We start from the raw sequence: 56,808 nt of genomic DNA, 5'->3' as shown, positions 1-56,808 counted from the left end.
CGCCCCTGTCCGGGCGGTCGTGGCCCGGCGTGCCGATCTCGGAGCCCGGCGGACCGAGCAGCATCTGCGTCGTCGCCGCGCCGACCTCGTCGTTGAGGTCCCCGACCACCGCGACCCGGTGCTCGCGACCGTCACCCCGCAGCAGCCGGTCGGCGAGCGCGCGCACCACGGTCGCCTCGGCCGTGCGGCGGTACAGGGCGTAGGCGCCGTACCGGGCCCGCTCGCCCTCGTCACGCGGCTGGAAGCGGCCGTCGGGGTACGACAGGAGCTTCGACTTGAGGTGGCAGACGACCACGTCGAAGAGGAACGCCCGCGTCGACACCGTCACCGCGAGGATCCCGCGCCCGGACCGCCCCGTCGTCCGGCCCGCGTCGTCGACCTGCACCGGACGCACCGCTTCCGGGAACCCGGCCTCGTCGGCGACGACGGTCACCGGCAGGCTGGTGAGGAAGCCGACGCGGATGCCGCGGTCGTCCGCGTACCGGGAGAGCGTGACGTGCCAGGTGCCGTCAAGCAGGTCCGCCAGGTCCTCCAGGGCGGCGGGGTCGCCGACCTCCTGCACGCCGAGGACGTTCGGCTTCAGCGCGGTGACCGTCGCGGCGAGCGAGGCCAGTTTCGCCTCGTACGCGGCCTTGTCCCTGGGGCCGAACTCGCCGCCGGGCCGGTAGAGGTTCTCCAGGTTCCACGTGCCGATGATCATGACCGACTCCCTTGTCCGCCCCGTGCCCGCAAGGTCAGCGTGCCCGCTGGAACGGCTCCGCGACAGGGCCGCCGGATGCGCACTCGCACTACCGTGAAGAGATGACGCCGCCTCCCGCGCCCGGCCCCGCCGGACTCATCACGCGCTCGGCGCGCGGTTCGCCTGCGCGAGATGATCCGCGGCGGCGTCACCACCTTCGCCGCGGAGGGCGGGGCGGCCCGGCGGCCGCTCCCGAACGCTCCCTAGGGTTGGCACATGGCGATCACCCCTTTGGGCCCGGGCACCCCTTCAGGCTCGACCAACCCGTCAGGTCCCGCTACCTCTTCAGGCCCGTCCACCCCGTCGGACCCTGTCATCCCTTCGGACCCGCAGCACCAAGACCCCGCCGAGGGCCTCCTCGACGACCCGTACGCCGCGTACGCACGGCTGCGCGACACCGCGCCCGTACACCGCATCACCGGCACCGACGGCAACCCCGCCTGGCTCGTCACCCGGTACGACGACGTGCGCGAGGCGCTCGCGAACCCCCTGCTCTCGCTCGACAAGAGCCACGCGCTGCCCGGGAGTTACCGCGGTTTCGCCCTTCCGCCCGCCCTGGAGGCGAACCTGCTCAACATGGACCCGCCGGACCACACCCGCATCCGCCGCCTGGTCGGCCGGGCCTTCACCCGACGCCGGGTCGAGCGGCTGCGCGCCCCCGTCCGCAGCGCCGCGGACGCCCTCCTCGACGCCGTCGAGCCGCACGGCCGCGCCGACCTGATCTCCGCGTACGCCGCACCGCTGCCGATCACCGTCATCTGCGACCTGCTCGGGGTGCCGGGCGACGCGGGCCGTCTCGACCTGCGGGGCTGGACCGACGCCCTCGTGGCACCCGACCCCGCGCACCCCGAGAAGACCAAGGAAGCGGTCGTCTCCCTGCTCGCCTTCTTCACCGGCCTCCTCGCGGAGAAGCGCCGGAACCCCGCCGACGACCTCCTCTCCGACCTGATCGCCGTGCGGGACGAAGCGGCGGACCGGCTGAGCGAGGACGAGCTGATGTCGCTCGCCTTCCTCATCCTCTTCGCCGGATACGAGAACACCGTCCAGCTCATCGGCAACGCCGTGCTCGCCCTCCTCGACCACCCCGAACAGCTCGCCGCGCTCCGGGACGACCCGGCCAAACTCCCCGCCGCCGTCGAGGAGTTCCAGCGCTACGACGGGCCCGCGCCGCTCTCCATCCGCCGCTTCCCCCTGGCGGACATCACGATCGCGGGCGTCACCGTGCGGGCCGGTGAGACCGTGCTGCTCTCCCTGAACTCGGCCAACCGTGACCCCCGCCGCTTCCCCGACCCCGACCGCCTCGACCTCGGCCGCGACGCCACCGGCCATCTCGCCCTCGGCCACGGCATCCACCACTGCCTCGGCGCACCCCTCGCCAGGCTGGAGACCGCGATCGCGCTCGGCGCCCTCATCGAGCGCTTTCCGCGCATCGCGCTCGGCGTGCCGAGGGACGAGCTCCGGTGGCGGCCCACCATCCGTGCGAGGGGGCTGCTCGAACTCCCGGTGATTCTCTGAAACTTCTTCGCCGGCGAGCGATGAGTTCCGCGAACCCCGCAGGTCCACCCTTCGCAGACGTACGCGCCCGAAGGGTGGAGGAGACACACCATGGGACTTCCGGACATCGTCACGCGCGAGGAGTGGCTCGCCGCGCGTGAGGAGCTGCTGGCCAAGGAGAAGGCCGCCACCCGCGCACGCGACGCGCTCAACGCCGAACGGCGCGGGCTGCCGATGGTCGAGGTCGACAAGGAGTACTACTTCGACGGTTCCGACGGGAAGGCGACGCTGCTCGACCTCTTCGACGGCAAGGACCAACTGATCGTCTACCACTTCATGTTCGCCCCGGAGTGGGACGCGGGATGCCGCAGCTGCTCCGGGTTCCTCGACCAGATCGGGCACCTCGCGCACCTGCGGGCCCGCGGCACGAACTTCGTCGCCGTGTCGCGCGCCCCGTTCACCAAGCTGCTGACCTTCAAGGCCCGCATGGGCTGGACCGTGCCCTGGTACTCGACCAACGGTGGCGACTTCAACTACGACTTCCTGGCCTCCTTCTCCGAGGAGCCCCGGGACGTGCCCGCCGTCAACTGCTTCCTGCGGTACGGCGACCGCGTCTTCCACACGTACGCGACGTTCGCCCGCGGCCTGGACGGCCTCGGCTCCACCACCAGCCTCCTCGACCTCACCGCGCTCGGCCGTCAGGAGGAGTGGGAGCGGCCGGCGGGGCGTGCGTCGGCGCTCGGGGCGCCGGCGGGCAGTGCGCGGGTGCGCTACCACGACGAGTACGAGGACTGACTCGGCCCGAGACCCCGGGAGAACCCTGGGAAATGCCCCGACCGCGTCTCAGTTCGGTCACGTCGCGAGTCCATGACGCCGTTCCGCGCGTTCTCCTTGGTACAGGGAACGAACCGAACGGCACGGGGGACAGGGATGATGATGAACGGACGCATGGTGCTCGAACGATTTCCCGCGGGCGGACCGCGCGGTTCGTGGCCCGCGGAGGAGTTCGCGCGGGCCCGCCGGCAGGAGGGCCAGGACGCGGAGGTCGTGATGGACCTCGCATCGGACACCTTCCTGGTGACGGTGCGAGCCCCTGAGCCCACGGGGGAACTGGCCGCCGTCGCATAGGACTCGGAGGCGCGGGGAAGCGACTCGGAGGTGCGGGGAACCGCCCACCCGGCCGGGCGGAACCTTCACGCGCTGAGGGCCCGGGACCACCCCGGCGTCGTCCCCGTCACCCGGCACAGCGCCAGATACAGCGGAATCGGCGGAGTGTAGGGAACGTCGTCCGCGGGACGGTTGATCAGCACCGGACGGCACTCCGGGTCCCGCACCACCGCTCCCGCCGAATAGGCGACAGGCGCGGGCCACTCCATGGCGACGTCGGAGTCGGCGGGCACGATCCACCACCAGCGCGCCCCGTCCTCGTACACGCATCCCACCCGGGGCAGCCGGGACATCAGACCGGGTCCGAACGCCGCGGGCACCGCCACCGCGTCACGGCCCAGCGGCTCGGTCATGCCCGCGGGCAGATCGAGCCGCGGTGGTGGCGAGGTCGGTGCCGGCCTCCCGGCGCGCTGTCGTTGCCGCGACAGGCGGACCAAGGTGTTCAGATCCAACGGCCGTACCGTACCCGCGCTCACATGCCCCCCGCCCGCATCACTGCCACGTTCGATCGTTCCGTTCCACGCACACGCCCGCGCGCATGCGCCGCTACGTACACACCGCGACGTACGCGACTACGTACACGTCTACGTACATGTCGCTCTCGGCAACTCCGCCCACACCGTGAGCCCGATACCGGGCCCCGCGTCGTGGACGCCCCACGCGCTGCTCACCGCGTCGACAAGAAGCAGTCCCCTCCCGTGCTCCTCGTCGGCCCCCCTGTGTACCGGGCGCGGCATGCCTGACCCGCACCCTTCATCACGTACGGCTATGCGCAGCTTCTCCGGATCTGCGCAGAGCTCGCAGATGATCCGCCTGCTCGCGGTGTGCACCACGGCGTTGGTGACCAGTTCGGAGATAACGAGTGCCGCCGCGTCGCAGGCGTCGTCGTCGCGCACCGCCCACCCGTCCAACTGTTCCAGCATCAGGCGTCTGGCCTGTGCGACGGAGCCGGGACGTGGTGCGAGGGCGAAACTGACGCAGACCTCGGCGTCCTCGGGCCGCGTCTCGGCGAGAACGCCGGGACGGCCTTCGGTGGCTTCGGTTCGTAACGGCGCGGGCGGAGTCACGTTCTCCACTATCGCCCCGCCCAGAACACCTTGGCAAGGGCCACTCTGAAATGTGCACAGTGGCGTGTTCCTCCGTGGCGGCGCATGGCACACTGCTCGCTACAGCCGCGGTGCGGTGTGAGTTGAGGCAACGCGCCAGTCAGGTGGAGGAGCAGACGTGAGCGAACCGCGGTCCGCGCCGACCGTCGGCCAGGTCGTTCTCGGTCGTCGCCTGCAGGATCTGCGCGAGGGCGCGGGCCTCAAGCGCGAGGAGGCCGCGAAGATCCTGCGCGTCGCCCCCGCCACCGTCCGCCGCATGGAGACGGCCGAGGTCGCGCTGAAGATCCCCTATCTCCAACTGCTCCTGAAGTTCTACGGCGTCGCGGACGACGAGGCCGAGGCCTTTGTGATGCTCGCCGAGGAGGCCAACAAGCCCGGCTGGTGGCAGCGGTTCCACGACATCCTGCCGGGCTGGTTCAGCATGTACGTCAGCCTGGAGGGCGCCGCCAGCCTCATCAGGTCCTACGAGCCGCACTTCGTCCCCGGGCTCCTGCAGACCGAGGAGTACGCGCGCGGCGTGATGCGCTCCGGTGCCATCGGCCAGACCCGGCCCGCGGACATCGAGCGTTACGTGGCGCTGCGCATGGAACGCCAGGCGCTGCTCACCCGTGCGGACGCGCCCCGGCTGTGGGTGGTCATGGACGAGACGGCGCTGCGCAGGCCGGTGGGTGAGCCCGAGGTGATGCGGGCCCAGATCGACCGGCTGCTCGAAGCCGCCGAGCTGCCCCATGTCACCCTGCAGGTCGCGACGTTCGCGGCGGGCCCGCACCCGGGCACGTACGGACCGTTCGTGCTCTTCCGCTTCGCCATGGCGGAGCTGCCCGACATGGTCTACAGCGAGTACCTGACCGGCGCCGTCTACCTGGACGCGCGCAAAGAGGTGGCCACCCACCTGGAGGTCATGGACCGCATGGCGGCGCAGGCCGCCACCGCACAACGCACGAAGGAGATCCTCCGGGACCTCCGCAAGGAGCAGTGACATGGACCGACATCGAGCCGGAACGCGCCCCGCCGGTCCGCGTTCACCGGGCGGCCGCGACGACTCGCGAAGCGAGGCCCGCGCCGAATCCCGCATCTACAACGGTATGCCCGCCCGCGACCTCGGTACCGAGGGCTGGCACAAGCCGTGGAGCGGCGGCAACGGCGGCAACTGCCTGGAGGCCATGAAGCTGGCCGATGGCCGCGTCGCGGTGCGCCAGTCCACCGACCCCGACGGTCCCGCGCTGATCTACACGCGTGGAGAGATCACCGCGTTCATCCAGGGGGCGAAGGCCGGGGAGGCGGACTTCCTGCTGTCGTGATCCGGTAAGGGGCCCAACGGCTGACCGCGACCACCGGCCGCGGGGTCCGCTCAGGTCAGGCCGAGGATGAACGACGCCGTCGCGGCGAGTGCGGCGACACCCCGGACGTGGTTCCAGGCCGTCCACTGACGTACGTACGAACGCCAGTACGCGGCGCCCTCCGCGCTCTCCGGGTCGACCTTGGCGAGGGCGTCGTTGCGCGGAATGTTCGCCACCACCGTCACCCCGAACGAGCCGACGAGGTACAGCACGCTGCCGAGCAGCAACTCGACGGTGCCCTCGTCCGGCCAGAGCACGAACGTCACCACGGCGAGCACCGCGCAGAGCCCCGTCGCGCCGAGGAACACGGTCATGAAGGCCGGGGTGACCGCGGCGACGTTGATCCGGTTCATCGCGGCGATGCCCTGGGCCGGGGGCAGCGCCGCGAGGCCGGGCATGACGAAGGTCGAGAAGGCGGCGAACACTCCGGCGGCGAGGCCGCAGGCGAGCGCCCCGAGCACGGTGAGCACGAAGTACGGACCATCGATCATGGCAACTCCCGTGGGGGCGTGAGCGGTGACGACGGGTGGCGCCCGCCGGGCTCCGAGTGATCCTGCAGCGCGGTTCGGCGCACCACAAGTCAATTGCCACCGGCCCGCGAAGGCCATACGCGATCCTCGCGCGCCCATACGCCACCGTCCCGGCCCGCGGGCGCCACCGGGCATCATGGGGCCCGTGCGACTCGAACCGATCACCTGGGAACGGCTGGCCGACACCCTCGCCGACCACCTGCTCCACCTGAAGAGGGCCGACGGCGGCCCCTGGCCGCGGGTGGCCGTCGACGGGGCACCGGTCGGCGGCACGGGCGGCACCGGCGAGCTGGCGCGCCGGGTGGGCGACGCGCTGCGCCTGCGGGGGCGCGACGCGCTCGTGGTCGGTACGGAGGGTTTCCTGCGGCCCGCCTCGCTGCGGTTCGAGTACGGCCGCGAGGACGTGGAGACGTACTACGGCGGATGGTTCGACACCGGTGCGCTGTGGCGCGAGGTTCTCGGGCCGCTCGACCCCGGCGGCACGGGGCGAGTGCTGCCCGATCTCTGGGACCCGGTGGCCGACCGCGCGACCCGCAGTCCGTACGTCCCGCTCGCGCCCGGCGGAACGCTGCTGCTGCACGGGCCGCTGCTCCTCGGCCACTGGTTCCCGTTCGACCTGACCGTGCACGTGCGGCTCTCGCCCGGCGCCCTGCGGCGGCGCACACCGGAGGGCGAGCGGTGGACGCTGCCCGCCTTCGAACGGTACGAGGACGAGGTGGGCCCCGCCGCCGTGGCCGACGTGGTGGTACGGGCGGACGACGCGAGGCACCCGGCGTGGAGCGGGCTGCCGACGTGAGGGCGGGGGGCGGTGCTGGCCGCGGTGGCTGAGGATGCGCCGTGACCAGGGCGCCTGGAGAATGTAGGGGCGCCGGGACCAGCGGTGCCTCCGCGCCGCTTGCGGACACTTCCCGGCACCGGGAGGTAGTGATGACCACCGCCGGAGACATCATGCACCGGGGCGCCCAGTGGATCCCCGAGCACGAGACGCTGGACCGCGCCGCCCAGCTGATGCGCGAACTTGACGTGGGCGCGCTGCCCATCAGCGACGAGAACGAACGGCTCTGCGGCATCCTCACCGACCGCGACATCGTCGTCGGCTGTGTGGCCATGGGACACGACCCGGCCCACATCACCGCGGGCGACCTGGCCAAGGGCACCCCGCGCTGGATCGAGGCGGACGCCGACGTGGGCGAGGTACTCCGCGAGATGCAGGACCATCAGATCCGCCGGCTGCCGGTGATCGAGAACAAGCGGCTGGTCGGCATGATCAGCGAGGCCGACCTGGCCACTCATCTCACCGATGACCAGCTCGCGGGCTGGGTCGAGAGCGTCTACGCGAAGGGCGGCCGGGGCCGGGGCTAGAGCGAATCCCCGGAAGGGGGGCGGGGGCCGGGTGGGGGGCGGATCACAGCCAGCCGTTCCGCCGGAAGCCGCGGTACAGGGCGACACAGGCTGTCGCGATCAACGACATGACGAGCGGATAGCCGAACTGCCAGTGCAGCTCGGGCATGTGGTCGAAGTTCATGCCGTACATGCCGCAGACCATCGTCGGCACCGCGACGACCGCCGCCCACGCGGTGATCTTCCGCATGTCCTCGTTCTGCGCGACGGTCACCTGCGCGAGATGCGCCTGGAGGATCGAGTTCAGCAATTCGTCGAAGGCGGCGATCTGTTCGGTGGCCCGCTTCAGGTGGTCGTCGACGTCCCGGAAGTACGCCTGTATCTGCGGGGCGATGAGCCGCATGGGCTGGGTGGCGAGGATCTGGAGCGGGCGGCCGAGCGGCACCACCGCCCGCTTCAGTTCGAGCAGTTCGCGCTTGAGCTGGTAGATGCGGCCCGGGTCGGTCCGCTGGCCGTCCGGGGCGAACACGTCCGTCTCGACCTGGTCGATGTCCGACTGCACGGCGTCGGTCGCCGCGAGGTAGTCGTCGACGACCTGGTCCGCGATGGCGTGCAGCACCGCGGCGGGTCCCTGGGCGAGCTGTTCGGGGGACGCCTCGAGCTCCTCGCGCAGCGGACCGAGCGAGCCGTGCCGGCCGTGCCGGACCGTGATGACGAACTCCCGGCCGATGAAGACCATGATCTCGCCGGTGTCCACGACCTCGCTGGTCGCGGTCAGTTCGGCGTGTTCCACGTAGCAGACGGTCTTGAACACGGCGAACAGCGTCTGGTCGTACCGCTCCACCTTCGGGCGCTGGTGCGCGTGCACCGCGTCCTCCACCGCGAGCGGGTGCAGGCCGAAGAGGTCGGCGACGTCCGCGAACTCCTCCTCCGTCGGCTCGTGCAGCCCGAGCCAGACGAAGCCGTCACCGCTCTTGCGGACCTGCTCCACCGACTCGACCAGATCGCGGTCCGGCGGCCGGCGCACGCCGTCCCGGTACGTCACGCAGTTCACCACCGACGAGCCCAGCGGGGAGCGGACCGGGTGGCTCAGGTCGACGCGGGCACGGCGCCTGCCCAGGCGTGCCATCTTCCTGAGGCCGCCGACCCCGCGCAGGCCGCCGACCTTGCGCAGGCTTCCGACCCTGCGCAGATTGCCTGCCATCGACATATGGGCTCCTCGCACCGACGACTTGACGTGCCAGTCTGCCAGGACGCCCCGAGGCCGTGCCAAGACCTGTGGGAACGGAATGCTCCGCTCCCGTTGCCCGGGGCCCGTTCACGGGCCGACGCCACGGGTCGGCGGTGTCGCGACGCCAGGGGGCTCCTCCAAAGGCCCTTCCGGTGGCCTGCCGCCGATCACCTCCACCGCCCGCGCCCCCGCCCCGCACCCCTGCGCCGCCGCCTCGCAGAGCCCCGCCCCGTTCAGCCGCGCGGCGAGGAACGCGCCGGTGAACGCGTCGCCCGCCCCCGTCGAGTCGCGCACACGCGCAGGCTCCGCGACGGTGCGGCCGAGCACCTTGCCGTCCCGCGCCACCAACGCCCCCTCGGCGCCCAGCTTGACGACCACCGCAGGGAAGCGGCTGCTGAGCTTCGACGCCGCGTCCGAGGGGTCGGACAGTCCGGTCAGCAGCTCCGCCTCGTCGCGGCTCGGCAGCAGCACGGCTACCCCGTCCACCGTCGAGAGGAACCGCTCCGCGCCCGTCTCCGCGAGGAACCCCGCCGACGCCGGATCCACGGTGACCGGCACCCCACGCGCGCGAGCCGCCGCCAGCGCCGCACGGGCCGCGGCCCGGCTCGGCCCGGCGAAGAACAGGTAGCCGGACAGGTGCAGCAGGGCCGCGCCGTCGAGCAGTTCGGGCGACCAGTCGGCGGGGGAGAGCCGCAGCGAGGCACCGCTGTCCGTGAGGAACGTCCGCTCCGCCCCGGCGCCCTCGTCCACCAGGCAGATCACCGTCCCCGTCGGCGCCCCGGCATCGATGACGAGCCGCGGACGCACACCCGCGCGCGTGAGCGCGGCCTCGTGCCACGCCGCCGCGTCGGCGCCGACCCGGCCGAGGAGCCGTACGTCCGGACAGCCCCAACGCGCCGCCCAGCAGGCAACGTTTGCGCCCGCGCCGCCCGGCACCGTACGGATGACGGCGGCCGTGTCGGTGGCGGGCGTGAGCGCCGTACGGTGCCGGGCCACGATGTCCGTCACGACGTCCCCGACCACCAGCAGCCCGCCCGGACGTACGCGCGTGGGCGTCCCCGCGAAACCGGCCCGCGGACTCGAGACCCGGCCCGGTCCGCCGACGCCCGGCCCGCCGTGGGAGCCCACGGGAGGCACCGTCTCGCGCGGCACCACCCCGCCCGGCCCCTCGCCCGCCCCCGTACTCCCGCCCCCGTCCGCCGCCCTCACCGCCCGGCAGCCCAAGCGCGCGCGATCCGCCCGGCGAGGCGCGCGTTGCCGCGGACCGCCGCGAGGTTCGCCTCCAGGGACGCGCCCCGGGTCCGCCGCACCAACTGCTCCAGCAGGAACGGCGTGATCGCCTGCCCCGTGATGCCCCGCTCCTCGCACTCATCGAGCGCTTCGGCGAGCACGCGCGCGTGGAGGGCGGGATCGAGCTGCTCGTCCCGGGGGACGGGGTTGGCGACGACCAGCGCCGATCCCGGGCCGCCCAGCCCGTCCTGAGCCCGCATCACCTCGGCGGCCTCCCCCGGCGTGCGCAGCGTCCAGTCCACCGGGTGACCGGAGTCGGCGAGGTAGAAGCCCGGAAAGCGGTCGGTGCCGTAGCCCGCCACCGCGACGCCCAGCGTCTCCAGGCGCTCCAGCGTCGCCGCCACATCCAGGATCGACTTCACGCCCGCGCACACCACGGTGATCCTGGTGCGGGCGAGCAGCCCCAGATCGGCGGACTCGTCCTGCGTCAGCGTCCACTGCCGGTGCACCCCGCCGAGCCCGCCCGTGGCGAACACCCGTACGCCCGCACGCGCGGCGAGCAGCGCGGTGGCCGATACCGTCGTCGCCCCGCTCGCGCCCGTCGCGACCGCGAGCGGCAGATCCCGGTGGCCGAGCTTGCGGATGCCGTCCTCGTCCGCGACCCGGGCCAACTGCTCCTTGGCGAGGCCGACATGGGGTATCCCGTCCAGGACGGCGATCGTCGCGGGTACGGCGCCCTCGCCCCGTACGACCGCTTCGAGCTCCTCGGCCACCTGGAGGTTGCGCGGGCGCGGAAGGCCGTGCGCGATGATCGTGGACTCCAGGGCCACCACGGGGCGTCGCTCCGCCACGGCCGTCTGCACCTCGTCGGACACCACCAGCACGGGCCTGCCTCCTGCCTGTCGGTCCTGTTGGTCCATCCTTGGCGGGCCGCGCGCCCCCGCAAACCCCCGGCTGGGCGTGGAGAAGGAGGCCGCCCCCCGCCGAGCCGCCGCCCGACTCCCGGCTAGGGTGACCGGCCATGACCACGAATGATCAAACTGTTGCGTCTTTTGCCGTGCACATTCCGGATGTCGAGCTGGAGGCCGAACCGCTCGAAGCGGAGCAGATCGTCTCCGGTGACCCGATGGTGACCGGCAAGGTGCTGTGGGAGTCCGCCGACGGCAAGCAGCTGCGCGGGATTTGGCAGATCACGCCCGGCGTGGTCACCGACACCGAGGCCAACGAACTCTTCGTGGTCGTCAGCGGCCGTGCCACCGTCGAGGTCGAGGGCGGCGACACCCTGGAGATCGGTCCGGGCGACGCCGCCGTGCTGCGCGAGGGCGACCGCACCACCTGGACCGTGCACGAGACGCTGCGCAAGGCGTACCACATCACCCTGCCCTGACCGCCCGCCCCGGCGTCAGAGCCTGTCTTTGAACCCCCGTCGTCCGCGCGAAGCGCGGGCGCAGCGGTGGATTGGGGCCTCCCCTGCTCGAGCGGAGCCGAGAGCTTGGGGAAGCGTGCGATCGGTGTGCGGAGTTCCAGGTCATGTGGCGGAGCCACCTGTCCTGGGGCTCCGTGCGCCGAGGGCGCGTGCCGGGCGTCGGGGCGCAGACGGGGGTTCAAAGACAGGCTCTCAGGCCTTCGCGACCGCCCTGCGCACCGCGAGCGCGGCCATCGGCAGCAGCAGGCAGACGCCGACGAGGTTGAGCCAGCCGTAGCTCGCCCGCGCCACGATCAGGCCCGCGGCGGCGCCGCCGATGCCCGCCGCCGCGTTCATCGTCAGGTCCGACAGGCCCTGTACGGCGGCCCGGGCGGGCGGCGGCACCGAATCGGTGAGCAGCGCGGAGCCGGAGACCAGGCCCGCGGACCAGCCGAGGCCCAGCAGGAAGAGGCCCGCGGCGGTCTGGGCGTGGCTGGGCCCCGCCGTACCGGCGAGCAGCGCGGCGCAGCACAGGAGGCCCACCGCGAGGCCGATAACGGAGAGCCGGCCGAACCGGTCGGCGAGCCACCCCATCACCGGCGAGAACGCGTACATGCCCGCGATGTGGCCGCTGATGACCAGGCCCACCAGTTGCAGGCTCGCGCCGTGGTGCCCCAGGTCGACCGGGGTCATCACCATGATCGAGACCATCACCGTGTGCGAGGCGGCCACCGTCACCAGGGCGAGCCTGGCCATCGGCGACGCCGCGACCGCGGCGACACCGGCCTTCAGCGAACGGCTCCGCGCGGACCCGCTCTCCTGCGGGGCCAGCGCGCGGGCGGTGAGCAGCGGATCGGGCCGCAGCAGGACCGCCACCACCAGTGCGGCCATCGCGAAGATCCCCGCGGCGAAGAGGAAGGGGCCTGCCTCCTCGGAGAGGGAGGTGCCGGTGAAGACACGGCTGGCGGGCGCGGAGATGTTCGGCCCGAGGACGGAGCCGATGGTGGTGGCCCAGATGATGTGGGAGATGGCGCGCCCGCGCCGGTCGGGCTCGACGAGGTCGGCCGCCGCGAACCGCGCCTGCAGCGTGGCGAGCGAGCCCGCGCCGAAGGCCGCCATGCCGAGCAGCAGCAGGGCGAAGCTCCCGGCGACCGAGGCGAGCACCACGAGCCCCGCGCCCAGTGCGCCGATCACATAGGCGAGAACGAGCCCGGCACGGCGTCCGCGGGCGTTCATCAGCGCGGCGAGCGGCAGCGAGAGCAGGGCCGTGCCTGCCACGGAAGCGGTCGGCGCGAGGCCGGACAGCGCCTCCGTCCCGCTCACGTCGGTCGCGAGGACCGGAGCCAGCGTGATGCCGATCGGCACCCCGAGGCCGCCCAGTATCTGGCCGGCGATCAGCACCGCGTTCGTGCGGAGGCGCAGGGCGGCCAGCGCCTCCGGCGTGGGTATGTCAGGGGCGTCGACGGTCGAGGTCACTGACGCAGTGTGCCAGTGCGTTCCTGCGCAGGGAACACGCCCGGGAACGGGGCCGGGACGGGGGGCCGGGAACTGGGGGCACGGGACTGGGGGCAGGGCTCACGCCCGTCGCGGGACCCCGGGGCCGGCCGCGGCGCGGCTTCAGAAGAGCGGCTGCGGCAGCACCCCCTCCAGGGCGAGCAGCTGCCGCTTGGTCTCCAGGCCGCCGCCGAAGCCGCCGATGCCTCCGTCGCGCTCCACCACGCGGTGGCAGGGCACCACCACCGGCAGCGGATTGGCGCCCATCGCGAGACCCACGGCCTGGGCCGCGCCCGGCTGGCCGACGCGGCGGGCCAGGTCGCCGTAGCCCGCCACCGAGCCGTACGGCACCCCGGCGAGGAGCTCGCGCAGCACCTGGCGGTTGAAGCCGGAGATCAGGGACCAGTCGAGCGGCAGCTCGAAGTCGCGGCGCCGGCCCGCGAAGTACTCCGCGAGCTGGCGTATCGGCTCGGCGAGCAGGGGGGAGTCCGGCGCGTGGACCGGCTCGGCCCCCAGTCGGGAGCCGAGCCGGTCCAGAACCTTGTCACGCACCGCCCCGGTCGCGTGGAAGGCCACGGTGACCAGGCCTTCGCCGGTCGCGGCGAGCAGCAGCGGGCCGATGTCGCTGTCGACGACGGCCCACACGGCCGCACGCCGGTCCTGCGCAGAGGCGTTCATGCCGACCACCGTACGGCCGCCCACTGACAACGCGGCCGCGGCCGGGGTCCGTCGGCCACCCGTCAGCCCTTGCGCAGCGCCCTGCGTACGACGTCGGGCGTGTTGGTGATGATCCCGTCCACGCCGAAGCCCGCAGCGCGCACCGTGCTCGGGGCGTCGTTGACGGTCCAGGTGAAGATCTCAAGAGGCTTGCCGTGCGGGCCCTTCACGGCGTGGAGCGCGGAGACGTAGTCGGCCGAGATGGTCGTGTGCGAGGCGTTGATCTGGTCGGCGAACCGCGCGTACGACGGCAGTTCCGCGACCGCGGGCGTGCCGAGGAAGCCGGTCTTCACATCGGGCCGCATGGCGTGCACCGTCTTCACGCTGTCGGCGCTGAAGCTCTGGATGACCAGCTTGTTCCTGACGTGCTGCCGGTCGAGCCAGCCCTCGTTGCGCAGGATCCGCAGGCCCTGCCGCTCGATCCCGGGGTACAGCTCGGGCTTCTTGAACTCGAAGACCAGGCTCTGGTGGTTGCGCGAGACCCGCCGCATGTACTGCTCCAGGGTCGGTACGCGCTGACCGGCGAATTTCGGGCTGAACCAGCTGCCCGCGTCGAGCTTCGCGATCTCCGCCGCGGTGAAGTCCCCGACCTTCCACGGGGCCCGGTCGGGGTAGACCTCCTCGACGTTCGTGGTCCGCTTCAGGGTGTCGTCGTGCACGATCACCAGCTCGCCGTCCTTGGTCCGCTGGACGTCGTTCTCCACCCAGCGGAAGCCCATGTCGCGGGCCTTGTCTATCGCCGCGAACGTGTTCTCGGGCGCGTAGGCGGAGGCGCCGCGGTGCGCGACCACCAGGGGAGTGCGGTGGCCCTTGGCACCCGGTACCGCGGGGTTCTGCGTCGCGGGGGCTTTCGCGGCGGGGGTCTGCGCGGTGGCGGTCGAGGCGGGCAGGACGAGTGCCGCCGCGGCTCCGAGGAGGGCGGCGGTGGTGGCGACAGCGCGTGCGTACACGGGTACTCCTCGCGTCGTGAGATCGCGGACCGGTCGAGAGTGACAGCCTGCGGCCAACGGGAGACAGGTGCAGGATGGCCACAGGTTGAACGAAGTCGCCAAAGACGAGGACCCCGCGCGTGGGGAACGCGATTCTTTGCCGGAAAATCGTTCGTAGGTTCCGGCCTGAGCTTTACTCTCTGCCTCAGCAGACGGCCTTTCAGATGGCCGCCGGCAGGGGGTGCATGGAACGTTTTCAGGGCTTTTGGGCACAACAGGCGGAAGGGCTACCGCGCATGCAGGGCACGGTCGACGGGTTCAGCTACGGAGTCGTCACACCGGTGGTGGCCTATCTCATGGCTTGCCTGGGAGGAGCGCTCGGCCTGCGCTGTACTACCAGATCGCTGCTCGTGGCGCACTCCTGGCGGCCCGGCTGGCTGGCGCTCGGATCGGCGGCGATCGGTTCCGGCATCTGGACGATGCACTTCGTGGCGATGATGGGCTTCACCGTGGAGGAGGCCCCGATCCACTACGACAAGGCGCTGACCTTCGCGAGCCTCGCCGTCGCCATCCTCATGGTGGGCATCGGCATCTTCATCGTCGGCTACCGCGGCGCGACGGGCACCGCCCTCTTCACCGGCGGAACGGTCACCGGCCTCGGTGTCGCCTCGATGCACTACCTGGGAATGGCCGGTATGCGCCTTCGCGGGACGCTGGAGTACAACACCCTGACCGTCGCCGCCTCCGTGGTGATCGCCATGGTCGCCGCGACCGCCGCGCTCTGGGCGGCCGGACAGGTCAGGGGATTCCTGTGGAGCCTCGGCGCCAGCCTCGTCATGGGCCTGGCCGTGAGCGGCATGCACTACATGGGCATGGCGGGGCTCAGCGTCCATCTGCACGGCTCGGACGCCGCGCCGCCCGGGGACTCGCCCGCGGAGATCCTCGCACCCATGATGATCGGGCCGCTCGCGTTCCTGCTCCTGGCGGGCGTGATCGTGATGTTCGACCCGCTCATGATGGCGGGCGGCCAGGCCGACGTCAGGAACCCCGCGAACGGCGCCCGTGCCCGGCAGCCCTACCCCGTACCCCGCTCGGGCGACCGCCACGTACCGCCCGCCCGCCGCCGGAGCCGCCCTCGTCCCCGCACCCGCCCCGGCTCCCGCACCCCGCAGAACTGGTGAGCCGCGGCGGAGACCGCCCGGCGCCCGGGGGCGAGGGGGCGAGGGGCTGAGGGGGCGAGGCGCTGCGGGGCTGAGGCGCTGCGGGGCTGAGGCGCTGAGAGCCATTGAGCGGCCGATCCCGCCCGGTTGTCAGTGGTGGGTCGTACGGTTGATTCCATGCGGCCCGTATCCAAGATCGAACGCACGGTGGCACCCTTCGAGGTCGTCAGCCCGTACCAGCCCAGCGGTGACCAGCCGGCGGCCATCGCCGAGCTGGAGCGACGCATTCGCGCAGGCGAGAAGGATGTCGTCCTCCTCGGCGCGACCGGCACCGGCAAGTCGGCCACCACCGCGTGGATGATCGAGAAGCTCCAGCGCCCCACCCTGGTGATGGCACCGAACAAAACACTGGCCGCCCAGCTGGCGAACGAGTTCCGCGAGCTCCTGCCGAACAACGCGGTGGAGTACTTCGTCTCGTACTACGACTACTACCAGCCCGAGGCGTACGTCCCGCAGTCGGACACCTACATCGAGAAGGACTCCTCGATCAACGAGGAGGTCGAGCGCCTGCGCCACTCCGCCACGAACTCGCTGCTGACCCGCCGCGACGTGGTCGTGGTCGCCTCCGTCTCCTGCATCTACGGCCTGGGCACCCCCCAGGAGTACGTGGACCGGATGGTCCCGCTCAAGGTCGGCGAGGAGATCGACCGCGACCAGCTCCTGCGCCGCTTCGTCGACATCCAGTACACGCGCAACGACCTGGCGTTCACTCGCGGCACCTTCCGCGTCCGCGGCGACACCATCGAGATCTTCCCGGTCTACGAGGAGCTGGCCGTCCGCATCGAGATGTTCGGTGACGAGATCGAGGCGCTCTCCACCCTCCACCCGCTCACCGGCGAGGTCATCAGCGACGACGACCACCTGTACGTCTTCCCGGCCTCGCACTACGTCGCGGGCCCGGAGCGCATGGAGAAGGCGATCAACGGCATCGAGAAGGAGCTCGCCGAGCGCCTCGCCGAGCTGGAGAAGCAGGGCAAGATGCTGGAGGCCCAGCGCCTGCGCATGCGCACCACGTACGACCTGGAGATGCTCCGCCAGATCGGCTCCTGCTCCGGCATCGAGAACTACTCGATGCACTTCGACGACCGCGCCCCCGGCACCGCGCCCCACACCCTCCTCGACTACTTCCCCGAGGACTTCCTCCTGGTCCTGGACGAGTCGCACGTCACGGTCCCCCAGATCGGCGCGATGTACGAGGGCGACGCCTCCCGCAAGCGCACCCTCGTCGACCACGGCTTCCGGCTCCCGTCCGCCCTGGACAACCGCCCGCTGAAGTGGGAGGAGTTCCTCGGCCGCATCGGGCAGACGGTCTACCTCTCGGCGACCCCCGGGAAGTACGAGCTCTCGCGCGGCGACGGCTTCGTCGAACAGATCATCCGCCCCACCGGCCTCATCGACCCCGAGGTCGTCGTCAAGCCCACCGAGGGCCAGATCGACGACCTGGTGCACGAGATCCGCCTGCGCACCGAGAAGGACGAGCGCGTCCTGGTCACCACCCTCACCAAGAAGATGGCCGAGGACCTCACCGACTACTTCCTCGAACTGGGCATCCAGGTCCGCTACCTGCACAGCGACGTCGACACCCTGCGCCGCGTCGAGCTCCTGCGCGAGCTGCGCGCCGGTGAGTACGACGTCCTGGTCGGCATCAACCTCCTGCGTGAGGGCCTCGACCTGCCCGAGGTCTCCCTGGTGGCGATCCTCGACGCCGACAAGGAAGGCTTCCTGCGCTCCGGGACCTCCCTGATCCAGACCATCGGCCGCGCCGCGCGCAACGTCTCGGGCCAGGTCCACATGTACGCGGACAAGATCACCCCGGCGATGGAGAAGGCCATCGACGAGACCAACCGCCGCCGTGAGAAGCAGATCGCGTACAACACGGAGCGGGGCATCGATCCGCAGCCGCTGCGCAAGAAGATCAACGACATCGTGTCGGCGATCGCGCGCGAGGAGGTCGACACCGAACAGCTCCTCGGCTCCGACTACCGCAAGCCGAAGGCGGGCAAGGGCGCGAAGGCCCCGGTGCCCTCGCTCGGCCACGAGACGGCCGCGGCCGGCAAGGCCGCGCCCGCCAAGACCCGGGCGAAGGGCAAGAAGGCCGCCGGGACCGTCCCCACCGACCGCCCCGCGGCCGAGCTGGCCGAGCAGATCGAGGAGATGACCGAGCGCATGCGCGCGGCCGCCGCCGACCTGCAGTTCGAGATCGCCGCCCGGCTGCGTGACGAGGTGTCGGAGATGAAGAAGGAGCTCCGCCAGATGAGGGAGGCGGGACAGGCCTAGAAACCCCTTCGGGGCAGGGGGGAACGGCGTACTGCCCGGTCTGTTGCAAAGCCGCCACAAAGTGCTGCCCGGATTGAGGTTGCGCAGGTCGCACTGCATAGGGTGCTGGGCAACCGCAAGAGGCGGTTGCCCAGGCAGTACGAGAGGGGACAGCGCGTGACGGTCAACATGACCAAGGGTCAGGCCATCAGCCTGCAGAAGGACGACGGGGGCGCCCTGTCCGCGGTGCGCATGGGACTGGGATGGCAGGCGGCCCCGCGCCGCGGACTGTTCGGCTCGCGCACCCGCGAGGTCGACCTGGACGCCTCGGCGGTGCTGTTCGCGGACAAGCAGCCGATCGACGTCGTCTTCTTCCGTCACCTGGTCAGCGACGACGGCTCTGTGCGCCACACCGGCGACAACCTCGTGGGCGGCGTCGGCAAGGGCGGCGACGACGAGGCGATCCTGGTCGATCTCCAGCGGGTCCCCGTCCACATCGACCAAATCGTCTTCACCGTGAACTCCTTCACCGGCCAGACCTTCCAGGAGGTGCAGAACGCGTTCTGCCGCCTGGTCGACGAGACCAACGGCCAGGAGCTCGCCCGCTACACCCTGGACGGCGGCGGCCAGTACACCGCCCAGGTCATGGCGAAGGTCCACCGGGCCGGCGCGGGCTGGCAGATGACGGCCATCGGCACCCCCGCCAACGGCCGCACCTTCCAGGACCTGATGCCGTCGATCCTGCCGCACCTGTGAGCGCGCCCGCGGGCCGCGCCTGACAGCACGCCGGTACGTCAGCACGCCGGTACGCCAGCACGTCAGTACGTACGAAGTACGAGGGCTCGCGGGAGCCCTTCGAGGGGGAACGAACGCGATGACGGCCGAGCTGGTGCGGGGGCAGAACCACCCGCTTCCCGGAAACCGCCTGGAGATCCGTGTATCGGCCGGAAAGCCGGTCGTGGCGGGCGCCACGCTCGGCGACGAGCGGGGCAGGGTCCACGGCGTGGAGTGGGTGGCCCACCCCGGTTCGCCCGTCCTGCCGGGGCTCGAAGTGTCCAGGCAGGCGGCGGCCGACCACCGCCTCGCCGTGGACCTCGGCGCCCTGCCGGACACCGTCCACCGGGTCAGCGTGCTGCTCGCCCTGCCCGTCGGCGCCGGGGGACCGGGCACCTTCCGGGCGCTCGCCGCCCCCTTCGTCGCGGTCACCACGCTGGACGGCACCGAGGCCGCGAGCTACACCATCACCGACCTGGACACCGAATCCGCGGTCGTCGCCCTGGAGCTCTACCGGCGGCAGGGCGCCTGGAAGGTCCGCGCCGTCGGCCAGGGGTACGCGGGCGGCCTCGCCGAGATGCTCGCCGACCAGGGCCTGCCCGAGGCCCGCGAACTGGCCGCGGCGATCGACGACGCGGTGGCCCGTGGCCTGGCCCGCTCGGTGGCCCCGCCGCCCCGTCCGGCCGACGACACCCGTGTACGCACCGGCGCCCAGGGCCGGACGACGGCCCCCGCGCACGGGCGGCCCGACCCCGCGAACGGGCAGGCCGTCCCGGCGCACGGCGGGCCCGCTCCCGTACCCGGCCAGAACGTTCCCGAGCAGGACCACCCGGCTCCGTCCTCGCCCCCGCCGCACCCCCACGCCGACGACGGCGCAGGACCCGTCGACTACACCCACCCGGGGCGCCGGCCTGCCGCGCCCCCGACACCTCCGCCCACCGTGCCCCCGGCCCGGCCGGGGCAGCCCGCCCAGCCCGTCGCGGGGGACGCCACCGGCTGGTCGATGGAGGAGCGGCTCTACAACCAGGTGTGGGGCATGTTCGAGGACCTGGCCCGCACCACGGCGGCGTACCGCAGCGCCGTCGACTTCGCCGACTCCCGCATGGAGCAGGAGCTCGACAAGGTCCTGTCCGATCCGCGTGGCCGCATCGGCGGCACGGGCGATGCCGCGCGCGAGAGCGCCCGCGCCAGGCACGCCGATCTCGTGGAGCGGGCCAGGGCCGCCCTCGACCGCGACCTGACCCAGCTCGCCGCCGAGGCCGACGTGGTCGAGCCCGCCCTGCCCCTCGCATTCGCGGCGTGGAGCAGCCCCGTCTGGCACGCCTACCGCGCGCCGATGGAGATCCCGATGGCGCTGCGCGTCGGCGATCTCCACCTCCCCGAGCGCGTCGACCTGCGGATCCCGATGCTCGTCCGGCTGCCCCTTGAGCGCGGCCTGTGGATCGACAGCGGCAAGGCCCTCACCAACCACGCCACCGACTCCACCGAGCTGCGCCGCCTCGCCGTGGACACCGCCGTCGCGCACGCGGCCCGGCTGCTCGCGGCCTATCCGGCGGGCGAGTTCCAGGTGCACGTGATCGACGCGGCAGGGGCCGCGACGTCCGCGTTCGCGCCGTTGGTGACGTCCGGTGTACTGGCGGGACCGCCGGCCGCCGGCGCCGCCGGCGTCTCCGAGGTCCTCGGCAGGCTCACCCAGCGCGTCGACCTGGTCCAGATGGCGGTCCGCGGCGGCGCGGCCGACGCGCTGCCACCGGACCTGGACACCGCCGAGCAGCTCCTGATCGTCAACGACTTCCCGCACGGTTTCGACGACCGCGCCGTGAACCGGCTGCGCTACCTCGCGGACGAGGGCCCGGCCGTCGGCGTCCACCTCATGATGGTCGCCGACCGGGAGGACGCCGAGGAGTACGGGCCGCTCCTCGACCCGCTGTGGCGTGCGCTGCTGAGGCTGACGCCGGTGCCCGACGACCACCTGGCCGATCCCTGGGTCGGCCACGCCTGGACGTACGATCCGCCGGTGTTCCCGCAGGGCAGCCAGGTCCTGCGGCGGGTCCTGGAGCAGGTGGCCACGGCCCGGCGCAACGGCGGTCGCTGACTTCGAGGCAGGGCCTCCACGCCCCCTCGCCGCCGCCCGGCCGTTGCCGGTAAAGCGACTTTTCCCTCCCCTGACCTGGTCTTTTGGTTCTTGTTTGCCGACCCCTTTACCAAACCTTGGTGTTTCGCGTAGGCTTCTGTCAGCGGAGGGGAGTACTCCCGGCTGCGACGTACCCGTCAATACGGACCGCCATCGGTCCCGGGGCGTCGGCCCGATTCACGGCGGAGACCGCCTCGGGTGGAAGAGACCTCCGGCAGCGACGACGCTGATCAGTAGCCGTACGACGCCGGAGGCGCAGTGGACGTATCAATGGCCATGTGGGTGACGACCGTTCTCGGTCTGTGTGCCCTGATCGCGGTCGACTTCTTCATCGGGCGCAAGCCCCACGACGTATCGATCAAGGAAGCCGGAATCTGGACGGTCGTCTGGATCGTCCTCGCGGCGCTCTTCGGCGTGGGCCTGCTGGTCGCGGGCGAGAGCCAGGCGTCCGGCGAGTTCTTCGCCGGCTTCATCACCGAGAAGTCGCTCTCCGTCGACAACCTCTTCGTCTTCATCCTGATCATGGCGAAGTTCTCGGTGCCCTCGCACCTCCAGCAGCGCGTGCTCCTGTTCGGTGTCCTGATAGCCCTGGTCCTGCGAGCGATCTTCATCGCCGCGGGCGCCGCGGTCATCGCCAACTTCTCCTGGGTCTTCTACATCTTCGGCGCGTTCCTGATCTACACCGCCTGGAAGCTCATCCAGGAGGCACGCTCCGACGACGAGGAGGAGGAGTTCGAGGAGAACCGCCTCCTGAAGTCCATCGAGAAGAAGTTCGGCGTCTCCGACCGGTACGAGGGCACGAAGCTGTTCATCAGGAAGAACGGCAAGAAGATCATGACGCCGCTCATGGTCGTCATGCTCGCCATCGGCACCACCGACGTGCTCTTCGCGATGGACTCCATCCCGGCGATCTTCGGCCTCACCCAGGACCCGTACATCGTCTTCACCGCCAACGCCTTCGCCCTGATGGGCCTGCGGCAGCTGTACTTCCTCATCGGCGGACTGCTCAGGAAGCTGGTCCACCTCAGCTACGGCCTGTCGGTGATCCTCGGCTTCATCGGCGTGAAGCTCGTCCTGCACGCCCTGCACGAGAACGGGGTGCACGTCCCCGAGATCTCCATCCCGGTCTCGCTCGGCGTCATCTGCGGTGTCCTGGTGATCACGACGATCACCAGCCTCATCGCCTCGAAGAAGCAGGAGCAGCAGGCAGCGGCCGAGGACGCCGACGCCGCGCGCAAGGACAGCATCGAGGCCTGACAGCCCGTCTTTGACAGTCGCTCACAGCCGCCGCCGGGCACCGGCGGCGGCCACCGAGTAGCGGCACCCGAGCGCCCGGGGCAGCATCGAGTCATGGTCACTCGGCTCCGGGCGCTCGGCATGCAGTGGACGGCCGTGGTGCCGGTCCTCGCGATCGTTCTTCTCGCGCTCACCTGGGGGCGCGATCTGCCGGGCGCCCTCGTCGCCCTGGTGACGCTGATCCTCGCCGGAGCGGTGCTCGCCGCGGTCCACCACGCCGAGGTGATCGCCCACCGCGTCGGTGAACCCTTCGGCTCACTCGTCCTCGCGGTCGCGGTGACCATCATCGAGGTGGCGCTCATCGTCACCCTCATGGCCGACGGCGGCGACAAGAGCGCCACCCTCGCGCGGGACACCGTCTTCGCCGCCGTGATGATCACCTGCAACGGCATCGTCGGACTCTGCCTACTGGCGGGCGCGCTGCGCCACCGAACCGCCGTGTTCAACCCCGAGGGCACCGGGGCCGCCCTCGCGACCGTCGCCACCCTGGCCACGCTCTGCCTGGTCCTGCCGACGTTCACCACCACCAAGCCGGGCCCGGAGTTCTCCACCGCACAGCTCACCTTCGCCGCGATCGCCGCGCTCATCCTGTACGGGCTCTTCGTGACGACCCAGACCGTCCGCCACCGCGACTACTTCCTGCCCCTCACCCGGGAGGGCGACGTCATCGACGCGGACGGCCACGCCGAGGGCCCCACGGCCCGCGACGCACTGATCAGCCTCGGGCTGCTCGCCCTCGCCCTGATCGGCGTGGTCGGCCTCGCCAAGGGCGTCTCACCGACGATCGAGTCGGGCGTGGAGAGCGCCGGCATGCCGCACGCCGTGGTCGGCGTGATCATCGCGCTCCTCGTACTGCTTCCCGAAACGATCGCGGCCGTGCGTGCCACCCGCCGCGACCGCGTGCAGACCAGCCTGAACCTCGCCCTCGGCTCGGCGATGGCCAGCATCGGACTGACCATCCCGGCCGTCGCCGTCGCCTCCGTATGGCTCTCCGGGCCGCTCGTGCTCGGCCTCGGCGCTACCCACATGGTGCTGCTCGTCCTCACGGTGGTCGTCGGCACGCTCACGGTCGTGCCGGGGCGTGCCACACCGCTGCAGGGCGGCGTCCACCTGGTCCTTTTCGCGGCCTACCTGGAGCTGGCGATCAACCCCTAGCAAGGCCACGGGGGCCCTTCGGTGGTGTCCGGGGCGCGTGATAGACCTCCGGTATGACGCGCAGCCTCGCCATCGCCCCGATCATGATCCTGAACGGCCCGAACCTGAACCTCCTCGGCCGGCGCCAGCCCGAGATCTACGGCACCGACACGCTCGCCGACGTCGAGGCCCTCTGCGCCGCGGCCGCCGCCGCGCACGGCGGCACCGTGGACCTCCGGCAGAGCAACCACGAGGGCGAGTTGGTCGACTGGATCCACGAGGCGCGCGAGCACCACGCGGGCATCGTCATCAACCCCGCGGCCTACTCGCACACGTCCGTCGCGATCCTGGACGCCCTCAACACCTGTGACGGGATGCCGGTGCTGGAGGTGCACATCTCCAACATCCACCAGCGCGAGGCGTTCCGGCACCACAGCTACGTGTCGCAGCGCGCCGACGGCGTCATCGCGGGATGCGGGGTGCAGGGGTACGCGTTCGCGGTGGAGCGGGTGGCGGCGCTGGTCGCCGCGGGCGCGTGACGCGTACCCCCAGTACTCCCGGGTCGGTACTCCCGGGTCTCACCAGCCCCGCGCGCGCCACTCGGTGAGGTGCGGCCGCTCGGCGCCGAGCGTCGTGTCGCCGCCGTGGCCCGGGTAGACCCACGTCTCGTCCGGCAGCGTCCCGAAGATCTTCGTCTCCACGTCGTCGATGAGGCTCGCGAAGGCGTTCGGATCCTTCCAGGTGTTGCCGACGCCGCCCGGGAAGAGGCAGTCGCCGGTGAACACGTGCGGGTGCCCGTGCGGGTCGTCGTAGACGAGCGCGATGGAGCCGGGGGTGTGGCCCACCAGGTGGCGTGCGGTCAGGGTGATCCGGCCGACCGTGACCGTGTCGCCGTCGTCCACCAGGACGTCCGTGGGGACGGGGATGCCCTCGGCGTCCTCGCGGCCCGCGTACGTCCGCGCACCGGTGGCCGCCACGACGGCGGCCAGGGCCTGCCAGTGGTCTCCGTGCTGATGCGTGGTGACGACGGACGCGATGCCGTCGTCACCGATCAGCGTCAGCAGTGTCTCGGCGTCGTTCGCCGCGTCGATCAGCAGCTGCTCGCCGGTGGCCCGGCAGCGCAGCAGGTAGGCGTTGTTGTCCATCGGCCCGACCGCGACCTTCGAAATCATCAGGTCCGGCAGCTCGTGCACATCCGCGGGTCCGCCGACCTTCACCGCTCCGCTGTACGTCATGTGCGTCAGCCTATAGCGGCGGCAGGGCGGGCAGGGGGCCGCCTTCGGCCGAGAGTGCGGAGCCGTCACGACGGCCGCAGAGCCAGCCGAGGAGGTCGGCCTGCCGGCCGCTCACAGTGACGTCCCATGAGGGTTTCCAGCCGCCCCTGATCTGCTCTTCGGTGACACCTTCCACGGCGCCCGTGGCCAGTACCCGGCCGTCGTCCTGCCTGATCGCCACCGCGGGCAGGCCCGGAGCGTTGCGGAACCGGGCGGTGAGGAAGTTGATCTCCCGCTGCGTGAACTCCTCGGACAGGTCCTCCAGCTCGTACCCGATCCCCAGGTCGACGTGGTGCAGCTCGACCTCGATCCAGCGGCGGAACGGCACGTTCGACGCCGAGTCCGTGACGCCGTTGCGCAGCTCCACGGTGCGGGACCAGTCGGCGGGCTTCGCTCCCTCGGCCGCGAAGCGCGCCGCGCTCTCCCTCATGTCGTCCAGCTGCTCGGTCAGCGACCGCGGCGCGTCCCGCTCGATGTCCGCGTCCCGCGCCTGCGCGCTGCTGTACATGGGCCGGCCGGCCAGGACGTTCACCAGCGCGTCCGCGTTTCGGGCGAGGTGGGCGAGGACATGGCCACGGGTCCAGCCGGGCAGCCGTGACGGCTCGGCGATCGAAGTGCCGGGCAGTTCGGCGGCTGCGCTGAGCAGCCGCTCCGTCGCGTCACGTACAGACGCCAGGTCGCGCACATGATCAATCATGGGCCCGACGATAGCTGGGTCACACGTTCGAGTGAAGACATCAGGACAGGCCGCAAATCGAATGTACGTCCTATATGGTCGAGGGTGGCATCGGGCATTCTTGAAGGTCCCGGTTTGTTGTGCATACGGAACCAGGGAAGCAGCCCGGCGTTGTCAGTGGCTCGCCCTAGTCTGTGAACGACGGGGGTTCTGCCCCTCGTCACTTCTCTCTAGAAAGGTGCGGACCGGCGTGGCCGACCGTCTCATCGTCCGTGGCGCGCGCGAGCACAATCTCAAGAACGTCTCGCTCGACCTCCCGCGCGACTCCCTCATCGTCTTCACCGGACTCTCCGGGTCGGGCAAGTCCTCGCTCGCGTTCGACACGATCTTCGCCGAGGGCCAGCGGCGGTACGTGGAGTCCCTCTCCTCGTACGCCCGGCAGTTCCTCGGCCAGATGGACAAGCCCGACGTCGACTTCATCGAGGGCCTCTCGCCCGCGGTCTCCATCGACCAGAAGTCGACCTCGCGCAACCCGCGCTCGACGGTCGGCACCATCACCGAGGTCTACGACTACCTGCGCCTGCTCTTCGCGCGCATCGGCAAGCCGCACTGCCCCGAGTGCGGCCGCCCCATCTCGCGGCAGTCCCCGCAGGCCATCGTCGACAAGGTCCTCGAGCTGCCCGAGGGCAGCCGCTTCCAGGTCCTTTCGCCGCTGGTGCGCGAGCGCAAGGGCGAGTTCGTCGACCTCTTCGCCGACCTCCAGACGAAGGGGTACTCCCGCGCGCGGGTCGACGGCGAGACGATCCAGCTCTCCGAGCCGCCCACGCTCAAGAAGCAGGAGAAGCACACCATCGAGGTCGTCGTCGACCGCCTCACGGTGAAGGACTCCGCCAAGCGCCGTCTGACCGACTCGGTGGAGACCGCCCTCGGCCTCTCCGGAGGCATGGTCGTCCTCGACTTCGTCGACCTCGCCGAGGACGACCCCGAGCGCGAGCGCATGTACTCGGAGCACCTCTACTGCCCGTACGACGACCTGTCCTTCGAGGAGCTCGAGCCCCGCTCCTTCTCCTTCAACTCGCCCTTCGGTGCCTGCCCCGACTGCACCGGCATCGGCACGCGCATGGAGGTCGACCCGGAGCTGATCGTCCCGGACGAGGACAAGTCGCTCGACGAGGGCGCCATCCACCCCTGGTCGCACGGCCACACCAAGGAATACTTCGGCCGGCTCGTGGGAGCCCTCGCCGACGCCCTCGGCTTCGCCACCGACATGCCCTGGGCCGGACTCCCGCAGCGCGCCAAGAAGGCCCTGCTCAACGGCCACAAGACACAGATCGAGGTGCGCTACAGGAACCGGTACGGCCGCGAGCGGGTCTACACCACCGCCTTCGAGGGCGCCGTCCCCTTCGTCAAGCGCCGCCACAGCGAGGCCGAGAGCGACGCCAGCCGCGAGCGCTTCGAGGGCTACATGCGCGAGGTGCCCTGCCCCACCTGTGAGGGCACCCGCCTCAAGCCGATCGTCCTGGCCGTCTCGGTCATGGGGAAGTCGATCGCCGAGGTCTCCGCGATGTCCATCAGCGACTGCGCGGACTTCCTCGCCCAGCTGAAGCTGGGCGCCCGCGACAAGAAGATCGCCGAGCGGGTCCTCAAGGAGGTCAACGAACGGCTGCGGTTCCTGGTCGACGTCGGCCTCGACTACCTCTCGCTGAACCGCGCCGCGGGCACCCTCTCCGGAGGCGAGGCCCAGCGCATCCGCCTGGCCACCCAGATCGGCTCCGGCCTGGTCGGCGTGCTCTACGTCCTGGACGAGCCGTCCATCGGCCTCCACCAGCGCGACAACCACCGCCTGATCGAGACCCTCGTCCGCCTGCGCGACATGGGCAACACCCTCATCGTCGTCGAGCACGACGAGGACACCATCAAGGTCGCCGACTGGGTCGTCGACATCGGTCCCGGCGCGGGCGAGCACGGCGGCAAGGTCGTGCACAGCGGCTCCATGAAGGAGCTGCTCGCCAACGACAAGTCGATCACCGGGCAGTACCTGTCGGGCAAGCGGTCCATCCCGATCCCGGACGTGCGCCGCCCCGCCGACCCCGCTCGGCAGCTCACGGTGCACGGCGCCCGCGAGAACAACCTCCAGGACATCGACGTCTCCTTCCCGCTCGGCGTCCTCACCGCCGTCACGGGTGTCTCGGGCTCGGGCAAGTCGACCCTGGTCAACGACATCCTCTACACGCACCTGGCCCGCGAGCTGAACGGCGCCCGTTCCGTTCCCGGCCGGCACACGCGCGTGGACGGCGACGACCTGGTCGACAAGGTCGTGCACGTCGACCAGTCGCCCATCGGCCGCACCCCGCGCTCGAACCCTGCGACGTACACCGGAGTCTTCGACCACGTCCGCAGGCTCTTCGCCGAGACGACGGAGGCGAAGGTCCGGGGCTATCTGCCCGGCCGCTTCTCCTTCAACGTCAAGGGCGGCCGCTGCGAGAACTGCTCCGGCGACGGCACGATCAAGATCGAGATGAACTTCCTGCCGGACGTGTACGTCCCGTGCGAGGTCTGCCACGGCGCGCGCTACAACCGCGAGACGCTGGACGTGCACTACAAGGGCAAGTCCATCGCCGAGGTCCTCGACATGCCGATCGAGGAGGCGCTCGACTTCTTCGAGGCGGTGCCCGCCATCGCCCGGCACCTGAGGACGCTCAACGACGTCGGCCTGGGGTACGTACGCCTCGGCCAGTCCGCGCCGACGCTCTCCGGAGGCGAGGCCCAGCGCGTCAAGCTGGCCTCCGAGCTCCAGAAGCGGTCGACCGGCCGGACCGTGTACGTCCTGGACGAGCCGACCACCGGTCTGCACTTCGAGGACATCAGCAAGCTGATCACGGTCCTCTCCGGACTGGTCGACAAGGGCAACACGGTCATCGTCATCGAGCACAACCTCGACGTCATCAAGACCGCGGACTGGGTCGTCGACATGGGCCCCGAGGGCGGCAACGGCGGCGGTCTGGTCGTCGCCGAGGGCACGCCCGAGGAGGTCGCAGGGGTGCCGGCCAGCCACACCGGCAAGTTCCTGCGGGACATCATCTCGGCGGACCGGATCAGCGACGCGGTGCCCTCGCGGGGACGGCCGGCCAAGAAGGCCGCCGCCCGGAAGGCTCCCGCCAGGAAGTCAGCCGCCAAGAAGACGGTGGCCGCGAGCGCCACGGCCACGAAGCGGACGGCGACGGCCAGGACGGACGCCGCCCCCGCCAAGAAGGCGGCTGCTCCGAAGAAGACGGCCGCCACCAAGAAGACGGCTGCTCCGAAGAAGGCCGCAGCCAAGAAGACGGCGCGGACCCGCAAGGCCTGACCGCCACGGGCCGGGAGCCCCGGAGCCCCGAGCCCCGGAGCGCGCCCGGCGAAAAGCGCCCCGCCCCTCACCGGGGGGCGGGGCGCTTTCGCGTACGCGGGGGAGCCGACGGCGCATGCGGTGACCGCCGTCCCGAACCCCCTTGCCCGCCGCGCCGCCCCGTGGTCGGCTTGCCCCATGCCGGTACGCAGCGAACGCGCAGGCCCCGTCACCACCATCGTGCTGTGCCGCCCCGCCGCGCGGAACGCCGTCGACGGGCCCACCGCCCGCGCCCTCGCCGATGCCTTCCGTGCCTTCGACGCCGACCCGGACGCCGCCGTCGCCGTCCTGTGGGGCGAGGGCGGCACCTTCTGCGCGGGAGCGGACCTCAAGGCCATCGGCGGTCCCGACGGGAACGAGGTGGCCGAGGACGGCGACGGCCCCATGGGCCCCACCCGGATGCGGCTCTCCAAGCCGGTGATCGCGGCGATCTCCGGCCACGCCGTCGCGGGCGGCCTCGAACTGGCCCTCTGGTGCGACCTGCGCGTCGCCGAGGAGGACGCCGTCCTCGGGGTGTTCTGCCGCCGCTGGGGCGTCCCGCTCATCGACGGCGGGACGGTACGGCTGCCCCGGCTGATCGGCGAGGGCCGCGCCCTTGACCTGATCCTGACCGGCCGTCCCGTCGGCGCCGCGGAGGCGCTCGCCATGGGCCTGGTCAGCCGCACCGTGCCCACCGGCACCTCGCGCGCCGCGGCCGAGCGGCTGGCCGCCGAGATCGCCGCGTTCCCGCAGACCTGCCTGCGGCACGACAGGCTCGCCCTGCTCGAACAGAGCGGGCTGCCCGAACAGGAGGCCATGGCGGTCGAGTTGAGCCACGGCCTGCGCTCCCTGGCCGACGCTGCCAAGGGCGCGGCGCGCTTCGTCGCGGGAGCGGGCCGCCACGGGGCGTACAGGGACCGCTGACCACCGCGCCGAGCGCCCGGGGCCCGTAAGCCCCTCCCGGCAGGCCCCCCGCAGCCCCCGCCCCTCAGCCCAGTTCCGCCGCGTAAGGCGGCTCCGCGCCCGCGCGTGAGCAGGTGAGAGCCGCCGCCCGCGCCGCGAACCGCAGCACGTCGGTCCAGCCCTCGCCGCCCAGCCCCGCCAGCGCCCGTGCGGACAGCGCGTCCCGCTCGCGGAGCCCGTGCAGCAGCGCCGCGTTGACGGTGTCGCCCGCGCCGATCGTGTCCACCACGTCGACCGCTTCTCCGGGCACCCGCAGCTCCACGCCGTCCCGCGTGTACAGCGCCAGACCGTCCCCGCCGTGCGTGACCACCACGGCCGCGGGCCCCGCGGACAGCCACTCGTGCGGCGTGCCGCCGAGCCAGTCGGCGTCCTCCCGCGACAGCTTGAGCAGCGAGACCGACGGCAGCCAGCTCTTGAACCGCGCCCGGTAGGCGTCCGCGTCGGGGATCAGGCCCGCCCGGATGTTCGGATCGAGCGCGGTGAACACACCGCGCCCCGCCGCGCTGCGCATCAGCTCCTCGTACGCGCTCGCGCCCGGCTCGAGGACGAGCGAGCAGGTGCCGAACGACATCGCGCGTACGCCGTCGGGGAGCCGGGCCGGGGCCTCGAAGAGCCGGTCGGCCGTGCCCTCGACGTAGAAGGAGTACCCGGCCGAGCCGTCCGCGCCGATCGAGGCGACGGCGAGCGTCGTGGGTTCCGGGCCGCGCCGCACGGGCGATACGTCGACACCGGCCGCCCGCAACCCGTCGAGCAGCGCCTCGCCGAAGGCGTCCCGCGAGACGCGCGAGCAGAAGGCGACCGGAGCGCCGAGCCGCCCGAGCGCCACGGCGGTGTTGTACGGGCCGCCGCCGAGGCGCGGCGCGAGCGCGGGCAGTCCCGCGCCGCCGTCCGTCCCCTGCGGAACGAGGTCGATCAGGGCCTCTCCTGCGACGACTATCACGGGCGGTTCCTCTCGGGCGCGGGGTTCGGAGCGGGCTCGGCGTCCCCGTCAGGCTAGGCCGTACGCGCGGCCGCGGGCGGAAGCGGGCAGTACTCGGGCGCGCTCGTGCCCGACCCGGTCGCGGCGCTCCGCACCGGTATGGTCTGATCCGTCACCGACGCCCCTGACCTGTGGAGACACCATGTCCGGCACGCCCCACGCCCGCCGCACCGTGCTGCGGGCCGCCGCCCTCGCCCCGGCCGTCGGTCTCGGGCTCACCGCCTGCTCGTCCGGCGGCGACGGCTCGAACCGGTCGGCGCCGACCGAGCCGGTGGAGCTCGGGAAGTCCGACGACGTGAAGGTGGGCGCCTCGAAGCTGTACACGGACCGGAACGTCGTGGTCAGCCGGATCTCCGACGACGAGTACAAGGCGTTCAGCACGATCTGCACCCACGCGCGGTGCCCGATCAGCCATCTGGAGGGGCACAAGCTGATCTGCCAGTGCCACGGCAGTCAGTTCGACGCCACCAACGGCAAGGTGCTGCACGAGCCGGCCGTCGAGCCGCTCGCCGAGCTGCCGGTGAAGGTGGCGAACGGCAGGATCATCGCGGGCCCGGAGAAGAAGGCGTAGGGCCTTCTGACGCAGGTCCTGCCCTCCCTTCTGACACAGGCCCTGCCCTCCCATCGGCTCGGCCGCCCCGGATCACTCCCAGTCCCACGCGATCCCCAGGATCCCCGCCCGCACCTGCGGCTCGACGAGATGCACCGAGCGGTGGCTGCCGCTCAGCGTCAGCTCCTGCCTGCCGCCGCGCGGGGCCGCGGCCGAGTGCTGTGCGAAGCGGTGGCAGCGTACGGGCAGGGCCGCCTCGTCGTAGCGGATCTGCAGCGCGTACTGGCCGCCCGCGTAGGTGAAGCCGCGCAGGTACTCGCTGGCAGGACCGGCCGTGCCGTCCTCGAAGCCGTAGCCGAACAGATGGGTGTCGCCCGCGCGCAGCCGCGCGTCGAAGAGCAGCTCGGCGACGAGCACGCCGGTGCCCTGGTGCCATCGCACACGGCCCGTACGGCAGTTCTCCAGGGCGCGCACGCGGACCCGGTCGGGGGCGCATCCGGGGTCACCGTGGTGGATGGCCACATAGCGGTCCACGCCGTCCCGGTGGGCGCGCACGACGTGCTGCGACTCGCGGCCGACCAACTGGCGGAGCGCGCCGATCCGCACCCGCTCGTGGTGGCCGATGGTGTGCAGGCCGCCGTCGACCGGTGAGCCCAGCTCCGCCAGGAGCGAGCGCAGCACGTCGGAGGCCTCCACCAGGGAGCGGTAGGAGCGGGCGGCGGGCCTGACACGGTCGGTGCGCTCGGCGGGCTGGACGAGCAGCCGGATCAGCGACTCCTCGGGGAGCCGCAGGATCTCCTCCAGGGCGCGTACGGCGCGCAGGGACTCGGGGCGCTGGGGGCGGCGGGCGCCCTGCTGCCAGTAACTCAGGCTCGTCACGCCGACGTTGACGCCCTGCATGGTCAGGTGGTGGCGTATGCGCTGCAGGGGCAGGCGGCGTGCGGCGATCGCGGTGCGCAGCGCGAGGTGGAAGGGGCCGGTGCGCAGGGCGGCCACCAGCTCCACCGGCTCTTCGTGGTCCGCGGTCCCCGCGGTCCCCGCGGGCTCCGCGTGCTGCTCGTTCCGCTCGTCCGCGAGTCGTGTGCCGTACCGCAAAGCGGACTCCTTCTGTGAACGTTCACTTCTGCCGTTCCGGCGTTCGCGCCGGTGGGGGCGGGCTGCCAGGTGGGCGCGCGGGCGATGTTCACATCCGTACGCCGCCGTTCACGGCCCAAGTAATTCCGCATTGAAGCGTGTTGACCTGCACCCGACAACACTCGATGCTCAATCGCAGCGTCCGGACGCGCTCCTCCACACCCCACCCCGCACGGGAGGAACGCGATGCGCACACCCCACCTCAGGAGCAGCGGCGCCGGCAGACGGAGACTCCTCTCCGCTCTCGCCGTCGTCACGGCGGCCCTCTTCGCCGCACCCGTGGCCACGGCCACGGCGGCTCCGTCCACCACCACCCCCGCCACGTCGGCCGCGCCCGAGGCCCGCACGGCGAGCACCGCAGGCACCACCACCGCCGCCGACCCGTCCGTCCTCGCCGCCAAGCGGCTGAACATCACCATGCAGTCGCAGCAGAAGACCAACTGGTGCTGGGCCGCCGGCGGCAACACCATCGCGACCTATCTGGGCCGCAACTACAGCCAGAACCAGTTCTGCAACGCCGCCTTCGGGCGCAGCCAGAACACCGAGTGCCCCAACAACCAGGCCACCCTCGGCAATGTGCAGAGCGGCCTGCGCTGGGCGGGCATCAACCCCGGCTCGTACGTCACCGGGTGGCTGCGCTACCCGACCGTGAAGGCCGAGATCGACGCGGGCCGCCCGGTCGAGACCCGCATCCAGTGGTCCAACGGCGGCGGGCACATGCACGTCCTCTACGGCTACGACGACGCCAGCAGCTGGGTCTACTGGGGCGATCCCTGGCCCTCCAACGACCGCTACAACTGGGCCTCGCACGACTGGTACATCGACAACAACACCTTCTCCTGGACCCACTCGCTCTACCGGATAGGGGCGTGAGAGCGATGACCCGTCACCTTCCCCGCCACCTGGGCAGGGCCGCGCTCGCGGGTACGGCGGCCACCCTGCTCCTCGGCCTCGTGGCCCCGGCCGCCTCCGCCGACTCCGGCCCCACGGCGCCCTCCGCCGCCTCCCGCGCCGCCGCGCACCGGGCGGCGGAGGCACCGAAGACCCTCGACACGCTCTCCCGCTTCTTCGCGCGGGAGGGCGCGGTCACCAAGGCCGCGGCCGACCCGCGGGTCGAGGGCAAGGCGGTGCCCGTCTACTACCTCTCGGCGGACTTCGTCGCGGGCAAGAAGGGTGCGCCCGTCGCCCGCCTGCAGTTCCTCGCCAGCAAGGCGGTCTCGTCCGACGGCCAGGAGGCCTCCCTCTGGACCGTCGAGCAGGGCCACTCCTGGCGGGTCGTGAACATCGCCACCGGGGACGACGAGACCCACTACGCGCGCGTGGGCGCGCAGAAGGCCCCCGGAGGCACCGTCTTCCACGAGCCGCAGATCAACGCCTGGTATGTCCAGGACGAGGCCCACGCGCGCGTGCTGCCGCTCGACAAGGACGCGGTGCGCGCGGTCGGGGCCGAAGGGACTTCCGTCGCCGCCTACCGCAAGCGCGTACAGAAGGCGTACGGCGACAAGCTGCCGGGCTCGGCGTACGAGAAGTCGGGCAAGGCCGGCGGCTACGAGGACGCGAGCCCCCGGGCGGGGCAGCCGTCCGACCAGGGTCCGGTCACGGTCGCCTCGTCGCTGGCAGGCGCGGGCGCCCTGGTCGCCCTCGGCCTCTCCGGGACGGCGCTCCTGCGGCGCCGCGCCCACCGGCGGGAGGGCTGACCCGGCGGAGGGGCGGCCGGAACGGCGGCCGTCCCTCCGCACCCCGCCCGCACCGCCGCCCACCGGTCGCGCCGCCCGCCCGTCAGCTCAGTGCGCTGCCCGCCCGCCACTGCTTCCAGCCGACGTTCCAGTCGCCGTAGCCGTTGCCCGCGTCCACGGTCTCCTTGGAGCCGACGACCCGCACGATGTCACCGGGGATCACCTCCGCGTAGAAGCGCCGCGCGCTCCCGTCGGTGGCCAGGCCTATGCAGCCGTGCGTGACGTTGCGCTCGCCCGCGGTGGCGTTCGCGTTCGGGTTCTCGTGCAGGTAGGTGCCCGAAGCCGTGAGGTGCACCGCGAAGTTGTAGTAGTCCTTGTACGCCTTCCCGTAGCCCACCGTCCGAGAGTCCATGAGCACCCGGGACTGCTTGTCGAGGACGACCATCGTGCCGTTCCAGGTGTCCATGCCCGGGGCGCCCGCGGTGACCTTCACCTCGCGGGTCCTGCCGTCCTTCACCACCGTCATGGTGTGGGTGCGCACGTCCACGGTGGCGACGAGCGAACGGCCCACCTGGAACGTCCGGGTGGTCCCGGCGCCCGCCCGGACGGTGACCTTCGTGCCGGGCTTCCACGGCTCGCTGGGCCGGTAGTCGACGCGCTGCCCGTCGTGCAGGTTGCGGTCCTTGACCCAACTCCACGATCCCGTCACGCCGGGATCCGCCTCCACCTTCAGGCGCCGCTCGACGGCCGCCCGTTCCGCGGCAGGCACCGGGCGGTCGAAGGTCAGCGACACCGGCATGCCGACACCGACGGTCTGTCCGTCCTGGACGTTGATACGCACCCCCTTGAGGGCCGCGGGATCCGGGACGGTCCTCTCCGCGGGCTTCTGCCGCGCGGACGACGCACGGTCCGCCCCGGTCGGCCCCGGTCCCGGTACGGACGCCTTCCCGTCGTCCGCCCCGCCCTCTGCCGAGCAGCCCGCGAGTGCGAGCGAACAGAGCGCCGCCGCACCCCACACGCGCGTGGCGCGCCTCATCGTCTTCCCTGTGGTCATGAGTCCCCCCTGAGCTGTGTTTCGATGTACGGCACCTGTACGCACGGGCGAGGCGGCGGGTTGCACACGAGGTGCGGAATTTTCAGATCGGGTGATCCGGCGGGGGCGCGGGGGCATGACGGAGGACGAGTTCGACGCGTTCTACGCCGCCGCCTTTCCGCGTCTGGTGGGCCAGTTGTACGCGCTGACCGGCGATCACGGCGAGGCGCAGGACGTCGTCCAGGAGGCGTTCGTCCGCGCTTGGGACCGCCGCGGGACCTTCCTCGCGGACGAGGCCCCCGAGGCATGGATCCGTACCGTCGCCATGCGCCTGGCGGTAAGCCGCTGGCGCCGTGCGAGGCGCTGGCTCGACCTCGTGCGCAGAAACCCGCCGACCGACCGCGTCCCCGGCCCGGGGCCCGAGCACACCGCCCTGGTCCAGGCGCTGCGCACCCTCCCGGAGGCGCAGCGCACGGCCGTCGTGCTGCACCATCTGTGCGACCTGAGTGTGGAGCAGGTAGCCTCCGAGACCGGCTCGCCCGTCGGGACCGTCAAGGCCCGCCTGTCGCGCGGCCGTGCGGCGCTCGCCGCACAGCTGTCCGCCGAGCGGCCCGGCGAAGGCGCGGGCCCGCGGGCCGACGGCGACGAGCCGAGCGCGAAGGGGAGTGGCCGTGTCCGATGACCTGACGTCCGCGCTGCACGACCTCGCGGCCGACCACCGCACGCCCCCTCCCGTACCGGGCGCGGAGATCCGCCGCCGCGCCGCCGCGCGCGGCCGCCGACGCCGTACCGCCGTCGCGGGCGCGGCCCTCGCCACGGCGGCGGTCGCCGTCACCGTCGTGGCCGGGCTCCTCACCGGCTCCGGCGACGACGGCCCGCACCGGACCCCGGCCCCGCCCGCCACCCGGGGCGCCCGCGGGCCCGCCGCCGTGGTCGACCTCTCCCGGCACCGGATGACGCTCGGCGGCCGGGAACTGCCCGTCTCGGCGGGCACCGCGCGACACCCCACGCCGACCGGCCGGATGACGGTCGTCGCCACCTACCCCGAGCTGCGGATGAAGGCCCAGAACGTGGGCCTCGAAAAGTACGACCTGACACTGCCGTGGGTCGTCGAGCTGCGCACCCCGGACGGCGCCACCAACTACGTCGTCGCTCTGACCTACAACGAGAAGGCACCGGGCCAGCTGGACGTCACCAAGGGCTGGATCGGCCTGCGCACCGAAGACGCCCGTACCGTCCACGACCGGCTGGCACCGGGCGACGTGATCACCGTCCGCACCGGCGGAACCGGACACTGACCCGCACTGTCAGCACCCGCCAGTAGGCTGTCCGACATGGCCGACCCTTCCAGCTACCGCCCCAAGCCGGGACAGATCCCCGACGCCCCGGGGGTCTACAAATTCCGCGACGAGCACCGCCGGGTGATCTACGTCGGGAAGGCCAAGAGCCTGCGCCAGCGCCTGGCCAACTACTTCCAGGACCTGGCCGGCCTGCACCCGCGCACCCGCTCCATGGTGACGACGGCCGCTTCCGTGGAGTGGACGGTGGTCTCCAACGAGGTCGAGGCGCTCCAGCTGGAGTACACCTGGATCAAGGAGTTCGACCCCCGGTTCAACGTCAAGTACCGCGACGACAAGAGCTATCCGTACCTCGCGGTCACGATGAACGAGCAGTTCCCGCGCGTGCAGGTGATGCGCGGCGCCAAGAAGAAGGGCGTCCGCTACTTCGGCCCGTACGGCCACGCCTGGGCGATCCGCGACACCGTGGACCTTCTGCTGCGCGCCTTCCCCGTACGCACCTGTTCCGCGGGCGTGTTCAAGAACGCCGCCCGCACCGGCCGCCCCTGCCTCCTCGGCTACATCGGCAAGTGCTCGGCGCCCTGTGTGGAGCGCGTCACCGCCGACGTCCACCGCGAACTCGCCGAGGACTTCTGCGACTTCATGGCCGGCCGCACCGGTACGTACATCCGCCGCCTTGAGCGGCAGATGGCGACAGCCGCCGAGGAGATGGAGTACGAGCGGGCGGCGCGCCTGCGCGACGACATCGAGGCCCTGAAGAAGGCGATGGCCAAGAGCGCCGTCGTCCTCGCCGACGCCACCGACGCCGACCTCATCGCCCTCGCCGAGGACGAGCTCGAAGCCGCCGTCCAGATCTTCCACGTCCGGGGCGGACGCGTGCGCGGACAGCGCGGCTGGGTCACCGACAAGGTCGAGGCGGTCACCAGCGGCGACCTCGTCGAGCACGCCCTCCAGCAGCTGTACGGCGAGGAGAGCGGCGACGCCGTGCCCAAGGAGGTGCTCGTCCCCGCGCTGCCCGACCCCATAGGACCGGTCCAGGAGTGGCTGACCGAGCGCCGCGGCGGATCCGTCTCGCTGCGCATCCCGCAGCGCGGCGACAAGAAGGCCCTCATGGAGACCGTCGCGCGCAACGCGCAGCAGTCCCTCGTCCTGCACAAGACCAAGCGCGCCTCCGACCTCACCACCCGCTCCCGCGCCCTTGAGGAGATCGCCGCCGCCCTGGAGCTGGACAGCGCCCCCCTGCGCGTCGAGTGCTACGACGTCTCGCACCTCCAGGGCGACGACGTGGTGGCCTCGATGGTCGTCTTCGAGGACGGCCTCGCCAGGAAGAGCGAGTACCGTCGCTTCCAGATCAAGGGCTTCGAGGGCCAGGACGACGTCCGCTCCATGCACGAGGTGATCACGCGCCGCTTCAGGCGCTATCTCGCGGAGAAGGAGCGGACGGGGGAGTGGGTGGACGAGGAGACGGGTGAGGTTTCCGAACTCGGCCCGACAGAGGAGGACGGGCGGCCCAAGCGGTTCGCGTACCCGCCGCAGCTCGTCGTCGTGGACGGCGGCCAGCCGCAGGTCGCGGCCGCCAAGCGGGCGTTGGACGAGCTCGGCATCGACGACATCGCGGTCTGCGGCCTGGCCAAGCGCCTGGAGGAGGTCTGGGTCCCCGGCGAGGACGACCCGGTGATCCTGCCGCGCACCAGCGAGGGCCTCTACCTCCTCCAGCGGGTACGTGACGAAGCCCACCGCTTCGCCATCACCTACCAGCGCAACAAGCGGTCCAAGCGCTTCAGGGCGGGCCCGCTGGACGCCGTGCCGGGCCTCGGCGACGCGCGCAAGCAGACGCTGATCAAGCACTTCGGTTCGGTGAAGAAGCTGCGATCCGCGACAATCGACCAGATCTGCGAGGTCCCGGGCGTGGGCCGCAAGACGGCCGAGGCCGTCGCCGTGGCCCTCGCCCAGGCGGCACCCGCCGCGCCCACCGTGAACACGGCGACCGGAGAGATCATGGAAGAGGAGGAGCCCGTGTCCGCGGGCACCTCGGAGGAACGACGGGGGCAGGAGACATGAGCGAGCACGACGAAGGTGAACAGCAAGTGAGTGCGGGCACGCCCATCGAGACGCCGGGCGCCACGGACGCCGCCATCCCCGAGCTGGTGATCATCTCCGGGATGTCGGGCGCGGGACGCAGCACGGCCGCCAAGTGCCTGGAGGACCTCGGCTGGTTCGTGGTCGACAACCTGCCGCCCGCGCTGATCCCCACCATGGTGGAGCTCGGCGCCCGCTCGCAGGGGAACGTCGCCCGGATCGCGGTCGTCGTCGACGTCCGCGGCCGGCGCTTCTTCGACAACCTCCGCGAGTCCCTCGCCGAGCTGGAGTCGAAGAACGTCACCCGGCGCATCGTCTTCCTGGAGTCCTCCGACGAGGCCCTGGTCCGCCGCTTCGAGTCGGTCCGCCGCCCGCACCCCCTCCAGGGCGACGGCCGCATCGTCGACGGCATCGCGGCCGAGCGCGACCTGCTGCGCGAGCTGCGCGGCGACGCCGACCTGGTCATCGACACCTCCAGCCTCAACGTCCACGAGCTGCGCGCCAAGATGGACGCCTCGTTCGCGGGCGAGGAGGAGCCCGAGCTGCGGGCCACCGTCATGTCGTTCGGCTTCAAGTACGGCCTGCCGGTCGACGCCGACCTGGTCGTGGACATGCGCTTCCTGCCGAACCCCCACTGGGTCCCCGAGCTGCGCCAGTACACCGGCCAGAACGAGGAGGTCGCGGCGTACGTGCTCAGCCAGCCCGGCGCCAAGGAGTTCCTCGACCGGTACGCCGAGCTGCTCCAGCTCATCGCCGCGGGCTACCGCCGCGAGGGCAAGCGGTACGTGACGATCGCCGTCGGCTGCACGGGCGGCAAGCACCGCTCCGTCGCCATGTCGGAGAAGCTCGCGGCGCGCCTGGCGGCCGAGGGCGTGGAGACCGTCATCGTCCACCGGGACATGGGGCGCGAGTGAAGCCGACCCGCCGGACCGTCCGCCTGAGCCGACTGGGCCGCAAGCGGGGCACCCAGCCGAAGGTGGTCGCGCTCGGCGGGGGCATGGGCCTCTCCGCCTCGCTGGCCGCGCTGCGCCGCATCACCGGGGCCGGAGACCTCACCGCCGTCGTCACGGTCGCCGACGACGGCGGCTCGAGCGGCCGCCTTCGCGACGAGCTCGGGGTGTTGCCCCCCGGTGACCTGCGCAAGGCGCTCGCCGCGCTCTGCGGCGACGACGACTGGGGCCAGACCTGGTCCCGCGTCATCCAGCACCGCTTCCAGTCCAAGGGCGACCTGCACGAGCACGCGGTCGGCAATCTGCTGATCGTCGCCCTGTGGGAGCAGCTCGGCGACCACGTCCAGGCCCTGGACCTGGTCGGCAGGCTGCTCGGCGCGCAAGGCCGGGTCCTTCCCATGTCGGCCGTGCCGCTGGAGCTCCAGGCCCTGGTCAGGGGCCACGACCCGGAGCGCCCCGACGACGTGGACACGGTCCGCGGCCAGGCCACGGTGGCCCTCACCCCCGGCGAGGTGCAGTCCGTGCACGTCGTGCCGCACGACCCGCCGGCCGTCCCCGAGGCGGTCGCCGCCGTGCTCGACGCGGACTGGGTGGTGCTCGGTCCGGGCTCCTGGTTCTCCTCGGTGATCCCGCATCTGCTCGTCCCCGAACTGCTCGACGCGCTGACCGGGACGAAGGCCCGCAAGATCCTCTCGCTCAACCTCGCGCCGCAACCGGGAGAAACCGAAGGCTTCTCTCCGCAGCGTCATTTGGAGGTTTTGGCCCGACACGCCCCTAAACTCGCCCTGGACGTGGTGCTGGCCGACGAGGCCGCCGTGCCCGACCGTGAGTCACTCACCGATGCCGCCAAGCGGTTCGGCGCCACGGTCGAGCTGGCCCCTGTGGCCCGGCCCGACGGGACTCCGCGGCACGACCCGGAGCTCCTGGCAGCCGCGTACGACCGTATTTTTCGGATGCATGGAAGGATCGGCCCATGGCGATGACGGCAGCGGTGAAGGACGAGATCTCCCGGCTCCCCGTCACCCGGACCTGCTGCAGAAAAGCAGAGGTCTCGGCGATCCTGCGGTTCGCGGGCGGCCTTCACCTGGTGAGCGGCCGCATCGTGATCGAGGCGGAGCTGGACACAGCGATGGCGGCGCGCCGCCTGAAGCGGGACATCCTGGAGATCTTCGGGCACAGCTCGGAGCTGATCGTGATGGCCCCCGGCGGCCTGCGGCGCGGTTCGCGTTACGTCGTACGGGTGGTCGCGGGCGGCGATCAGCTGGCCCGCCAGACGGGCCTCGTGGACGGCCGCGGCCGCCCCATCCGCGGCCTGCCGCCGCAGGTGGTCTCGGGGGCCACCTGCGACGCGGAGGCGGCCTGGCGCGGGGCGTTCCTCGCGCACGGCTCGCTCACCGAGCCCGGCCGCTCCTCCTCCCTCGAGGTGACCTGCCCGGGTCCGGAGGCCGCGCTCGCACTGGTCGGCGCCGCCCGTCGGCTGCAGATCGCCAGCAAGGCGCGCGAGGTGCGCGGCGTGGACCGGGTCGTCGTGCGCGACGGTGACGCGATCGGCGCCCTGCTCACCCGGCTCGGCGCGCACGAGTCGGTGCTCGCCTGGGAGGAGCGGCGGATGCGCCGCGAGGTGCGCGCGACCGCCAACCGCCTGGCCAACTTCGACGACGCGAACCTGCGCCGCTCGGCCCGTGCGGCGGTCGCCGCGGGCGCCCGGGTGCAGCGCGCCCTGGAGATCCTCGCCGACGAGGTGCCGGAGCACCTCGCCGCCGCGGGACGCCTGCGCATGGAGCACAAGCAGGCCTCCCTGGAGGAGCTGGGCGCGCTCGCCGACCCGCCGCTGACGAAGGATGCCGTCGCGGGCCGCATCCGCCGCCTCCTCGCCATGGCCGACAAGCGGGCGCAGGACCTCGGCATCCCGGGTACGGAGTCCAATCTGACCGAGGAGCTCGCGGACAACATGGCGGTCTGACGCCGGGTCTCGCTGGCCTCATACACCCCGCAAGCCGCTGGTGTCCCACCGGGCACCGGCGGCTTTCGCATGTCCACGGCGCCCGCCTTCACCCGTTGTATTGACATGATCATGCACGGTCACGAGCCTGGCATCCCGCACATTCGTGCCGGACAACCGCAAGGGGGGCTCATGAGACGAAGAGCGAGCGCGAGATCGGTTCTCGCGGCCGGCGTCTTACTCATCGGCGGTCTCGCCGCCGCACCGCACGCCCAGGCGAGCGGGCCGGGCGGCGAGCCGACGGCCGACGACCCGTCGGCCGTCCAGGTCTACCGTGCAGAGATCACCAAGAAGCAGATACCCATCCTGGTCGAAGCGGGCCAGGACGCCCAGGAACTCGCCGGGCAGACGCCCGAGCACGGCACCGGGCGCGTCGAGCTGTACCTGACCAAGGGCCAGGCCAAGGCGATCGAGCGCCAGGGCGTCGAACTCGGCGAGCACAAGCTCTCGGCGGCTGCGCGGCAGCGGACCGAGGCCGCGGGGGACGGCGTCTACCGGCCGTACGGCGGGCGGGGCGGTCTCAAGGAGGAGATCGTCAGGACCGGGCAGGAGCACCCCGGCCTCACCAAGGTCGTCTCCATCGGCAAGACCCTGAAGGGTCAGGACATCCTCGCCCTGAAGGTCTCCAAGGACGCAAGGAAGTCCAGGGACGGCGCCAAGCCGTCCACGCTCTACATGTCCAACCAGCACGCGCGCGAGTGGATCACCCCCGAGATGACCCGCCGCCTGATGCACCACTACCTGGACAACTACGGCAAGGACAAGCGCGTCACCAGGCTCGTGAACTCCACCGAGCTGTGGTTCGTGCTCTCCGCCAACCCCGACGGCTACGATTTCACCCACGCCGCCGACGGCGACCGCCAGTGGCGCAAGAACCTCCGCGACGTCGACGGCGACGGAAAGATCGCGCCCGGCGACGGCGTCGACCTCAACCGCAACTTCGCCTACAAGTGGGGTTACGACAACGAGGGCTCGTCCCCCGCCTCCTCCTCCGAGACCTACCGCGGCACGGGCCCGATGTCCGAGCCCGAGACCACCGCCATCGACCGCTTCGAGAAGCGCATCGGCTTCACGTACGGCGTCAACTACCACTCGGCGGCCGAACTGCTCCTCTACGGAGTGGGCTGGCAGGTCGCCACGCCGACCCCCGACGACGTGCTCTACAGGGCGCTGAACGGCACCCCGGAGAAGCCCGCCGTCCCCGGCTACCACCCGCAGGTGTCCTCCGAGCTCTACACCACCAACGGCGAAGCCGACGGCCACGCGGGCAACGTCAACGGCATCTCGATGTTCACCCCGGAGATGTCCACCTGCCAGACCGCGTCGAACATCGACCCGAACGACGCCTGGAAGCCCGAGGACTGCGCCTCCATCTTCACCTTCCCCGACGACGAGAAGCTGATCCAGCAGGAGTTCGCGAAGAACGTCCCCTTCGCGCTCGCCGTCGCCGAGACCGCGCTCCACCCCGACCAGCCCGTCTCCGTCACCGGCATCAAGGCCCCTGACTTCACGCCCGACGCCTTCACCACCTCCTACGCGCGCGGAGGCGACCAGGAGGTCGCCGTCACCGCCCGCAAGTCGGTCCGAAGCAAGGAGCTCGACTACCGGATCGGCGGCGGCCGTACGCACCACGAGAAGCTCAAGCCCTGGAAGGGCGGCGAGACCTACGGCGGCAAGGACAACCTCCACTTCGACCAGTACCGCGCGAAGATCGAGGGCGCCCGCGTGGGCGACAAGGTCGAGGTGTGGTTCTCCGGCCGTACGGAGAAGGGCCGCACGCAGAGCGAACACTTCACGTACACCGTCACCGAACGCCCGAAGGCGAACACGCTCGTCGTCGCCGAGGAGGGCGCGACGGCCACCCAGACACAGAAGTACGTCGACGCCATCAAGGCCAACGGCCGCTCCGCCGCCGTCTGGGACGTCGCGAAACAGGGCGTGCCGCACCCGCTCGGCGTCCTCTCGCACTTCTCCGCGGTCGTCCACTACACCGGCGACCCCGTCCCCGGCGCGCCCACCCAACTCGCCCTGCGCGACTACCTCAACGAGGGCGGCAAGCTCATCGAGTCCGGCGAGCGGACCGGCGGCAACGTCGACCTGGGCGAGGCGCTCACGGACGACTTCGCGCAGTACTACCTCGGCGCCTACCAGCGCCTGTCCGCGCCCGGCGCCACCGGTTTCGAGGGCGCAGGCGCACTCGCGGGGGTGAAGACCCCGCTCGCCGCCGCCGGCACCAACCCGCTCGACAAGGCGGGCCGCTTCACCGTCACATCCGACAACTTGCCCGCCGAGCAGTTCCCGCAGTTCACCAGCGCGGCGGCGGGCTCCTACCCCGGCCTCGCCAACCCGTACGCGCCCTTCGAGGGCCGGGGCATGGCCTCGGCCACCCACGCCGACCAGGACTACAAGCGGCTCACCCACACCATCGACCTGACCGGGGTCACCGCCGCCGACGCGCCGGAACTGCGCATCGCCCTCAACTGGAACCTGGAGGCCGGATACGACCACGGCCTCCTGGAGGCGCACACCACCGGCGCCGACGACTGGACCACGCTGCCCGACAAGAACGGCAACTCGTCCGCCGCCGTCCCCGCCGAGTGCGCGGCCGGCTTCTTCGTCAACGGCCACCCGTTCCTGCGCCACTACCTGACGGTCGGCGCCAACAGCTGCACGGCGTCCGGCACCACCGGAGCATGGAACAGCTTCACCGGCTCCTCCGGCGGCTGGAAGCCCGTCGCCTTCGACCTGAGCGCCTACGCGGGCAAGAAGGTCGAGGTCTCGCTCAGCTCCGTCACCGACCCCTCCACCGGAGGCCGCGGCCTCTTCGCGGACAACGCCCAGCTGGTCGTCGGCGGCAGCGTCGTCCAGAGCGAGGGCTTCGAGACGTCGCTCGGCTCCTGGGCCGTCGCGCCGGCCCCGCCGGGCAGCCCCAATATCACAGGTGACTGGGCGCGTACCGGGGAGCTCTACCGGTCCCACGCGGCCGTCACAGCGCGTGACAGCGTTCTGCTCGGCTTCGGCTTCGAGCACGTACCCGGAAACGCCGAAAGGGCCGCTCTTATGGGCGCCTCCCTGGCACATCTGCGCAGCTGACGCTCCGTAATCGGGACCAAGGACCCAGTGGCCCGTACCCCTACTGAGGGGTACGGGCCTCTGTGTCGCCCGGAGCCCCTCTCGATGTCACCTCAGAGGCTTCGGAGAGGTAGGGTCGGAGGCGGTCGGGGACATCCCATACAACTCGCCGGCGTCTAAAACCGGCGTACCAACGAGGAGATCGGTTTCGTGACGATCCGCGTAGGCATCAACGGCTTTGGCCGCATCGGTCGCAACTATTTCCGCGCGCTCCTTGAGCAGGGCGCGGACATCGAGATCGTGGCTGTCAACGACCTGGGTGACACCGCGACCACCGCACACCTTCTGAAGTACGACACCATCCTGGGCCGCCTCAAGGCCGACGTGTCGCACACCGAGGACACCATCACCGTCGACGGCCGCACCATCAAGGTGCTGTCCGAGCGCAACCCCGCCGACATCCCGTGGGGCGAGCTCGGCGTCGACATCGTGATCGAGTCCACGGGCATCTTCACGAAGAAGGCCGACGCCGAGAAGCACATCACCGGCGGCGCCAAGAAGGTCCTCATCTCGGCTCCGGCCAAGGACGAGGACATCACCATCGTGATGGGCGTCAACCAGGACAAGTACGACGCGGCCAATCACCACGTCATCTCCAACGCCTCCTGCACCACCAACTGTGTGGCGCCGATGGCGAAGGTTCTCGACGAGAACTTCGGCATCGTCAAGGGCCTGATGACCACGGTCCACGCGTACACCAACGACCAGCGCATCCTGGACTTCCCGCACAAGGACCTGCGCCGCGCCCGCGCCGCCGCCGAGAACATCATCCCGACCACGACGGGTGCCGCCAAGGCCACCGCCCTGGTCCTGCCCCAGCTCAAGGGCAAGCTCGACGGCATCGCGATGCGCGTCCCGGTCCCGACCGGCTCGGCCACCGACCTGGTCGTCGAGGTCTCCCGCGAGGTCACCAAGGACGAGGTCAACGCCGCCTTCAAGAAGGCCGCCGACGACGGCGACCTGAAGGGCTACCTCTTCTACACCGAGGACCCGATCGTGTCCTCGGACATCGTGAGCGACCCGGCCTCCTGCACCTTCGACTCGTCCATGACGATGGTCCAGGACGGCAAGTCGGTGAAGATCCTCGGCTGGTACGACAACGAGTGGGGCTACTCCAACCGTCTCGTCGACCTCACCGTCTTCGTCGGCGGTCAGCTCTAACCACCAGAGCAGGCACCTAGATGTGAGCACAGGGTCCGGACCGCGCAACGCCGCGCGCTCCGGGCCCTGTTGTGCGTCAGCCCACCCAAGGAGTCCAGTCCATGAAGACGATCGACGAACTTCTCGCCGAAGGAGTCGACGGCAAGCGGGTCTTCGTCCGCGCCGACCTCAACGTGCCGCTCGCCGAGGGCACCATCACCGACGACGGCCGCATCCGTGCCGTCCTGCCGACCGTCAAGGCCCTCGCCGACGCGGGCGCCAAGGTGGTCGTGGCCTCGCACCTGGGCCGCCCGAAGGGCGCCCCGGACCCGGCCTTCTCCCTGCGGCCCGCCGCCGAGCGGCTCGGTGAACTCCTCGGCGCGCCCGTCGCGTTCGCGCAGGACACCGTCGGCCCGGCCGCGCGCGACGCGGTGGACGCCCTGCGGCCCGGCCAGGTCGCCGTCGTCGAGAACCTCCGCTTCAACGCGGGCGAGACGTCCAAGGACGACGCCGAGCGCGCCGAGTTCGCCGATCAGCTGGCCGCCCTTGCCGATGTCTACGTGGGCGACGGCTTCGGCGCCGTGCACCGCAAGCACGCCTCCGTCTTCGACCTCCCGGCGAAGCTGCCGCACTACGCCGGCTACCTCATCGCCACCGAGGTCGGCGTCCTGAAGAAGCTCACCGACGACGTCAAGCGCCCCTACGCCGTGGTCCTCGGCGGCGCCAAGGTCTCCGACAAGCTCGGCGTGATCGACCACCTCCTGGAGAAGGCCGACCGCATCCTCGTCGGCGGCGGCATGGCCTACACCTTCCTCAAGGCCCAGGGCCACGAGGTCGGCATCTCCCTCCTCCAGGAGGACCAGATCCCGGCGGTCCAGGAGTACCTGCGGCGCGCCGAGGCGAAGGGCGTCGAGTTCGTGCTGCCCGTGGACGTCCTGGTCTCGCCCGACTTCCCGGACCTGAAGACCAAGGCCCCGGCCAACCCCACCACCGTCGCCGCGGACGCCATCCCGGCCGACCAGGAGGGTCTCGACATCGGGCCCGAGACCCGTAAGCTCTACGCCTCGAAGCTCGCCGACGCGGCCACCGTCTTCTGGAACGGCCCGATGGGCGTCTTCGAGCACCCCGACTACGCCGAGGGCACCAAGGCGGTCGCCCAGGCGCTCCTCGACTCCCCGGCCTTCACGGTCGTCGGCGGTGGCGACTCCGCCGCGGCCGTCCGCCAGCTGGGCTTCGACGAGAACGCATTCGGCCACATCTCGACCGGCGGCGGCGCCTCCCTCGAATACCTCGAGGGCAAGACGCTCCCCGGTCTCGCGGCACTGGAGAACTGAGACCTGATGACTACGCGCACCCCGCTGATGGCGGGCAACTGGAAGATGAACCTCAACCACCTCGAGGCCATCGCCCACGTCCAGAAGCTCGCCTTCGCCCTGGCCGACAAGGACTACGACGCCTGCGAGGTCGCCGTCCTGCCGCCCTTCACCGACCTGCGCTCCGTGCAGACCCTCGTCGACGGCGACAAGCTCAAGATCAAGTACGGCGCCCAGGACATCTCGGCGCAGGACTCCGGTGCCTACACCGGCGAGATCTCGGGCCCGATGCTGGCCAAGCTGAAGTGCACCTACGTCGCCGTGGGCCACTCCGAGCGCCGCCAGTACCACAACGAGACCGACGAGATCTGCAACGCCAAGGTGAAGGCCGCCTACAAGCACGGCCTGACCCCGATCCTCTGCATCGGCGAGGGCCTGGACATCCGCAAGGCGGGCCAGCAGGTCCAGTACACGCTGACCCAGCTCGACGGCGGCCTCAAGGACATCCCGGCCGAGCAGGCCGAGACCATCGTCATCGCGTACGAGCCGGTCTGGGCGATCGGCACCGGCGAGGTCGCGACCCCCGAGGACGCGCAGGAGGTCTGCGGCGCGATCCGCCGCCGCCTCGCCGAGCTGTACTCGACGGAGCTCGCCGAGAAGGTCCGCATCCAGTACGGCGGCTCCGTCAAGGCGAAGAACGTCGCCGACATCATGGCGCAGCCCGACGTCGACGGCGCCCTGGTGGGCGGCGCGGCGCTGGACCCGGACGAGTTCGTCAAGATCGTCCGGTTCCGCGACCAGTGAGTATGCGGTAGCGGCGATACGTCGTACCCTTGCGGGGGTCGGAGGCGATGGAAGCTGGCTGGAAAGCTCGCTCGTGATCGCCCCGGCCCCCGCCGTCGATTCAGATCCGAGGAAGTTGGTCCAGCCGTGGTTATGGGGTTCTCGATCGCCCTCATCGTCTTCAGCCTGCTGATGATGCTGCTGGTGCTGATGCACAAGGGCAAGGGCGGCGGTCTCTCCGACATGTTCGGCGGTGGCATGCAGTCGTCCGTCGGCGGTTCCTCCGTCGCGGAGCGCAACCTCGACCGCATCACGGTCGTGGTCGGTCTGCTGTGGTTCGCGTGCATTGTCGCGCTGGGTCTGCTGATGAAGGCGAACAACTAGCGTCAGCCACTGGTCGCTTGTCCGGTGCACGCCCGCGTGCGCGGCTTATCATGGGGCTTGCGTCCGGGGGTGGGGTGTAACTCCCGACACTGGACGCGCGTTGGGCCTTACGTAAACTGAGGCGCCCGCAGCAGCACCATCACGCAGGGAGTTACGACCGTGGCAAGTGGCAACGCGATCCGAGGAAGTCGGGTCGGGGCGGGGCCGATGGGCGAGGCCGAGCGCGGTGAGTCCGCGCCGCGACTGCGCATCTCCTTCTGGTGCTCCAACGGGCACGAGACGCAGCCGAGCTTCGCCAGCGACGCGCAGGTCCCCGATACGTGGGACTGTCCCCGCTGCGGCTTTCCGGCAGGTCAGGACCGGGACAACCCGCCGGACCCGCCGCGCACCGAACCGTACAAGACGCACCTGGCGTACGTACGGGAGCGGCGCAGCGACGAGGACGGCGAGGCGATCCTCGCGGAAGCGCTCGCCAAACTGCGGGGCGAGATCTAGGACTTGGGAACCGGCCGGGCACCGAGAGGTGTCCGGCCGGTTTTCTACATCACGATACGCGCGCGGACAGGCAGTTTCAGACATCTCATACCGCTCATCGATCGTTTAGGTTGGTGAGTGCAGCGGGGCAATACACGTACGCGGGTACGAGAGAAGGCTGAAGTCCGAGATGAATGCAGAAAGCCGCGCCAGGCTCAATCAGACGCCCGAGTGGACGGCACTCACCAAGCACCGCGAACAGCTCGGGGAGGTGCGGCTGCGCGATCTGTTCGCCGCCGATCCGGCACGCGGCACGTCATACACCCTCCAGGTCGGCGACCTGCACATCGACTACTCCAAGCACCTCGTCACCGAGGAGACGCTGCGGCTGCTGCGCGAGCTCGCCGCCGCGACGGACGTCTTCGGGCTGCGGGACGCCATGTTCCGCGGCGAGAAGATCAACACGACGGAGGACCGCGCGGTCCTGCACACGGCGCTGCGCGCCCCGCGGGACGCCGTCGTCGAGGTCGACGGCGAGCACGCCGGGAACGTGGTGCCCGCGGTGCACGCCGTCCTCGACAAGATGAGCGCCTTCTCCGAGAAGGTCCGCTCCGGGCAGTGGACCGGGCACACCGGCAAGCGCATCAAGAACGTCGTCAACATCGGCATCGGCGGCTCCGACCTCGGCCCGGCGATGGCGTACGAGGTGCTGCGCTCCTTCACCGACCGCGAACTCACCGTCCGCTTCGTGTCGAACGTGGACGGCGCGGACCTGCACGAGGCCGTGCGGGACCTGGACGCCGCCGAGACGCTGTTCATCGTCGCCTCGAAGACCTTCACCACCATCGAGACGATCACGAACGCCACCTCGGCGCGCGACTGGCTGCTCACCGAGCTGAACGCGGGTCAGGACGCCGTCGCCAAGCACTTCGTGGCGCTGTCGACCAACGCCGGGAAGGTGGCGGAGTTCGGCATCGACACGGACAACATGTTCGAGTTCTGGGACTGGGTCGGCGGCCGCTACTCCTACGACTCGGCGATCGGCCTCTCCCTGATGATCGCCATCGGCCCCGACCGCTTCCGCGAGATGCTCGACGGCTTCCACCTCGTCGACGAGCACTTCCGCACCGCGCCCGCCGAGTCCAACGTGCCGCTCCTGATGGGCCTGTTGGGCATCTGGTACGGCAACTTCCACGACGCGCAGTCGCACGCCGTCCTGCCGTACTCGCACTACCTCTCCAAGTTCACCGCGTACCTCCAGCAGCTGGACATGGAGTCCAACGGCAAGTACGTCGACAGGAACGGCGAGGAGGTCGACTGGCAGACGGGTCCGGTCGTCTGGGGCACGCCGGGCACCAACGGCCAGCACGCCTACTACCAGCTCATCCACCAGGGCACCAAGCTGATCCCGGCGGACTTCATCGGCTTCGCCCGGCCGGTCGCCGACCTGCTGCCCGGCCTGGTGCCCCAGCACGACCTGCTGATGGCCAACTTCTTCGCGCAGACACAGGCGCTGGCGTTCGGCAAGACGCCCGACGAGGTGCGCGCCGAGGGCGTGCCCGAGGAGCTCGTGCCGCACAAGACGTTCAAGGGCAACCACCCGACGACGACGATCCTCGCCAAGGAGCTGACCCCCTCCGTCCTCGGGCAGCTCGTCGCACTCTACGAGCACAAGGTCTTCGTCCAGGGCGCCGTCTGGAACATCGACTCCTTCGACCAGTGGGGCGTCGAGCTCGGCAAGGTCCTCGCCAAGCGCGTCGAGCCCGCCCTGACCGAGGGCGCCGAGGTGCCGGACCTGGACGGGTCGACCACGGCCCTGGTCGCCAAGTACCGGGACCTGCGCGGGCGTTAATCGGATGCGGGCGCCCCGCCCGGCGGGTGACACTGCTTCGGCTCCGTCACCCGCCGGGAGGACCCCGTCATGGACCAGCTGCTCGCCGTGCTCGCCGACCCCGAGAGACTCAGGCTGTACGCGCGCATAGTCCTCGACGACCTGCCGCCGCGCGAGGCCGACTCCGCGGTCGCCCGCAGGCATCTGGGCCGCCTCCTCGCCGCCGGGCTCGTGGAACGGCTGCCCGACGGGTCGCTGCGGGCCGACCCTGCCGTCTTCCGCAGGGCCCCGGGCCCGGTGGACGCCCACTCCACCGTGCCGCGCCGCCTCACCGGCTTCTTCGCGCACGGCCGCCTCACCGCGATCCCCGTACGCCCCGTCGTACGCCACGAGCTCCTCGTCCATCTCATGGACAGCCTCTTCACCGAAGGCCGCGTCTACAGCGAGCGCGAGGTCAACGACGCGTTCGGCACCGTGCACGACGACACGGCGGCGCTGCGCAGGTACTGCGTCTCCGACGGCCTGCTGGTACGCGAACAGGACGGCAGCAGCTACCGACGCGTCCTCGTCGACGTCTGAGGGCCCCGAACCAGCCGGTTCGGGGCCCTCAGACGTATGACGGGGACGCGGTTACGCGACGGACGGCGGGTACAGCTCCGGAGGGAGCTGGGAGGCCGCCGCGGCGTCCAGGAGCCACAGCGTGCGCGAGCGGCCGTAGGCGCCGGCCGCGGGGGCCTGCACCTCGCCTGCGCCCGACAGGGCGATGGCCGCGGCCCTCGCCTTGTCCTCGCCCGCCGCGAGCAGCCACACCTCACGGGCCGCCCGGATCGCCGGGAGGGTGAGGGTGACGCGGGTCGGCGGCGGCTTCGGCGCGCCGTGCACGCCGACCACCGGGCGCACCGTCTCGCGCACCGCGGGGAGCTCGGGGAAGAGCGACGCGACGTGCGTGTCAGGGCCGACGCCGAGCATCAGGACGTCGAAGGTCGGCACGGGGCCGTGGTCCTCCGGGCCCGCGGCCGCGGTGAGTTCGGCGGCGTAGATCTCCGCCGCCGCGTCCACCTCGTACGCGCCGTCCGACGCGGGCATCGGGTGCACCCGGGCCGGGTTGAGCGGCACCGAGTCGAGCAGGGCCTCGCGGGCCTGCGTGTAGTTGCGCTCGGGGTCGCCGTCCGGCAGGAAGCGCTCGTCACCCCACCACAGGTCAAGGCGCGACCAGTCGATCGCGTCCCGGGCGGGGGACGAGCCGAGCGCCGCGAGCACGCCGTTGCCGTTGCGGCCGCCGGTGAGGACCACCGACGCGCTGCCGCGGGCGGCCTGCGCGTCGACGATCTTCGTGATGAGGCGGGCCGCCGCGGCCTGCGCCATCAGCTCCTTGTCGCGGTGGACGACGAGCTGCGGGACCGCGCTCACTTGGCCGCCGCCTTCTTCGCGGCGGTCTTCTTGGCCGGGGCCTTCTTCGGCTCGGGAGCCGCCGCGGAGTCACCGGAGTCCCGGGGAGCCTCCTCGGCCGTCTCGGTGACCCGCTCGGCGGGCGTCTGCGCCAGCCGGTCCACGCCGTACTTCAGCGCGGAGGCGTAGGTGTCGTCCGGGTCGAGGCGCCGCAGCTCCTCGGCGATCAGCTCGGCCGTCTCGCGGCGCTTGAGCGCCACCGCGCGGTTGGGCTGGCCCTCGATGTGGAGCGTGGCGAGCGAGCCGTCGGCCCGGTCGAGCACGATGGGACCGCAGTCGGTCTCCATCCGCACACCCGTCAGGCCGGGGCCCGGCGAGAGCGCGCGCTTGACGGGGACGCCGAGCCGGTCCGCCAGCCACATGGCGAGCAGCTCGCAGCTCGGATTGAACTCCTCGCCGTCCACCTGCACCGACTGCACCTTGCAGGCGATCTGGTCCAGGGCCGCGGCCAGCATGGAGCGCCACGGGGTGATGCGGGTCCAGGACAGGTCCGTGTCGCCGGGGTGGTAGGCGGCGGCGCGGGCGGTCAGCTCCTCGATGGGGTGCTCGGCCGCGTACGTGTCCGTGACGCGCCGCTGGGCCAGGGCGCCGAGCGGGTCGTTGGCGGGGTCCAGCGGGGCGTTCACCGGCCACCAGACGACCACGGGGGCGTCGGGCAGCAGGAGCGGGAGCACCACCGACTGGGCGTGGTCGATGACCTCGCCGTACAGCCGCAGGACCACCGTCTCGCCGGTGCCCGCCTCGACGCCGACCCGTACCTCGGCGTCCAGGCGCGAGGTGGTGCGGTCACGGGGCGAGCGGGCGGCCCGCTTGATGACCACGAGGGTGCGCGAGGGGTGCTCGCGGGAGGCGTCGTTGGCGGCCTTCAGGGAGTCGTAGGCGTTCTCCTCGTCGGTGACGATGACGAGGGTGAGGACCATGCCGACGGCCGGGGTGCCGATCGCCCTGCGGCCCTGCACGAGCGCCTTGTTGATCTTGCTGGACGTGGTGTCCGTAAGGTCGATCTTCATGGCCGACGCCAGCTCCGTCCGTCTCGTGCGAGCATTTCGTCCGCCTCGGCCGGACCCCAGGTGCCGGCCGGGTACTGCGCGGGCTTGCCGTGCTTGTCCCAGTACTCCTCGATCGGGTCGAGGATGTTCCAGGACAGCTCGACCTCCTCCGTGCGCGGGAAGAGGTTGGCGTCGCCGAGCAGGACGTCGAGGATCAGGCGCTCGTACGCCTCCGGGCTGGACTCGGTGAAGGACTCGCCGTACGCGAAGTCCATCGACACGTCCCGGATCTCCATGGAGGTGCCGGGCACCTTCGAGCCGAACCGGACCGTGATGCCCTCGTCCGGCTGGACGCGGATGACGATCGCGTTCTGCCCGAGCTCCTCGGTGGCGGTGTGGTCGAAGGGGGAGTGGGGCGCGCGCTGGAAGACCACCGCGATCTCCGTGACCCGACGGCCGAGCCGCTTGCCGGTGCGCAGGTAGAAGGGGACGCCCGCCCAGCGGCGGTTGTCCACCTCCAGCTTGACGGCCGCGTAGGTGTCGGTCTTCGACTTGGGGTCGATGCCGTCTTCCTGGAGGTAGCCGACGGCCTTCTCGCCGCCCTGCCACCCTGCGGCGTACTGCCCGCGGACCGTGTCCCTGCCGAGGTCCTTGGGGAGCCGGACGGCGCCGAGGACCTTCGCCTTCTCGGCGACGAGCGCGTCCGCGTCGAAGGAGGCGGGCTCCTCCATCGCGGTCAGCGCCATCAGCTGGAGCAGGTGGTTCTGGATGACGTCGCGCGCGGCGCCGATGCCGTCGTAGTAGCCGGCGCGGCCGCCGATGCCGATGTCCTCGGCCATGGTGATCTGCACGTGGTCGACGTACGACCGGTTCCAGATCGGCTCGAACATCTGGTTGGCGAAGCGGAGCGCCAGGATGTTCTGGACGGTCTCCTTGCCGAGGTAGTGGTCGATCCGGAACACCTGGTCCGGATCGAACACCTCGTGCACGATCGCGTTCAGGTCGCGGGCCGAGGCCAGGTCGTGGCCGAACGGCTTCTCGATGACCGCACGGCGCCAGCAGCCCTTCGGGGCGTCCGCGAGCTCGTGCTTCTTCAGCTGCTGGACGACCTGCGGGAAGAACTTCGGCGGCACCGAGAGGTAGAACGCGAAGTTGCCGCCGGTGCCCTGCGCCTTGTCGAGCTCCTGGATCGTGGCCTTGAGCTGCTCGAACGCGTCGTCGTCGTCGAAGTTGCCCTGGACGAAGCGCATGCCCTGGATGAGCTGCTGCCAGACCTCCTCGCGAAACGGCGTGCGCGAGTGCTCCTTGACCGCGTCGTGGACGACCTGGGCGAAGTCCTCGTCCTCCCAGTCGCGGCGGGCGAAACCAATGAGGGAAAAGCCCGGCGGCAGGAGACCTCGGTTGGCGAGGTCGTACACGGCGGGCATCAGCTTTTTACGGGACAAATCGCCCGTGACACCAAAAATGACCAGGCCCGACGGCCCCGCGATACGCGGGAGCCGTCGGTCTGCGGCGTCACGCAGCGGATTGCTGCTTGACAAAGTGGTCAGCCCTTCGCGGGAGCGAGGCGCTTGAGCTCGGCCTCGGTCGACTTGAGCAGGTCGGTCCAGGACGCCTCGAACTTGTCGACGCCCTCGTCCTCGAGCAGCTGCACGACCTCGTCGTACGAGATGCCGAGCTTCTCGATGGCGGCGATCTCGGCGCGGGCCTCGTCGTAGGTGCCCGAGATGGTGTTGCCGGTGATCGAACCGTGGTCGCCGGTGGCTTCCAGGGTCGCCTCCGGCATCGTGTTCACCGTGTTGGGCGCGACGAGCTCGTCGACGTACAGGGTGTCCTTGTACGCGGGGTCCTTGACGCCGGTCGAGGCCCACAGCGGACGCTGCTTGTTGGCCTGCGCCTTGTCGAGGGCGGCCCAGCGGTCGGAGGAGAAGACCTCCTCGTACGCCTCGTAGGCGAGCCGGGCGTTGGCGAGCGCGGCCTTGCCCTTGAGGGCCTTGGCCTCGTCCGTGCCGATGCCGTCCAGGCGCTTGTCGATCTCGGTGTCCACGCGGGACACGAAGAAGGACGCCACCGAGTGGATCTTCGAGAGGTCCAGGCCGCGCTCCTTGGCCTTCTCCAGGCCCGCCAGGTACGCGTCCATGACCATGCGGTAGCGCTCGAGCGAGAAGATCAGCGTGACATTCACGCTGATGCCGAGGCCGATGACCTCGGTGATCGCCGGGATGCCCGCCTTCGTGGCCGGGATCTTGATGAGCGCGTTCGGCCGGTCCACCAGCCACGCGAGCTGCTTGGCCTCGGCCGTCGTGGCCTTGGTGTTGTGCGCCAGGCGCGGGTCGACCTCGATGGACACGCGGCCGTCCTGGCCGCCCGTCGCGTCGAAGACCGGGCGCAGGATGTCGGCGGCGTCGCGGACGTCCGCCGTAGTGATCATCCGGATGGCCTCTTCGACCGTGACCTCACGGGCCGCCAGGTCGGAGAGCTGCTGGTCGTAACCGTCGCCCTGCGAGATGGCCTTCTGGAAGATCGACGGGTTGGTCGTGACGCCCACGACGTGCTGCTGGTCGATCAGTTCGGCGAGGTTGCCGGACGTGATCCGCTTGCGCGACAGGTCGTCCAGCCAGATCGCGACGCCTTCTTCGGAGAGGCGCTTGAGTGCGTCTGTCATGGAATTACATCTCCTACTTGGTCGTATATGGGCGTCAGCGCTGGGCGGCGGCGAGAGATTCCCGCGCCGCCCCGGCCACCGCGTCGGCGGTGAACCCGAACTCGCGGAACAGCACCTTGGCGTCCGCCGAGGCACCGAAGTGCTCCAGCGAGACGATGCGGCCGGCGTCACCCACGAAACGGTGCCAGGTCAGGCCGATGCCCGCCTCGACCGCCACGCGCGCCTTCACCGACGGCGGCAGCACCGAGTCCCGGTACCCCTGGTCCTGCTCCTCGAACCACTCGACCGACGGCATCGAGACGACGCGCGTCGGGACCCCCTCGGCCTGCAGCTGCTCGCGCGCCTCGACGGCGAGCTGCACCTCGGAGCCGGTGCCGATCAGCACGACCTCGGGCGAGCCGCCCTCGGCCTCGAACAGGACGTAGCCGCCCTTCGCCGCGTCCTCGTTGCGCTCGTACGTCGGTACGCCCTGGCGGGTCAGCGCGAGGCCGTGCGGGGCGCCCACGCCGAACTCCTTGGTGTAGCGCCTGAGGATCTCGCGCCACGCGACGACGGTCTCGTTGGCGTCGGCCGGGCGCACCACGTTCAGGCCCGGGATGGCGCGCAGCGAGGCCAGGTGCTCGACCGGCTGGTGGGTCGGGCCGTCCTCGCCGAGGCCGATGGAGTCGTGCGTCCACACGTACGTCACCGGCAGGTGCATCAGCGCGGACAGGCGGACGGCGTTGCGCATGTAGTCGGAGAACACCAGGAAGGTGCCGCCGAAGATGCGGGTGTTGCCGTGCAGCGCGATGCCGTTCATCTCCGCGGCCATGGAGTGCTCGCGGATGCCGAAGTGGACCGTACGGCCGTACGGGTCGGCCTCCGGCAGCGGGTTGCCGACGGGCAGGAACGACGACGTCTTGTCGATCGTCGTGTTGTTCGAGCCCGCGAGGTCGGCGGAGCCGCCCCACAGCTCGGGGATGACCGTGCCGATCGCCTGCAGGACCTTGCCGGACGCGGCGCGGGTGGCGACGGCCTTGCCGGTCTCGAACTCCGGGAGCTTCTCCTCCCAGCCCGCGGGCAGCTCGCCCTTGGCGATGCGGTCGAACTCGGCGGCGCGCTCGCTGTTGGCGGTGCGCCAGGCGGCGAAGCCC

Annotated in this window: 54 protein-coding genes (2 of these 54 cut by a window edge); 34 read left to right on the top strand and 20 right to left on the bottom strand. The window is 71.2% G+C overall.

From position 1 onward, the window contains the following. Positions 1-700, bottom strand: partial view of an endonuclease/exonuclease/phosphatase family protein gene (locus AC07DI_RS21270; RefSeq protein ID WP_478905645.1) — the 5' portion only. The gene continues 257 nt to the left of window position 1, outside the view; the window shows 700 of its 957 coding nt (coding positions 1-700); its start codon is at positions 698-700; its stop codon lies off the left edge, out of view. A gap of 255 nt (positions 701-955) precedes the next feature. Between AC07DI_RS21270 and AC07DI_RS21265 the strand changes: the two genes are divergently transcribed. The 3 genes from AC07DI_RS21265 to AC07DI_RS21255 all read left to right on the top strand — a co-directional run bounded on the left by AC07DI_RS21265 (position 956) and on the right by AC07DI_RS21255 (position 3,361). Then, positions 956-2,254 carry a cytochrome P450 family protein gene (locus tag AC07DI_RS21265; RefSeq protein WP_478905644.1) on the top strand — a complete coding sequence of 433 codons (1,299 nt, stop codon included), beginning with the start codon at positions 956-958 and terminating at the stop codon, positions 2,252-2,254. Between the two features lie 90 nt (positions 2,255-2,344). Continuing rightward, the gene (locus AC07DI_RS21260) at positions 2,345-3,028 is read left to right on the top strand and encodes a DUF899 domain-containing protein (RefSeq protein ID WP_478905643.1); all 684 of its coding nucleotides are present in this window, start codon (positions 2,345-2,347) and stop codon (positions 3,026-3,028) included. Between the two features lie 138 nt (positions 3,029-3,166). Continuing rightward, positions 3,167-3,361, top strand: a complete 195-nt coding sequence (locus AC07DI_RS21255; RefSeq protein WP_478905772.1) for a hypothetical protein — start codon at positions 3,167-3,169, stop codon at positions 3,359-3,361. 65 nt (positions 3,362-3,426) lie between these two features. Here AC07DI_RS21255 and AC07DI_RS21250 read toward each other — a convergent pair whose 3' ends face one another. Then, on the bottom strand, positions 3,427-3,852 hold the full coding sequence (locus AC07DI_RS21250; RefSeq protein ID WP_478905642.1) for a hypothetical protein: 426 nt from the start codon (positions 3,850-3,852) through the stop codon (positions 3,427-3,429). A gap of 132 nt (positions 3,853-3,984) precedes the next feature. Next, complete coding sequence (locus tag AC07DI_RS21245) at positions 3,985-4,467, bottom strand: ATP-binding protein (RefSeq protein ID WP_384258632.1); 483 nt, start codon at positions 4,465-4,467, stop codon at positions 3,985-3,987. Between the two features lie 157 nt (positions 4,468-4,624). Here AC07DI_RS21245 and AC07DI_RS21240 point away from each other — a divergent pair, with 157 nt between their 5' ends. Beyond that, on the top strand, positions 4,625-5,485 hold the full coding sequence (locus AC07DI_RS21240) for a helix-turn-helix domain-containing protein (protein ID WP_478905641.1): 861 nt from the start codon (positions 4,625-4,627) through the stop codon (positions 5,483-5,485). A gap of 1 nt (position 5,486) precedes the next feature. Beyond that, positions 5,487-5,807 carry a DUF397 domain-containing protein gene (locus AC07DI_RS21235; RefSeq protein WP_384258637.1) on the top strand — a complete coding sequence of 107 codons (321 nt, stop codon included), beginning with the start codon at positions 5,487-5,489 and terminating at the stop codon, positions 5,805-5,807. A gap of 50 nt (positions 5,808-5,857) precedes the next feature. Here AC07DI_RS21235 and AC07DI_RS21230 read toward each other — a convergent pair whose 3' ends face one another. Then, complete coding sequence (locus AC07DI_RS21230) at positions 5,858-6,337, bottom strand: anthrone oxygenase family protein (protein WP_384258639.1); 480 nt, start codon at positions 6,335-6,337, stop codon at positions 5,858-5,860. A gap of 175 nt (positions 6,338-6,512) precedes the next feature. On the opposite strand from AC07DI_RS21230, the gene AC07DI_RS21225 reads away from it, so the two are divergent. Beyond that, a complete protein-coding gene (locus tag AC07DI_RS21225; RefSeq protein WP_478905640.1) occupies positions 6,513-7,172 on the top strand; it encodes a nucleoside/nucleotide kinase family protein in 660 nt (219 codons plus the stop codon). 131 nt (positions 7,173-7,303) lie between these two features. After that, a complete protein-coding gene (locus tag AC07DI_RS21220; protein ID WP_384258643.1) occupies positions 7,304-7,738 on the top strand; it encodes a CBS domain-containing protein in 435 nt (144 codons plus the stop codon). 43 nt (positions 7,739-7,781) lie between these two features. On the opposite strand, the gene corA is transcribed toward AC07DI_RS21220, so the two are convergent. The 3 genes from corA to AC07DI_RS21205 all read right to left on the bottom strand — a co-directional run bounded on the left by corA (position 7,782) and on the right by AC07DI_RS21205 (position 11,062). Further along, complete coding sequence (gene corA, locus AC07DI_RS21215) at positions 7,782-8,927, bottom strand: magnesium/cobalt transporter CorA (protein ID WP_478905639.1); 1,146 nt, start codon at positions 8,925-8,927, stop codon at positions 7,782-7,784. A gap of 108 nt (positions 8,928-9,035) precedes the next feature. Continuing rightward, the gene (locus tag AC07DI_RS21210; RefSeq protein ID WP_478905638.1) at positions 9,036-10,076 is read right to left on the bottom strand and encodes a carbohydrate kinase family protein; all 1,041 of its coding nucleotides are present in this window, start codon (positions 10,074-10,076) and stop codon (positions 9,036-9,038) included. Between the two features lie 77 nt (positions 10,077-10,153). Beyond that, entirely contained in the window at positions 10,154-11,062 is a 909-nt protein-coding gene (locus AC07DI_RS21205) for a pseudouridine-5'-phosphate glycosidase (protein WP_478905637.1), read from the bottom strand. A 137-nt stretch (positions 11,063-11,199) separates the two neighbouring features. Between AC07DI_RS21205 and AC07DI_RS21200 the strand changes: the two genes are divergently transcribed. Continuing rightward, the gene (locus AC07DI_RS21200; RefSeq protein ID WP_478905636.1) at positions 11,200-11,565 is read left to right on the top strand and encodes a cupin domain-containing protein; all 366 of its coding nucleotides are present in this window, start codon (positions 11,200-11,202) and stop codon (positions 11,563-11,565) included. 231 nt (positions 11,566-11,796) lie between these two features. On the opposite strand, the gene AC07DI_RS21195 is transcribed toward AC07DI_RS21200, so the two are convergent. The 3 genes from AC07DI_RS21195 to AC07DI_RS21185 all read right to left on the bottom strand — a co-directional run bounded on the left by AC07DI_RS21195 (position 11,797) and on the right by AC07DI_RS21185 (position 14,744). Continuing rightward, complete coding sequence (locus tag AC07DI_RS21195; protein ID WP_478905635.1) at positions 11,797-13,059, bottom strand: MFS transporter; 1,263 nt, start codon at positions 13,057-13,059, stop codon at positions 11,797-11,799. Between the two features lie 141 nt (positions 13,060-13,200). After that, entirely contained in the window at positions 13,201-13,755 is a 555-nt protein-coding gene (locus AC07DI_RS21190; protein ID WP_478905634.1) for a methylated-DNA--[protein]-cysteine S-methyltransferase, read from the bottom strand. Positions 13,756-13,817: 62 nt separating this feature from the next. Then, positions 13,818-14,744 carry a glycerophosphodiester phosphodiesterase gene (locus tag AC07DI_RS21185; protein ID WP_478905633.1) on the bottom strand — a complete coding sequence of 309 codons (927 nt, stop codon included), beginning with the start codon at positions 14,742-14,744 and terminating at the stop codon, positions 13,818-13,820. A gap of 275 nt (positions 14,745-15,019) precedes the next feature. On the opposite strand from AC07DI_RS21185, the gene AC07DI_RS21180 reads away from it, so the two are divergent. The 7 genes from AC07DI_RS21180 to aroQ all read left to right on the top strand — a co-directional run bounded on the left by AC07DI_RS21180 (position 15,020) and on the right by aroQ (position 24,076). Next, positions 15,020-15,904 (top strand): MHYT domain-containing protein, encoded by an 885-nt coding sequence (locus AC07DI_RS21180; RefSeq protein WP_384258660.1) that lies wholly within the window; start codon positions 15,020-15,022, stop codon positions 15,902-15,904. 156 nt (positions 15,905-16,060) lie between these two features. Continuing rightward, entirely contained in the window at positions 16,061-18,220 is a 2,160-nt protein-coding gene (gene uvrB, locus AC07DI_RS21175) for an excinuclease ABC subunit UvrB (protein WP_478905632.1), read from the top strand. Positions 18,221-18,376: 156 nt separating this feature from the next. Further along, a complete protein-coding gene (locus AC07DI_RS21170) occupies positions 18,377-18,955 on the top strand; it encodes a TerD family protein (RefSeq protein WP_384258664.1) in 579 nt (192 codons plus the stop codon). A gap of 118 nt (positions 18,956-19,073) precedes the next feature. Beyond that, on the top strand, positions 19,074-21,068 hold the full coding sequence (locus AC07DI_RS21165) for a TerD family protein (protein ID WP_478905631.1): 1,995 nt from the start codon (positions 19,074-19,076) through the stop codon (positions 21,066-21,068). A gap of 309 nt (positions 21,069-21,377) precedes the next feature. Then, complete coding sequence (locus tag AC07DI_RS21160; RefSeq protein WP_384258734.1) at positions 21,378-22,364, top strand: TerC family protein; 987 nt, start codon at positions 21,378-21,380, stop codon at positions 22,362-22,364. 93 nt (positions 22,365-22,457) lie between these two features. Continuing rightward, on the top strand, positions 22,458-23,558 hold the full coding sequence (locus AC07DI_RS21155; RefSeq protein ID WP_384258669.1) for a calcium:cation antiporter: 1,101 nt from the start codon (positions 22,458-22,460) through the stop codon (positions 23,556-23,558). Between the two features lie 53 nt (positions 23,559-23,611). Continuing rightward, complete coding sequence (gene aroQ / locus AC07DI_RS21150) at positions 23,612-24,076, top strand: type II 3-dehydroquinate dehydratase (protein ID WP_478905630.1); 465 nt, start codon at positions 23,612-23,614, stop codon at positions 24,074-24,076. A gap of 39 nt (positions 24,077-24,115) precedes the next feature. On the opposite strand, the gene AC07DI_RS21145 is transcribed toward aroQ, so the two are convergent. Together AC07DI_RS21145 and AC07DI_RS21140 are read right to left on the bottom strand one after the other, a co-directional pair. Then, positions 24,116-24,772 carry an MBL fold metallo-hydrolase gene (locus tag AC07DI_RS21145; RefSeq protein ID WP_384258674.1) on the bottom strand — a complete coding sequence of 219 codons (657 nt, stop codon included), beginning with the start codon at positions 24,770-24,772 and terminating at the stop codon, positions 24,116-24,118. Between the two features lie 10 nt (positions 24,773-24,782). Next, positions 24,783-25,508 (bottom strand): maleylpyruvate isomerase family mycothiol-dependent enzyme, encoded by a 726-nt coding sequence (locus AC07DI_RS21140; protein WP_478905629.1) that lies wholly within the window; start codon positions 25,506-25,508, stop codon positions 24,783-24,785. Between the two features lie 229 nt (positions 25,509-25,737). On the opposite strand from AC07DI_RS21140, the gene uvrA reads away from it, so the two are divergent. Together uvrA and AC07DI_RS21130 are read left to right on the top strand one after the other, a co-directional pair. Then, a complete protein-coding gene (uvrA, locus tag AC07DI_RS21135; RefSeq protein WP_384258678.1) occupies positions 25,738-28,833 on the top strand; it encodes an excinuclease ABC subunit UvrA in 3,096 nt (1,031 codons plus the stop codon). Between the two features lie 177 nt (positions 28,834-29,010). Further along, positions 29,011-29,775, top strand: a complete 765-nt coding sequence (locus AC07DI_RS21130; RefSeq protein ID WP_478905628.1) for a crotonase/enoyl-CoA hydratase family protein — start codon at positions 29,011-29,013, stop codon at positions 29,773-29,775. A gap of 64 nt (positions 29,776-29,839) precedes the next feature. Here the strand turns inward: AC07DI_RS21130 and AC07DI_RS21125 are convergent, their stop codons facing one another. Then, entirely contained in the window at positions 29,840-30,754 is a 915-nt protein-coding gene (locus AC07DI_RS21125) for a carbohydrate kinase family protein (protein ID WP_478905627.1), read from the bottom strand. A 181-nt stretch (positions 30,755-30,935) separates the two neighbouring features. Between AC07DI_RS21125 and AC07DI_RS21120 the strand changes: the two genes are divergently transcribed. Next, positions 30,936-31,364, top strand: a complete 429-nt coding sequence (locus AC07DI_RS21120) for a Rieske (2Fe-2S) protein (protein WP_384258685.1) — start codon at positions 30,936-30,938, stop codon at positions 31,362-31,364. 72 nt (positions 31,365-31,436) lie between these two features. Here the strand turns inward: AC07DI_RS21120 and AC07DI_RS21115 are convergent, their stop codons facing one another. Next, positions 31,437-32,348 (bottom strand): hypothetical protein, encoded by a 912-nt coding sequence (locus AC07DI_RS21115; protein ID WP_478905771.1) that lies wholly within the window; start codon positions 32,346-32,348, stop codon positions 31,437-31,439. Between the two features lie 315 nt (positions 32,349-32,663). On the opposite strand from AC07DI_RS21115, the gene AC07DI_RS21110 reads away from it, so the two are divergent. Together AC07DI_RS21110 and AC07DI_RS21105 are read left to right on the top strand one after the other, a co-directional pair. Beyond that, entirely contained in the window at positions 32,664-33,350 is a 687-nt protein-coding gene (locus AC07DI_RS21110) for a papain-like cysteine protease family protein (RefSeq protein WP_478905626.1), read from the top strand. 5 nt (positions 33,351-33,355) lie between these two features. Next, a complete protein-coding gene (locus AC07DI_RS21105; protein ID WP_478905625.1) occupies positions 33,356-34,174 on the top strand; it encodes a hypothetical protein in 819 nt (272 codons plus the stop codon). Between the two features lie 82 nt (positions 34,175-34,256). On the opposite strand, the gene AC07DI_RS21100 is transcribed toward AC07DI_RS21105, so the two are convergent. Continuing rightward, entirely contained in the window at positions 34,257-35,207 is a 951-nt protein-coding gene (locus tag AC07DI_RS21100; RefSeq protein ID WP_478905624.1) for a L,D-transpeptidase, read from the bottom strand. A gap of 115 nt (positions 35,208-35,322) precedes the next feature. Here AC07DI_RS21100 and AC07DI_RS21095 point away from each other — a divergent pair, with 115 nt between their 5' ends. The 14 genes from AC07DI_RS21095 to AC07DI_RS21030 all read left to right on the top strand — a co-directional run bounded on the left by AC07DI_RS21095 (position 35,323) and on the right by AC07DI_RS21030 (position 51,151). After that, a complete protein-coding gene (locus AC07DI_RS21095) occupies positions 35,323-35,868 on the top strand; it encodes a SigE family RNA polymerase sigma factor (RefSeq protein WP_384258694.1) in 546 nt (181 codons plus the stop codon). Then, the gene (locus tag AC07DI_RS21090; RefSeq protein WP_384258696.1) at positions 35,858-36,484 is read left to right on the top strand and encodes a L,D-transpeptidase; all 627 of its coding nucleotides are present in this window, start codon (positions 35,858-35,860) and stop codon (positions 36,482-36,484) included. The genes AC07DI_RS21095 and AC07DI_RS21090 overlap by 11 nt, the downstream gene beginning before the upstream one ends. Before the next feature lie 36 nt (positions 36,485-36,520). Further along, complete coding sequence (gene uvrC / locus AC07DI_RS21085) at positions 36,521-38,545, top strand: excinuclease ABC subunit UvrC (RefSeq protein WP_384258698.1); 2,025 nt, start codon at positions 36,521-36,523, stop codon at positions 38,543-38,545. Further along, the gene (gene rapZ, locus AC07DI_RS21080) at positions 38,542-39,477 is read left to right on the top strand and encodes an RNase adapter RapZ (protein WP_384258701.1); all 936 of its coding nucleotides are present in this window, start codon (positions 38,542-38,544) and stop codon (positions 39,475-39,477) included. Before uvrC ends, rapZ begins: the two co-directional genes overlap by 4 nt. Further along, a complete protein-coding gene (locus AC07DI_RS21075) occupies positions 39,474-40,496 on the top strand; it encodes a gluconeogenesis factor YvcK family protein (RefSeq protein WP_384258703.1) in 1,023 nt (340 codons plus the stop codon). The genes rapZ and AC07DI_RS21075 overlap by 4 nt, the downstream gene beginning before the upstream one ends. Continuing rightward, entirely contained in the window at positions 40,487-41,476 is a 990-nt protein-coding gene (gene whiA / locus AC07DI_RS21070) for a DNA-binding protein WhiA (protein WP_384258708.1), read from the top strand. The genes AC07DI_RS21075 and whiA overlap by 10 nt, the downstream gene beginning before the upstream one ends. A 171-nt stretch (positions 41,477-41,647) precedes the next feature. After that, positions 41,648-44,608: a M14 family metallopeptidase gene (locus tag AC07DI_RS21065; protein WP_478905623.1), complete on the top strand. Its 2,961-nt coding sequence runs from the start codon at positions 41,648-41,650 to the stop codon at positions 44,606-44,608. 189 nt (positions 44,609-44,797) lie between these two features. Continuing rightward, on the top strand, positions 44,798-45,808 hold the full coding sequence (gene gap, locus AC07DI_RS21060) for a type I glyceraldehyde-3-phosphate dehydrogenase (protein ID WP_384258713.1): 1,011 nt from the start codon (positions 44,798-44,800) through the stop codon (positions 45,806-45,808). Positions 45,809-45,909: 101 nt separating this feature from the next. Beyond that, the gene (locus AC07DI_RS21055; RefSeq protein WP_478905622.1) at positions 45,910-47,121 is read left to right on the top strand and encodes a phosphoglycerate kinase; all 1,212 of its coding nucleotides are present in this window, start codon (positions 45,910-45,912) and stop codon (positions 47,119-47,121) included. Between the two features lie 6 nt (positions 47,122-47,127). Then, positions 47,128-47,904, top strand: a complete 777-nt coding sequence (gene tpiA, locus AC07DI_RS21050) for a triose-phosphate isomerase (protein ID WP_384258718.1) — start codon at positions 47,128-47,130, stop codon at positions 47,902-47,904. A 132-nt stretch (positions 47,905-48,036) separates the two neighbouring features. Continuing rightward, entirely contained in the window at positions 48,037-48,267 is a 231-nt protein-coding gene (gene secG, locus AC07DI_RS21045) for a preprotein translocase subunit SecG (protein WP_055702100.1), read from the top strand. A 159-nt stretch (positions 48,268-48,426) separates the two neighbouring features. Beyond that, the gene (locus tag AC07DI_RS21040) at positions 48,427-48,762 is read left to right on the top strand and encodes an RNA polymerase-binding protein RbpA (protein WP_384258720.1); all 336 of its coding nucleotides are present in this window, start codon (positions 48,427-48,429) and stop codon (positions 48,760-48,762) included. Positions 48,763-48,931: 169 nt separating this feature from the next. Continuing rightward, positions 48,932-50,593: a glucose-6-phosphate isomerase gene (pgi, locus tag AC07DI_RS21035; RefSeq protein ID WP_478905621.1), complete on the top strand. Its 1,662-nt coding sequence runs from the start codon at positions 48,932-48,934 to the stop codon at positions 50,591-50,593. A gap of 69 nt (positions 50,594-50,662) precedes the next feature. Beyond that, positions 50,663-51,151: a DUF2087 domain-containing protein gene (locus AC07DI_RS21030; protein WP_478905620.1), complete on the top strand. Its 489-nt coding sequence runs from the start codon at positions 50,663-50,665 to the stop codon at positions 51,149-51,151. A 51-nt stretch (positions 51,152-51,202) separates the two neighbouring features. On the opposite strand, the gene pgl is transcribed toward AC07DI_RS21030, so the two are convergent. The 5 genes in view from pgl to tkt are tightly spaced (at most 34 nt apart) and all read right to left on the bottom strand, a layout consistent with a single transcriptional unit that may run on beyond the window. Next, entirely contained in the window at positions 51,203-51,982 is a 780-nt protein-coding gene (pgl, locus tag AC07DI_RS21025; RefSeq protein ID WP_478905619.1) for a 6-phosphogluconolactonase, read from the bottom strand. Beyond that, entirely contained in the window at positions 51,979-53,031 is a 1,053-nt protein-coding gene (opcA, locus tag AC07DI_RS21020; RefSeq protein ID WP_384260956.1) for a glucose-6-phosphate dehydrogenase assembly protein OpcA, read from the bottom strand. Before opcA ends, pgl begins: the two co-directional genes overlap by 4 nt. After that, entirely contained in the window at positions 53,028-54,551 is a 1,524-nt protein-coding gene (zwf, locus tag AC07DI_RS21015; protein ID WP_478905618.1) for a glucose-6-phosphate dehydrogenase, read from the bottom strand. Before zwf ends, opcA begins: the two co-directional genes overlap by 4 nt. Before the next feature lie 5 nt (positions 54,552-54,556). Next, positions 54,557-55,675 (bottom strand): transaldolase, encoded by a 1,119-nt coding sequence (tal, locus tag AC07DI_RS21010; protein WP_384260961.1) that lies wholly within the window; start codon positions 55,673-55,675, stop codon positions 54,557-54,559. Positions 55,676-55,709: 34 nt separating this feature from the next. Continuing rightward, positions 55,710-56,808 carry the 3' portion of a transketolase gene (gene tkt, locus AC07DI_RS21005; protein ID WP_478905617.1) on the bottom strand. The gene runs 989 nt beyond the window's last position, so only the last 1,099 of its 2,088 coding nucleotides appear in the window; its start codon lies off the right edge, out of view — the gene reads right to left on this strand; the stop codon is at positions 55,710-55,712.

The organism is Streptomyces sp. NPDC044106 (assembly GCF_056433985.1).
This window is presented reverse-complemented; position numbering and strand designations above follow the sequence as displayed.

What these genes read in the sequence shown, in the direction of transcription:
- AC07DI_RS21265 (WP_478905644.1), top strand. Translation starts at nt 956, where the DNA reads ATGGCGATCACCCCTTTGGGCCCGGGCACCCCTTCAGGCTCGACCAAC.
- AC07DI_RS21260 (WP_478905643.1), top strand. Translation starts at nt 2,345, where the DNA reads ATGGGACTTCCGGACATCGTCACGCGCGAGGAGTGGCTCGCCGCGCGT.
- AC07DI_RS21255 (WP_478905772.1), top strand. Translation starts at nt 3,167, where the DNA reads ATGATGAACGGACGCATGGTGCTCGAACGATTTCCCGCGGGCGGACCG.
- AC07DI_RS21235 (WP_384258637.1), top strand. Translation starts at nt 5,487, where the DNA reads ATGGACCGACATCGAGCCGGAACGCGCCCCGCCGGTCCGCGTTCACCG.
- AC07DI_RS21230 (WP_384258639.1), bottom strand. Translation starts at nt 6,337, where the DNA reads ATGATCGATGGTCCGTACTTCGTGCTCACCGTGCTCGGGGCGCTCGCC.
- AC07DI_RS21225 (WP_478905640.1), top strand. Translation starts at nt 6,513, where the DNA reads ATGGGGCCCGTGCGACTCGAACCGATCACCTGGGAACGGCTGGCCGAC.
- AC07DI_RS21220 (WP_384258643.1), top strand. Translation starts at nt 7,304, where the DNA reads ATGACCACCGCCGGAGACATCATGCACCGGGGCGCCCAGTGGATCCCC.
- corA (WP_478905639.1), bottom strand. Translation starts at nt 8,927, where the DNA reads ATGTCGATGGCAGGCAATCTGCGCAGGGTCGGAAGCCTGCGCAAGGTC.
- AC07DI_RS21200 (WP_478905636.1), top strand. Translation starts at nt 11,200, where the DNA reads ATGACCACGAATGATCAAACTGTTGCGTCTTTTGCCGTGCACATTCCG.
- AC07DI_RS21190 (WP_478905634.1), bottom strand. Translation starts at nt 13,755, where the DNA reads ATGAACGCCTCTGCGCAGGACCGGCGTGCGGCCGTGTGGGCCGTCGTC.
- AC07DI_RS21180 (WP_384258660.1), top strand. Translation starts at nt 15,020, where the DNA reads ATGCAGGGCACGGTCGACGGGTTCAGCTACGGAGTCGTCACACCGGTG.
- uvrB (WP_478905632.1), top strand. Translation starts at nt 16,061, where the DNA reads ATGCGGCCCGTATCCAAGATCGAACGCACGGTGGCACCCTTCGAGGTC.
- AC07DI_RS21165 (WP_478905631.1), top strand. Translation starts at nt 19,074, where the DNA reads ATGACGGCCGAGCTGGTGCGGGGGCAGAACCACCCGCTTCCCGGAAAC.
- AC07DI_RS21160 (WP_384258734.1), top strand. Translation starts at nt 21,378, where the DNA reads ATGGCCATGTGGGTGACGACCGTTCTCGGTCTGTGTGCCCTGATCGCG.
- AC07DI_RS21155 (WP_384258669.1), top strand. Translation starts at nt 22,458, where the DNA reads ATGGTCACTCGGCTCCGGGCGCTCGGCATGCAGTGGACGGCCGTGGTG.
- aroQ (WP_478905630.1), top strand. Translation starts at nt 23,612, where the DNA reads ATGACGCGCAGCCTCGCCATCGCCCCGATCATGATCCTGAACGGCCCG.
- AC07DI_RS21145 (WP_384258674.1), bottom strand. Translation starts at nt 24,772, where the DNA reads ATGACGTACAGCGGAGCGGTGAAGGTCGGCGGACCCGCGGATGTGCAC.
- AC07DI_RS21140 (WP_478905629.1), bottom strand. Translation starts at nt 25,508, where the DNA reads ATGATTGATCATGTGCGCGACCTGGCGTCTGTACGTGACGCGACGGAG.
- AC07DI_RS21130 (WP_478905628.1), top strand. Translation starts at nt 29,011, where the DNA reads ATGCCGGTACGCAGCGAACGCGCAGGCCCCGTCACCACCATCGTGCTG.
- AC07DI_RS21120 (WP_384258685.1), top strand. Translation starts at nt 30,936, where the DNA reads ATGTCCGGCACGCCCCACGCCCGCCGCACCGTGCTGCGGGCCGCCGCC.
- AC07DI_RS21110 (WP_478905626.1), top strand. Translation starts at nt 32,664, where the DNA reads ATGCGCACACCCCACCTCAGGAGCAGCGGCGCCGGCAGACGGAGACTC.
- AC07DI_RS21105 (WP_478905625.1), top strand. Translation starts at nt 33,356, where the DNA reads ATGACCCGTCACCTTCCCCGCCACCTGGGCAGGGCCGCGCTCGCGGGT.
- AC07DI_RS21100 (WP_478905624.1), bottom strand. Translation starts at nt 35,207, where the DNA reads ATGACCACAGGGAAGACGATGAGGCGCGCCACGCGCGTGTGGGGTGCG.
- AC07DI_RS21095 (WP_384258694.1), top strand. Translation starts at nt 35,323, where the DNA reads ATGACGGAGGACGAGTTCGACGCGTTCTACGCCGCCGCCTTTCCGCGT.
- uvrC (WP_384258698.1), top strand. Translation starts at nt 36,521, where the DNA reads ATGGCCGACCCTTCCAGCTACCGCCCCAAGCCGGGACAGATCCCCGAC.
- rapZ (WP_384258701.1), top strand. Translation starts at nt 38,542, where the DNA reads ATGAGCGAGCACGACGAAGGTGAACAGCAAGTGAGTGCGGGCACGCCC.
- whiA (WP_384258708.1), top strand. Translation starts at nt 40,487, where the DNA reads ATGGCGATGACGGCAGCGGTGAAGGACGAGATCTCCCGGCTCCCCGTC.
- AC07DI_RS21065 (WP_478905623.1), top strand. Translation starts at nt 41,648, where the DNA reads ATGAGACGAAGAGCGAGCGCGAGATCGGTTCTCGCGGCCGGCGTCTTA.
- AC07DI_RS21055 (WP_478905622.1), top strand. Translation starts at nt 45,910, where the DNA reads ATGAAGACGATCGACGAACTTCTCGCCGAAGGAGTCGACGGCAAGCGG.
- tpiA (WP_384258718.1), top strand. Translation starts at nt 47,128, where the DNA reads ATGACTACGCGCACCCCGCTGATGGCGGGCAACTGGAAGATGAACCTC.
- secG (WP_055702100.1), top strand. Translation starts at nt 48,037, where the DNA reads ATGGGGTTCTCGATCGCCCTCATCGTCTTCAGCCTGCTGATGATGCTG.
- pgi (WP_478905621.1), top strand. Translation starts at nt 48,932, where the DNA reads ATGAATGCAGAAAGCCGCGCCAGGCTCAATCAGACGCCCGAGTGGACG.
- AC07DI_RS21030 (WP_478905620.1), top strand. Translation starts at nt 50,663, where the DNA reads ATGGACCAGCTGCTCGCCGTGCTCGCCGACCCCGAGAGACTCAGGCTG.
- opcA (WP_384260956.1), bottom strand. Translation starts at nt 53,031, where the DNA reads ATGAAGATCGACCTTACGGACACCACGTCCAGCAAGATCAACAAGGCG.
- tal (WP_384260961.1), bottom strand. Translation starts at nt 55,675, where the DNA reads ATGACAGACGCACTCAAGCGCCTCTCCGAAGAAGGCGTCGCGATCTGG.